Source organism: Mesorhizobium sp. B264B1B (assembly GCF_020165765.1).
Classification (GTDB): Bacteria; Pseudomonadota; Alphaproteobacteria; order Rhizobiales; family Rhizobiaceae; genus Mesorhizobium.
In genome coordinates, this window is record NZ_JAIUIS010000011.1 from 173,015 (window position 1) to 229,773 (window position 56,759).

54 protein-coding genes and 6 pseudogenes (2 of these 60 running past the window's edge) are annotated in these 56,759 nt (G+C 59.5%); 34 read left to right on the forward strand and 26 right to left on the reverse strand.

The genetic code is table 11. The annotated features are described in order from the left end of the window. The 4 genes from LB547_RS22330 to LB547_RS22345 form a co-directional block, all read left to right on the forward strand. Positions 1-120: the final stretch of an alanine racemase gene (locus LB547_RS22330; RefSeq protein WP_140499523.1), read on the forward strand. Its footprint begins 1,059 nt before the window's first position; the window shows 120 of its 1,179 coding nt (coding positions 1,060-1,179); its start codon lies off the left edge, out of view; it ends in the stop codon at positions 118-120. 57 nt (positions 121-177) lie between these two features. Continuing rightward, entirely contained in the window at positions 178-369 is a 192-nt protein-coding gene (locus LB547_RS22335) for a hypothetical protein (protein WP_224646634.1), read from the forward strand. Then, positions 366-1,820, forward strand: coding sequence for an aldehyde dehydrogenase family protein (locus LB547_RS22340; protein ID WP_140523349.1), 1,455 nt, complete (start codon positions 366-368; stop codon positions 1,818-1,820). The genes LB547_RS22335 and LB547_RS22340 overlap by 4 nt, the downstream gene beginning before the upstream one ends. Before the next feature lie 143 nt (positions 1,821-1,963). Next, entirely contained in the window at positions 1,964-2,209 is a 246-nt protein-coding gene (locus LB547_RS22345) for a DUF982 domain-containing protein (protein WP_140499519.1), read from the forward strand. A 252-nt stretch (positions 2,210-2,461) separates the two neighbouring features. Here the strand turns inward: LB547_RS22345 and LB547_RS22355 are convergent, their stop codons facing one another. Then, positions 2,462-2,782 (reverse strand): hypothetical protein, encoded by a 321-nt coding sequence (locus LB547_RS22355; protein WP_140499517.1) that lies wholly within the window; start codon positions 2,780-2,782, stop codon positions 2,462-2,464. Between the two features lie 15 nt (positions 2,783-2,797). Beyond that, on the reverse strand, positions 2,798-3,007 hold the full coding sequence (locus LB547_RS22360) for a hypothetical protein (RefSeq protein ID WP_140523352.1): 210 nt from the start codon (positions 3,005-3,007) through the stop codon (positions 2,798-2,800). A 924-nt stretch (positions 3,008-3,931) separates the two neighbouring features. Here LB547_RS22360 and LB547_RS22365 point away from each other — a divergent pair. The 4 genes from LB547_RS22365 to LB547_RS22380 all read left to right on the forward strand — a co-directional run bounded on the left by LB547_RS22365 (position 3,932) and on the right by LB547_RS22380 (position 7,255). Next, entirely contained in the window at positions 3,932-4,174 is a 243-nt protein-coding gene (locus LB547_RS22365) for a hypothetical protein (protein WP_411908964.1), read from the forward strand. Positions 4,175-4,877: 703 nt separating this feature from the next. Next, positions 4,878-5,411, forward strand: a complete 534-nt coding sequence (locus tag LB547_RS22370) for a sigma-70 family RNA polymerase sigma factor (RefSeq protein WP_140499513.1) — start codon at positions 4,878-4,880, stop codon at positions 5,409-5,411. A 130-nt stretch (positions 5,412-5,541) separates the two neighbouring features. Beyond that, positions 5,542-6,183 carry a hypothetical protein gene (locus LB547_RS22375; protein WP_224656192.1) on the forward strand — a complete coding sequence of 214 codons (642 nt, stop codon included), beginning with the start codon at positions 5,542-5,544 and terminating at the stop codon, positions 6,181-6,183. Positions 6,184-7,033: 850 nt separating this feature from the next. Then, entirely contained in the window at positions 7,034-7,255 is a 222-nt protein-coding gene (locus tag LB547_RS22380; protein WP_140499509.1) for a hypothetical protein, read from the forward strand. A gap of 465 nt (positions 7,256-7,720) precedes the next feature. On the opposite strand, the gene LB547_RS22385 is transcribed toward LB547_RS22380, so the two are convergent. The 6 genes from LB547_RS22385 to LB547_RS22410 all read right to left on the reverse strand — a co-directional run bounded on the left by LB547_RS22385 (position 7,721) and on the right by LB547_RS22410 (position 13,708). After that, positions 7,721-8,146, reverse strand: a complete 426-nt coding sequence (locus tag LB547_RS22385; protein WP_140523354.1) for a hypothetical protein — start codon at positions 8,144-8,146, stop codon at positions 7,721-7,723. A gap of 809 nt (positions 8,147-8,955) precedes the next feature. Further along, the gene (locus LB547_RS22390; RefSeq protein WP_140523358.1) at positions 8,956-9,672 is read right to left on the reverse strand and encodes an ABC transporter ATP-binding protein; all 717 of its coding nucleotides are present in this window, start codon (positions 9,670-9,672) and stop codon (positions 8,956-8,958) included. Then, positions 9,669-10,409, reverse strand: coding sequence for an ABC transporter ATP-binding protein (locus LB547_RS22395; protein ID WP_224656199.1), 741 nt, complete (start codon positions 10,407-10,409; stop codon positions 9,669-9,671). Before LB547_RS22395 ends, LB547_RS22390 begins: the two co-directional genes overlap by 4 nt. A gap of 2 nt (positions 10,410-10,411) precedes the next feature. Then, positions 10,412-11,398, reverse strand: coding sequence for a branched-chain amino acid ABC transporter permease (locus tag LB547_RS22400; protein WP_140523360.1), 987 nt, complete (start codon positions 11,396-11,398; stop codon positions 10,412-10,414). Between the two features lie 8 nt (positions 11,399-11,406). Then, positions 11,407-12,279, reverse strand: coding sequence for a branched-chain amino acid ABC transporter permease (locus LB547_RS22405; protein ID WP_140499499.1), 873 nt, complete (start codon positions 12,277-12,279; stop codon positions 11,407-11,409). 160 nt (positions 12,280-12,439) lie between these two features. Beyond that, complete coding sequence (locus tag LB547_RS22410; protein WP_210239474.1) at positions 12,440-13,708, reverse strand: ABC transporter substrate-binding protein; 1,269 nt, start codon at positions 13,706-13,708, stop codon at positions 12,440-12,442. Positions 13,709-14,383: 675 nt separating this feature from the next. On the opposite strand from LB547_RS22410, the gene LB547_RS22415 reads away from it, so the two are divergent. The 4 genes from LB547_RS22415 (at position 14,384) to LB547_RS22430 (ending at position 18,485) form a co-directional block, all read left to right on the forward strand. Next, entirely contained in the window at positions 14,384-15,193 is an 810-nt protein-coding gene (locus tag LB547_RS22415; protein ID WP_140523363.1) for an SDR family oxidoreductase, read from the forward strand. A gap of 111 nt (positions 15,194-15,304) precedes the next feature. Further along, positions 15,305-16,741, forward strand: coding sequence for a GH39 family glycosyl hydrolase (locus tag LB547_RS22420; protein ID WP_140499496.1), 1,437 nt, complete (start codon positions 15,305-15,307; stop codon positions 16,739-16,741). A gap of 790 nt (positions 16,742-17,531) precedes the next feature. Beyond that, entirely contained in the window at positions 17,532-17,924 is a 393-nt protein-coding gene (locus tag LB547_RS22425) for a hypothetical protein (protein WP_140555438.1), read from the forward strand. Positions 17,925-18,062: 138 nt separating this feature from the next. Next, the gene (locus tag LB547_RS22430; RefSeq protein ID WP_140499492.1) at positions 18,063-18,485 is read left to right on the forward strand and encodes a hypothetical protein; all 423 of its coding nucleotides are present in this window, start codon (positions 18,063-18,065) and stop codon (positions 18,483-18,485) included. Positions 18,486-19,172: 687 nt separating this feature from the next. Here LB547_RS22430 and LB547_RS22435 read toward each other — a convergent pair. Further along, positions 19,173-19,400, reverse strand: a complete 228-nt coding sequence (locus tag LB547_RS22435; protein WP_140499490.1) for a hypothetical protein — start codon at positions 19,398-19,400, stop codon at positions 19,173-19,175. 1,296 nt (positions 19,401-20,696) lie between these two features. On the opposite strand from LB547_RS22435, the gene LB547_RS22440 reads away from it, so the two are divergent. Next, the gene (locus tag LB547_RS22440; protein ID WP_224656190.1) at positions 20,697-21,596 is read left to right on the forward strand and encodes a class I SAM-dependent methyltransferase; all 900 of its coding nucleotides are present in this window, start codon (positions 20,697-20,699) and stop codon (positions 21,594-21,596) included. 542 nt (positions 21,597-22,138) lie between these two features. Then, complete coding sequence (locus tag LB547_RS22445) at positions 22,139-24,760, forward strand: EAL domain-containing protein (RefSeq protein ID WP_224656188.1); 2,622 nt, start codon at positions 22,139-22,141, stop codon at positions 24,758-24,760. Between the two features lie 707 nt (positions 24,761-25,467). On the opposite strand, the gene LB547_RS22450 is transcribed toward LB547_RS22445, so the two are convergent. Then, positions 25,468-25,680, reverse strand: coding sequence for a hypothetical protein (locus LB547_RS22450; protein WP_224646616.1), 213 nt, complete (start codon positions 25,678-25,680; stop codon positions 25,468-25,470). Between the two features lie 145 nt (positions 25,681-25,825). Here LB547_RS22450 and LB547_RS22455 point away from each other — a divergent pair, with 145 nt between their 5' ends. Then, on the forward strand, positions 25,826-25,996 hold the full coding sequence (locus LB547_RS22455; protein ID WP_181165432.1) for a hypothetical protein: 171 nt from the start codon (positions 25,826-25,828) through the stop codon (positions 25,994-25,996). 296 nt (positions 25,997-26,292) lie between these two features. Next, entirely contained in the window at positions 26,293-26,601 is a 309-nt protein-coding gene (locus LB547_RS22460) for a hypothetical protein (protein WP_411908975.1), read from the forward strand. Between the two features lie 242 nt (positions 26,602-26,843). Here the strand turns inward: LB547_RS22460 and LB547_RS22465 are convergent. From LB547_RS22465 to LB547_RS22485, 5 genes and pseudogenes are all read right to left on the reverse strand, one after another. Next, positions 26,844-27,042: pseudogene (locus LB547_RS22465) on the reverse strand (transposase); the annotation flags it as partial. Positions 27,043-27,058: 16 nt separating this feature from the next. Next, positions 27,059-27,415 carry an EF-hand domain-containing protein gene (locus LB547_RS22470; RefSeq protein ID WP_224656186.1) on the reverse strand — a complete coding sequence of 119 codons (357 nt, stop codon included), beginning with the start codon at positions 27,413-27,415 and terminating at the stop codon, positions 27,059-27,061. 1,038 nt (positions 27,416-28,453) lie between these two features. Beyond that, on the reverse strand, positions 28,454-28,951 hold the full coding sequence (locus LB547_RS22475; RefSeq protein WP_224702955.1) for a response regulator: 498 nt from the start codon (positions 28,949-28,951) through the stop codon (positions 28,454-28,456). Further along, a complete protein-coding gene (locus LB547_RS22480; RefSeq protein ID WP_140523372.1) occupies positions 28,926-31,607 on the reverse strand; it encodes a PAS domain S-box protein in 2,682 nt (893 codons plus the stop codon). Before LB547_RS22480 ends, LB547_RS22475 begins: the two co-directional genes overlap by 26 nt. 365 nt (positions 31,608-31,972) lie before the next feature. After that, positions 31,973-32,731: a Crp/Fnr family transcriptional regulator gene (locus LB547_RS22485; RefSeq protein WP_224656184.1), complete on the reverse strand. Its 759-nt coding sequence runs from the start codon at positions 32,729-32,731 to the stop codon at positions 31,973-31,975. Positions 32,732-33,240: 509 nt separating this feature from the next. On the opposite strand from LB547_RS22485, the gene LB547_RS22490 reads away from it, so the two are divergent. The 3 genes from LB547_RS22490 to LB547_RS22500 all read left to right on the forward strand — a co-directional run bounded on the left by LB547_RS22490 (position 33,241) and on the right by LB547_RS22500 (position 34,912). Continuing rightward, complete coding sequence (locus LB547_RS22490) at positions 33,241-33,567, forward strand: low affinity iron permease family protein (RefSeq protein WP_140523496.1); 327 nt, start codon at positions 33,241-33,243, stop codon at positions 33,565-33,567. Between the two features lie 93 nt (positions 33,568-33,660). Then, positions 33,661-34,488 (forward strand): phospholipase D-like domain-containing protein, encoded by an 828-nt coding sequence (locus tag LB547_RS22495; protein WP_224702957.1) that lies wholly within the window; start codon positions 33,661-33,663, stop codon positions 34,486-34,488. After that, positions 34,469-34,912: a phospholipase D-like domain-containing protein gene (locus LB547_RS22500; protein ID WP_246675756.1), complete on the forward strand. Its 444-nt coding sequence runs from the start codon at positions 34,469-34,471 to the stop codon at positions 34,910-34,912. Before LB547_RS22495 ends, LB547_RS22500 begins: the two co-directional genes overlap by 20 nt. Positions 34,913-35,472: 560 nt before the next feature. Here LB547_RS22500 and LB547_RS22505 read toward each other — a convergent pair. The 4 genes from LB547_RS22505 to LB547_RS22520 form a co-directional block, all read right to left on the reverse strand. Further along, positions 35,473-35,982: a ferritin-like domain-containing protein gene (locus tag LB547_RS22505; RefSeq protein WP_140525817.1), complete on the reverse strand. Its 510-nt coding sequence runs from the start codon at positions 35,980-35,982 to the stop codon at positions 35,473-35,475. A 115-nt stretch (positions 35,983-36,097) separates the two neighbouring features. Next, the gene (locus LB547_RS22510) at positions 36,098-36,322 is read right to left on the reverse strand and encodes a DUF4142 domain-containing protein (protein WP_246673114.1); all 225 of its coding nucleotides are present in this window, start codon (positions 36,320-36,322) and stop codon (positions 36,098-36,100) included. A 258-nt stretch (positions 36,323-36,580) separates the two neighbouring features. Beyond that, positions 36,581-37,138: a DUF1003 domain-containing protein gene (locus tag LB547_RS22515; RefSeq protein ID WP_140499474.1), complete on the reverse strand. Its 558-nt coding sequence runs from the start codon at positions 37,136-37,138 to the stop codon at positions 36,581-36,583. Between the two features lie 364 nt (positions 37,139-37,502). Further along, positions 37,503-37,736, reverse strand: a complete 234-nt coding sequence (locus LB547_RS22520; protein WP_140499472.1) for a DUF6894 family protein — start codon at positions 37,734-37,736, stop codon at positions 37,503-37,505. A gap of 307 nt (positions 37,737-38,043) precedes the next feature. On the opposite strand from LB547_RS22520, the gene LB547_RS22525 reads away from it, so the two are divergent. After that, positions 38,044-38,706 (forward strand): Ku protein, encoded by a 663-nt coding sequence (locus LB547_RS22525; protein WP_140525819.1) that lies wholly within the window; start codon positions 38,044-38,046, stop codon positions 38,704-38,706. Here the strand turns inward: LB547_RS22525 and LB547_RS22530 are convergent. Then, a pseudogene (locus LB547_RS22530) lies at positions 38,682-39,766 on the reverse strand (alpha/beta fold hydrolase). The gene LB547_RS22525 and the pseudogene LB547_RS22530 overlap by 25 nt on opposite strands. A 193-nt stretch (positions 39,767-39,959) precedes the next feature. Between LB547_RS22530 and LB547_RS22535 the strand changes: the two are divergent. From LB547_RS22535 to LB547_RS22575, 9 genes and pseudogenes are all read left to right on the forward strand, one after another. Next, on the forward strand, positions 39,960-40,772 hold the full coding sequence (locus LB547_RS22535) for a hypothetical protein (protein WP_181167750.1): 813 nt from the start codon (positions 39,960-39,962) through the stop codon (positions 40,770-40,772). 41 nt (positions 40,773-40,813) lie between these two features. After that, on the forward strand, positions 40,814-41,209 hold the full coding sequence (locus LB547_RS22540; protein WP_140525824.1) for a phage holin family protein: 396 nt from the start codon (positions 40,814-40,816) through the stop codon (positions 41,207-41,209). Next, entirely contained in the window at positions 41,206-42,123 is a 918-nt protein-coding gene (locus LB547_RS22545) for a hypothetical protein (protein ID WP_140525825.1), read from the forward strand. Before LB547_RS22540 ends, LB547_RS22545 begins: the two co-directional genes overlap by 4 nt. Positions 42,124-42,176: 53 nt before the next feature. Next, positions 42,177-42,521: a SemiSWEET family sugar transporter gene (locus tag LB547_RS22550; protein ID WP_224656178.1), complete on the forward strand. Its 345-nt coding sequence runs from the start codon at positions 42,177-42,179 to the stop codon at positions 42,519-42,521. Positions 42,522-42,604: 83 nt separating this feature from the next. Further along, entirely contained in the window at positions 42,605-43,522 is a 918-nt protein-coding gene (locus LB547_RS22555; protein ID WP_140525826.1) for an NAD(P)/FAD-dependent oxidoreductase, read from the forward strand. Positions 43,523-43,833: 311 nt separating this feature from the next. Next, a pseudogene (locus LB547_RS22560) lies at positions 43,834-44,355 on the forward strand (ferritin-like domain-containing protein). Positions 44,356-44,437: 82 nt separating this feature from the next. Then, positions 44,438-44,734: a hypothetical protein gene (locus LB547_RS22565; RefSeq protein WP_140525827.1), complete on the forward strand. Its 297-nt coding sequence runs from the start codon at positions 44,438-44,440 to the stop codon at positions 44,732-44,734. Further along, a pseudogene (locus tag LB547_RS22570) lies at positions 44,731-46,015 on the forward strand (SDR family oxidoreductase). Before LB547_RS22565 ends, LB547_RS22570 begins: the two are co-directional and overlap by 4 nt. Next, positions 46,015-46,494, forward strand: coding sequence for a DUF2269 family protein (locus tag LB547_RS22575; RefSeq protein WP_140764440.1), 480 nt, complete (start codon positions 46,015-46,017; stop codon positions 46,492-46,494). The pseudogene LB547_RS22570 and the gene LB547_RS22575 overlap by 1 nt, the downstream one beginning before the upstream one ends. A gap of 169 nt (positions 46,495-46,663) precedes the next feature. On the opposite strand, the gene LB547_RS22580 is transcribed toward LB547_RS22575, so the two are convergent. After that, entirely contained in the window at positions 46,664-47,545 is an 882-nt protein-coding gene (locus LB547_RS22580; protein ID WP_140525828.1) for a manganese catalase family protein, read from the reverse strand. Between the two features lie 227 nt (positions 47,546-47,772). Beyond that, positions 47,773-48,618, reverse strand: a complete 846-nt coding sequence (locus tag LB547_RS22585) for an SIR2 family NAD-dependent protein deacylase (protein WP_140525835.1) — start codon at positions 48,616-48,618, stop codon at positions 47,773-47,775. A gap of 372 nt (positions 48,619-48,990) precedes the next feature. Here LB547_RS22585 and LB547_RS22590 point away from each other — a divergent pair, with 372 nt between their 5' ends. Beyond that, complete coding sequence (locus tag LB547_RS22590; protein ID WP_224656177.1) at positions 48,991-50,166, forward strand: beta-glucosidase; 1,176 nt, start codon at positions 48,991-48,993, stop codon at positions 50,164-50,166. Between the two features lie 73 nt (positions 50,167-50,239). Here the strand turns inward: LB547_RS22590 and glf are convergent, their stop codons facing one another. Continuing rightward, entirely contained in the window at positions 50,240-51,382 is a 1,143-nt protein-coding gene (gene glf, locus LB547_RS22595) for a UDP-galactopyranose mutase (RefSeq protein WP_140501399.1), read from the reverse strand. A gap of 2 nt (positions 51,383-51,384) precedes the next feature. Next, positions 51,385-52,557 (reverse strand): glycosyltransferase, encoded by a 1,173-nt coding sequence (locus LB547_RS22600; RefSeq protein ID WP_140525829.1) that lies wholly within the window; start codon positions 52,555-52,557, stop codon positions 51,385-51,387. A 387-nt stretch (positions 52,558-52,944) separates the two neighbouring features. On the opposite strand from LB547_RS22600, the gene LB547_RS22605 reads away from it, so the two are divergent. Further along, positions 52,945-53,868 carry a hypothetical protein gene (locus tag LB547_RS22605; RefSeq protein ID WP_140501395.1) on the forward strand — a complete coding sequence of 308 codons (924 nt, stop codon included), beginning with the start codon at positions 52,945-52,947 and terminating at the stop codon, positions 53,866-53,868. A 242-nt stretch (positions 53,869-54,110) separates the two neighbouring features. Here LB547_RS22605 and nadE read toward each other — a convergent pair whose 3' ends face one another. After that, on the reverse strand, positions 54,111-54,950 hold the full coding sequence (gene nadE / locus LB547_RS22610) for an ammonia-dependent NAD(+) synthetase (protein WP_140525830.1): 840 nt from the start codon (positions 54,948-54,950) through the stop codon (positions 54,111-54,113). A 156-nt stretch (positions 54,951-55,106) separates the two neighbouring features. Here nadE and LB547_RS22615 point away from each other — a divergent pair. The 3 genes and pseudogenes from LB547_RS22615 to LB547_RS22625 all read left to right on the forward strand — a co-directional run. Beyond that, positions 55,107-55,618: pseudogene (locus LB547_RS22615) on the forward strand (DUF2243 domain-containing protein). A 364-nt stretch (positions 55,619-55,982) separates the two neighbouring features. After that, positions 55,983-56,165 carry a hypothetical protein gene (locus tag LB547_RS22620; RefSeq protein WP_140525831.1) on the forward strand — a complete coding sequence of 61 codons (183 nt, stop codon included), beginning with the start codon at positions 55,983-55,985 and terminating at the stop codon, positions 56,163-56,165. Between the two features lie 94 nt (positions 56,166-56,259). Next, positions 56,260-56,565 (forward strand): annotated as a pseudogene (locus tag LB547_RS22625) (hypothetical protein); the annotation flags it as partial. 81 nt (positions 56,566-56,646) lie between these two features. Here LB547_RS22625 and LB547_RS22630 read toward each other — a convergent pair. Continuing rightward, on the reverse strand, positions 56,647-56,759 hold the end of the coding sequence (locus tag LB547_RS22630) for an RES family NAD+ phosphorylase (protein WP_140525832.1). The gene runs 385 nt beyond the window's last position; only the last 113 of its 498 coding nucleotides appear in the window; its start codon lies beyond the right edge, outside the window; it ends in the stop codon at positions 56,647-56,649.

A 56,759-nucleotide genomic window follows, 5' to 3' on the forward strand; every position in this document is an offset into this window, starting at 1 on the left:
CGGGTCCGGATCCTGCCCAACCATGCGTGCGCGATGGCTGCCCAGCATGACTTCTACAGCGTCGTCAACGGGGACAGCCCCAAGATTGAAACGCGTTGGGAGCGGATGCGCGGCTGGTAGACGCGCGAACACACGCCTCGGACGAGCCCACTCTAATCAGCACTGGCGGTCAAGAAAATGAAATTTGCCTCTTACTGGTTGGATAAGTCGACGCTGATAGGCAGCACCATGACTGATGTCATGGATGGGCGCCCCGACCTGAACCTCTGGAAGGATTTCGAATGGCCAGCGATACCCGGCTATTTCGGGCGCCCCTGGTTCCTGCCGGTTCTGGGTGCCTATTCCCGTATTAAGGATCTTGTCGCGTGATCCCGCCCCTCGAACATCTGTCGCGCAACGGCCACCTGGACAAGTTCTTCATCGACGGTCGATGGGCCGAGCCACGCGGCACCGCCAAGGGCTTGGTGGTGAACCCCTCCACCGAAGAGGTTGTGGCTCGGTTTCCGCTCGGAAACAGCTTGGACGTGGATGCGGCCGTTGCAACGGCCCGCCGGGCATTCGCCGCCTGGAGCCGGACCACGCCGGAATATCGTGCCGGTCTGCTCGACCGCCTGCAGGCGCTGGTCGAGGCGCGCAGTGAACTGCTTGCGCAATGCCTCACCCTCGAAATGGGCGCGGCGATTGGATATGCGCGCACCGCCCAGGTGCCGCTGGCGATCGCGCATATCAAGGTCGCTCGCGATGTGGTGACAGCCTTTCCCTTCGTCAAGCAGCGGGGCCAAACCGCCGTCACCCACGAACCGATCGGTGTCTGCGCCTTGATCACGCCATGGAATTGGCCCCTTTACCAGATCACCGCCAAGGTTTCGCCCGCGCTCGCGGCAGGCTGCACGGTCGTGTTGAAGCCGAGCGAGCTTTCTCCCCTGGACGCTCTGCTGTTCGCCGAGGCGATCGAGGAAGCCGGCTTCCCTGCCGGCGTTTTCAACCTCGTGCAGGGTGATGGTCCGGGCGTAGGTGCTTGTCTCGCCTCCCATCCCGATGTCGACATGATCTCCATTACCGGGTCCACCCGCGCGGGCATTGCGGTGGCCCAGGCGGCAGCGCCGACGGTCAAGCGTGTCGCGCAGGAGCTCGGCGGCAAGTCGCCCAACGTGATCCTGCCGGACGCCGATCTCGACCGCGCCGTTTCCCTGGGCATAGCCGCCGCCTTCCGCAATCTCGGCCAGTCATGCAGCGCTCCGACACGCATGATCGTGCCACGTCCGCTGCTCACCGAGATTGAGGCAATCGCCAAGAGGGTCGCGGCCCAGATCGTCATTGGCGATCCTCTTTGCGAAGCCACCACTCACGGTGCGATCGCCAATCGTGCCCAATTCGACCGCATCCAAACCATGATCGGCGTCGGCATATCGGAAGGCGCCAAGGTCGTCATCGGCGGACCTGGTCGTGCACACGATCTGAACGTCGGCCTCTATGTGAAGCCGACGATCTTTTCGGCCGTGCGCACTAACATGCGCATTGCACAGGAAGAGGTTTTCGGTCCAGTTCTCTGCATCATCCCCTACGACACAGTTGATGAGGCCGTCAGCATTGCCAATGACACGGTCTATGGTCTGGGAGCCCATGTGCAGGGCAATGATATGGACGCCGTCAGAGACGTCGCATCGCGCATTCGCTCCGGTCAGGTGCATCTCAACTACCCGGCCTGGGATCCGCACGCGCCGTTTGGCGGTTTCAAGCAGTCCGGAAACGGACGCGAATATGGGATCGAGGGCATGCTGGAATATCTGGAGGTCAAATCCATCCTCGGCTATTTCTAGGCGATCTTTGCCCGGCGCAGAGGCGCGCCGTCGGAGCCATTCATGCCAAGAGTACAAGAGACCGACGGTGAATTGGTCGAGATCATCATGAACGAAGCCAAGTTTCGCGGCCAGTTCGTCCTGTTCGACCTCAGAGAGCCTTTATGAGCCTCCATTGGTTCAATCCCCCGGTCTCTATCAGGACTGGCAAGCCTGGCATGACGTATAGCTGCAACAACGTCGAGGGTGCAGCTCGGGAGCTCATGGGGTGGAACGATCGCGGCCCCAAATGGGACCTTGCGGTACGCGCCTGCCTGTCCTGTTTGGCTGGCGACATGACACCTGAGGATGTCCGCCAGGCGTTCATTGCCGCTGCTGAGGAGGGAGGCAAGCTGCTTGCCAGCGGTTGAGACTATAGCTTACTCCATGTCTGGCACGTCGCCACCCACAAACAGCGTCGTCGGCTCCCGTATTCGCGCAGTACCGGGTTGGCTTCACGCGACCTCGCAATGACGCCGGCATGGTTCCCCGCCAAGTCCTTGCGGTCCATATCGCCCGATCTCCAGTCGGCTGGTCCGAAGACAGGCCGGAGGTCGCCAGTCTCATCGCGGCCAAAGGCGGTGACGACGATTAGCTTCGGGGCTTTATGTTGCGGCATCAGGTTATCTGAGATGGGGGTCCTCTTTGGGCTGGAGCAAGAGCCGGTGGACGTTGAGCGGTGGAGGGGGCAGAACCTCGGTCATCTCGAATAGAGGCACCGATAGGCCGCCTTGCTCTGGCGCTGTGTGCTTTGACTTAAGGTCCGCTATTTCCTCGTCGCGTCTGGCAATTCGGCTTTCCAGATTGGCGATACGCTCAGTCAGCAAATACCGTCCAACAGCGAAGCCGCCGCCTCCAAACAGCACGGCAAACGTGGCAAAGGCTGCCGGGTTGGCCGCTACCAGCGCAGAGTTACTCTCAATGAAAGCGATAAGGTCATGCATTGAGGGTTGTCTGTCTCACCCCAGCACAGGCGGCGTAGGATCGAAGCTGATCGCCACGAGCCCCGGATGCCTGTGAGCGAGGGCGAGGATCTGTGTCTCAAGCTCGCAGTTGTAAGCCATGAGCGCCTTTACGGTCTCAAGGGGCGTTTCGTAGCGGGCGATGAGCTTCTCCGCCTCCGCGTGTAGTTCGGCTTTGGTTTCGGCGTCTAGGTGCATCGTGCCCATTGCAGTATTTTCCTAACGGGTTGCTCTGCGGGGTGCCGAGCGCGCGTCAAGGCGGTCCTGAAGGTAACCGTTGAGAACGATCATTTCCTTGAGGGCCTTCATCAACGTCGCCCTTGTGTACGGCAACGAACCTGTCGACGGTGGCTTGAAGGGCAGCCTCTTGCCGGCTGTCGAGTGACACAACGCAATCCACCTGAACGCCTCCTAATGTCGTGGACAGTGAACAAAAATGGAACAAAACTGTCAAGAGTGAAATGACTAGACGAGGAATAAATCCCTTTTTTTGGGCTCTGCCTGACAGGGATGGAAGACGGAAGCGCGGGCCGCACGCCGACACCTGAAGCGTGCGCGTCAGTGCCTTCATGGGCATGATCAAGTGAGCAGAGAAACGGTTGAGAGAATCGATGGGATGATCATAGCCCTGGCCGCGGAGGAGTGCTCTTTCTTTGCTTCCTCTTCCCCTTCGGCCATCGAACGACGCGGAACTCTGAGGCCGCCTCGTCCCTTTAAGGCATAGCTCTACCTGCTGAAGGCAACCAGGATGCCGAGCTCTTCCTGCATGGCGCCATGTGGCCCTCGATGCAGGAACTCGCAGTCCATCGAGGGGCCCCGCTGGCTCCCGCCGGCGGGCTCTTCAGTCACCCAGCGAAACGAAGCCGCTTCCGGCAAGTCCGGAGACTAAAGGAGGTTCCGATGAGAGAGCACGGCGGCGGACCCGAAGATGACGAGGGCATGCAGTTGCTTGCTCGGCGGCTGGCTTGAGAGGTCGGCATCCCGGAACGAGAACCGCGCGGTCAAGCTCATTGGTACCGACTGGAGTTCTTTGGGCGCGAAGCAAGTTTCCTGAAAAACCAGCGCTGGCCATTGTGATCTCGGCCAGGATCGCTGCCCTTGAAGGTCTTGCACGGCCGGAGGTCTTGCTGCATGTTTTCGGTGTTGGATTCCCGGGAGAAAATCATGCCAATTCAACAAAAGGCGGCGGAGGCCGGTATTTTCGACGCATCTGAGTTGGCACTGCTTGGGCGGGTTTTCCACAACCTTAAGCTAGGCAACCCATCGCCGGATGAGCGCGAGTTCATTGCCTCCCGAATTATCGCGAATTACATGGCAGGTGTGGTCGACGAGGCGGAGTTGGTTTTGCTCTCGAAGCAGCCGCTTGGCCGTTAGCCAACTCGCGGAACTTACCGCCTGCCCAGTTTTTGCGCTTCGGGGCCTTGTCGGTCTTTTTCTTTGACGCGAACAACGTACTCTTTCCGAAGTTGGAGCGCCGGAAGCTTCGCAGCGATACTCCCAGCTTCCGCAGCCCGTCTCGCCCACGGCAATGGCTTGCGGCTGTGGTATCCGAGTCGGCAGGCAGAATGATAACCATTCGCGCCTGACGCCTCGGGAAGAGCGGTCTTCCCGCTACCAGAAACACGATGACGAGAGCGCATAGCGCCAAGACTGCGGCGAAGGTGTTTGCTGTGAACTCGCCAAGTTGCATGACCATCCTCGTAAGGGACACGCGGTTAGACGAGTACCCGAAGATACCGACGAACAAGGGATCTTATTCCACGGTGCTTCGCAAAGGGCGGCAAAAAGATCGATTGGAATGGAATAATATCGGGCACAGCTCAGTAGATGGCCCAAGAACGAGCGTGAACGGAAATGCGTGGCGCGTAAACCGATCGTCACGATGATACAGGGAGCGGTAGCGAGTGCTGGAGGGTGGCTTGCCTCTCGCAGCTTGCAGGCGGGAGGAGCACGCTCCCATCGGCCCAGCGGTTGCCTGTCCCTGTCCCTGACCGCTGGGCCGATCCTCGGGTTTTCGGCCGGCAGACGATGAGTCCGAGTTGGAAATGGCGCTCGGGCTAACGCAGTATGAGACGGGATGAAAACGACGATCGACGTCATACCGCATCTGGAGGATCTTTGGCGCTACGGCCGGGTGCTCACAGGCAACGATTCCGACGCCGACGATCTGGTGCAGGAGGCCCTCGCCCGTGCGCTGTCGATGGCGGGCGGCTATGACACCTCCAGACCGCTGCTTCCCTGGCTGATACGGATCGTTCGGAACACTTTTTTGACCGGCGCTAGCCAGGCCAATGCCGACCGACGACGCTTGGCGTCCATCGCGGACATGTCCGACACTGCGTGGCCGCCATCGCAAGAACATTGCGCCGAGCTCTCCAAAGTCGGAAGGGCGCTCGCGCGAATGCCGGCCGATCAGGCCGAAATACTCCATCTGGTTGGAGTGCTGGGCTTTACCTACTCCGAAGCGGCCGAACTGCTTGGAGTGCCGCCAGGAACCGTGATGTCCCGGCTTAGCCGAGCTCGCGCTGCCTTGAAGCACAACATGGAAAATTTGGACGATGGAGCTTCCCCTCATTTGAAGGTCGTGGGAGGGCGTTATGTGGCCCGATAATCGTGTTTCGCAAGAGGATATCGGCCGCTTGCTGGATGGCGAGCTGTCGCCGTCGCAGAGATCCGAGCTGGAAGCCAGGCTTGCCCGCGATCCGGAACAGGCGGCAGAGGTTTTTGCCCACGCGCAGCGCATGGAAGCGTTGCGCAAGTCCCAACCCCGGCGGTTGTTTCCGCCCAGCGTGAGCCTGAAGAAAGCCAGGCAGCTGGAGAGGGCGTTTCGCCGCAGGAAGATGTTCACATTGCTCAGACTTCAAGTCGCGGCCGTCGCGCTGGTTGCGATCGGGTGGTCGGCCAACTCGCTGACCGTGCCGCTTCGCCAGGGAGGCAAGACAGCCGATGAGACCTTCATCCTGGCCGCCCGAGATGCCTTGCGGGTGGCACAACTGAATGCAGGTCCGGAGACGGGCACCGAGCCGAAGCAGGACAAGATCGAGCGACTGGTTGGCGCCGTCAACGTCAGCATGCCGACCCTTCCATCGGTATGGGTTGTGAAGGATGTCCAAGTACAGCCTTGGAACGGACAGCAAAGCCTGGTCGTGACGGCCGACACACCAAGCGTCGGTCGGATCACACTTGTCGCGGCTCCGATGAACGGCGAGGACGCCGTTTCGCCGACCACAGCGACCGACGGTCGCGTCCCGACAGTCTATTGGCAATCGGGAGGCACAGCCTACGCCCTGATGGGCTCGGCCGCGCCGGACCGGCTTGAGGTGGAAGCAAAGCAAATCGAAGTGGCAACGCGAAGAAACGTCTCTGCGAAGATCAGGGGCTAAAAGGTTGGCAATGGCAGAGGGAAACATATGCGCTCAGCAATTGGTCTATGGAACTCCGTACCGTTCGTGATCAGTTGGAAAGGTACAGGTTGGACTTGCTTTGATCGGTCGGCGACGGCCAGCGCGCCGATAGCAAAGACAGAGCAATGAACGTCCTGTCATTCGAAAGGCGGTATTTTCCCGCCACGTGCCCTGTCTGCACCGGCACGGCGCTCGAGGCCGACGTCACTCTTCGCAAGATCGAATTCCAATGTGCGTCTTGCGGAGGTTTCGAGATCACTTCCGCCGCGCGCTCTGCAATGAAAGGGCTGTCGCAGGAAAACCGTTCACTGTGGTTGTCGCAAGCTAGGCAACAGGGTTCCACGATTCCGCTGGTTGCTTGCGCAAACGAGACCCTCCTAACCGACCACTTTGATGACACAGGCTGATGTCCAAGGAAGTGCGACCGCGCGGGCACTTCCTGACGGCCCGGCACCAGGCTGGGGTGGTGTCGGGCCGTTTGCATCTTGGCGCAATGAGTTCCATCCCAGGGTCCTATTCTTGATATCGTGACGATCACCATGCGCAGATTGGAAGAGTACGAGGAAATTGGTCTCATAGGGTATCCCGGTGACGGAGAGTACATCGCCGTTCTGCGAGACAGCGAGCGCCAGAACTGGCTGCTCGGCGGTGAACGGTGTGGGCTGAACGGGACCCTCCTGGCGCATCAAGCAGCGGCTCTGCCCAGGTACTACCCGCACGGATCTCGCCTCGTTCTGGTGACGATAAGAGACAATTGGATTGTTGCGCTCCGGGACTACGGCGGCGCGGAAAACAGCCAAAACGCCAACGGATGATCGCGAGAAGGGCCTTGACTGCTGGGAAGAAGGATACGGCCAGGCGGCACACCGATCTTCAGGCCGCGGCCATGCTACGTGCTTCGACGATAGCCTTTGATGTGCGCACTGAAACGGCAATTTCGGAAGTCGCCGCCGAGATGAGCCTCGATCGGTTGGAGGTCATTCGCCTTGCGCTTCGAGAATGGCTGGCGATGCGCAAAAGCCTGCGCTTTCCCTCGGACATCCCGGAGTAGTTCATCATCCCTGGCTGAGGCAAGCCATGCCGCACAGGCACGTCAAGGCCGGCACAGTCTGGACTTCTACGAGCCGATCAACGTCCTCAAGCCCGTGGCCTCGATCTGGATTGTCGATGGACCTGAAATCAGGTTCGGCGTGGGCTGGCTGAAATTCCCCTTCACGCATAACGATCCTTCGGCCGCGCTGTGGCGAGCTGGTCCTGCATTCGTCTGTGAGATCTTGCGTCTGTGAGATCTTGCCCAAACTGCGATCGGGGATCGGAATGCTGGGATCAATTCGGTTCCTGGTTGCGCCGAACTGGTTTCACCGTTGGTGCCTGCCTGATTGGAAAGCTGCTGTCTCCCCAGATATGCTGGTGGCCACCGGCACCGGCCCTTGAAGCCACGCTTCATACATGGTCGCGCCTCCATTGCGACGGTCGCGCGACATAGCGCTGCCTGGCGAAAGTCCAAGATCGGCAATCAGCTCTTGGTGTTGTCCTGAGCTACGCTGTTCGCCGGGATTGTGTCCATCGCTGCCAATTTGTCCGCACATAGATCTGCGGCGCCTGGCACATCCTTCTTCATGCCGGCCAGTTTGACCCACCCGCCATCGCTGATGAAGCTGTCTCTCTGGTAGGAAGACGTATCCTTCAGCTTGGCCAGGTTGTCGCTCGCGTTGGACGCAGTGATGAATTTTTCCACACAAAGATTGGCCGCCAGTTCAGCCTTGGCCTTGATAGCGGATGTATTCGCCATTTCCGATGCCGTCCCTGCCGTCGTCCAGCCACCGGCGGTGAAGCCGACGATCATCGTCAATACAGCAGCACCCACTAGCGACCAAAACCAAAGTGTCTTGGAAGGTTGGTATTCGTCGAAGCGTTGCGACAGTGTTCGATCGGTTGTCATAGTTTCCTCCTTTTGAGATACGCTCTTCGTTTCGGGGTGATTTCCGCAGCCGTGGGCCGACAGTGGCCGGAATTCGAGCGATCATCGGCAGGACAATGCTCCCCGGCAAGATCGATCCAGTTCAGGAAACAGGGCAGGGGGATGCAGGGTCCGATTGGCAGCACTTTCGGGCGCGAGCACGTGGGCGCCGATCCTCTATCGTCCTCACCCATCTCCCGCACTCTGGCGCCTGAGACGACGTGCTTGAGCATCCGGAAATTTCCCAAAACGGCAAGAGCGGACAAACTTCACCTCGATGCTGCATATACCGAGCCTGCCGCCAAACTATTCCAAGCTAGTCTCGATTATGTGAAGTCGCGGTAGGCTCCGTCGCCAATAGCCGGAGCTGACGACATGGCGCAAACGGCGCCCTCATAGGATTGAGGCCCCGCAAACAGCCCGGTCAACTACGTCGGCAATCAACGGGAGGTGAATGGCTGCTCAGCAACTCCTTGCCTGGAAGCTGACGATCGGATTGCAGTCCCACCGCAGTCGTCCAGTGGCAGATCAGTTGGATATCCGGCAACGTCCATAACCATCATCTTTTTTTGCTGGTCTGCGGGCATCTGATCGATCAGTTCGGCGCGCTACGGCTCCTGCTTCTCCATCTCATTCGATTGGCCGCTTCTTCAGCGGGTGTGGCGCGGATTGAGCAACCGGTTCCGCGAGGGGTAACAGAAAGGGCCAAAGGCTCTAATCGCCACTGGATCACAGTGCAGTGGCAGGTCAGGAAATAGCAATCCCCGACCGCAAGAGCAGAACTGCAAATCTCACGCTCCGCCCATATAGATGTCCATGATCTGCCGGTCGTCGTGCACGTCCTGAGGCCTTCCCTCGAAGCGCCTTTCGCCGGCCGCCAAGATGTAAAGTTTGTCTGCAATGGGCATGGCCTCGCGGATGTTCTGCTCCACCATCACGATGCCGATGCCACGCGAGGTGAGGGTGGTAACGCGTTCGAGCGTCTCAATGACCATGGCCGGCGATAATCCAGCGGAAGGTTCGTCGAGTAGAATGAAGCGAGGTTGCGAGACCAGCGCTCGCGCCAGCGCAAGCATTGCCTGCTCGCCGCCTGAAAGCGAACCGGCCGCGGTGCGCCGCCGCCGCGCCAAAGAGGGATATTGCTCGATCAGCGCCTCGATGCGCTGCTCGACTAACCGGCGGTCCGCGATGGCGTAGCCACCCATACGCAAATTTTCCATCACCGTCAGGCGTGGGAACACGCCGCCGCCCTGGGGCATCAGCACGAGCCCTTCGCGCACTATCTCATGAACGGCAAGGTTGGAGAGCGTTGTATCGCCCAGGCTCGCCCTGCCGCTCCACACCGGCAGCGCGCCGGCAATGGCCTTGAGCAAGGTCGACTTGCCACACCCGTTCGGTCCGAAGATGCAGGTGATCTTGCCAGCCTCCGCATTAAGCGAGACACCGTGGACGATCTCCTGCTTGCCATAGCCGGTGACGATGTTTTCTGCCGTGAGCGTGGCGCTCATTGCGGCCGCCCCAGATAGGTCTGCATGACTTCCGAGTCGCGAACAATGTCGTCGAACGAGCCGCTAGCCACGACACGGCCTGCGTCCATCACGATGATGCGGTCGCACACATTGCGCACAATCTCCATGTCGTGCTCGATGATCAGGAAGGTGACGCCGCGCTTGCGCAGCCGCGCGATGGCCTCGACGATAATGTTCCGGATATTTGGATGCACGCCCGCCGTCACCTCGTCGAGCAGAATGAGCGAGGCCTGGCGCATGATGACGCGCCCGAACTCCAGCAGTTTCTGCTGGCCGCCCGAAACGTCGGAGGCGCGATTGTCGGCGACATGGTCCAGCTTCAGCAGCGCCAGTGTTTCGGCCGCCCGTTCACGCGCGCCCTGCCAATGGCCCTCGGCCGCTGCTGCCAGTAGGTTTTCTATGACGGTCATATTGTCGAACATGGCCGGAATCTGGAAGGTGCGGGCAAGCCCCAGCCGCGCGATAACGTGAGTCTTTCGGCCGCCGATCTCGTGACCGTCGAAGCGGATCTGGCCGCGATCAGGGGTGACCGCGCCCGATACCAGGCTGAACAGTGTCGACTTGCCCGACCCATTAGGCCCGATCAGGCCGGCGATCTCGTGCCGAGCGACGTCCAGGGAGACACCGTTGACGGCTTTGATGCCGCCGAAATGGCGGTAAAGTTCGCGCACGACGAGGATAGGGTCGCCGCCGCCAGCCGTTCGGTCGTCGGCCACGCTCAATTGGGCTCTCCCTGGTCACCGCCGACAAGCTTGTCGACCGCCTTTTCCAGCACGGCGCCGGAGTTGCCGGCGCGCTTCGAAAACAGGCCGGCGATGCCGTTCGGCATGAACAGCACCACCAGCACGATGGCCGCGCCCAATATGGCGATATAGAAGGCGGTGTCGCCCCAATACATCCAGATCAGCCGGTTGACGACGAACAGCCCCACGCCGCCCAGTGCCGGCCCCCACAGGCTGCCCAGCCCGCCCAGCAGCACCATGACCACCATCTGGTCGGTGATGTCGCCGCCGAAGACGCTCTTCGGATTGATAAAGGTGACCCAGTAGGCGAAGATCGCGCCGAACACGGAGGCGGTGACGGCGCTGAGCACAAAGGTCTGCAGCTTGACCAGCGAAGTGTTGATGCCCATTGCCTCGGCCGCCAGTTCGTGGTCGCGCAGCGCCTTGACCTTCAGCCCAAAACGTGAGCGCTCGAACAGCGCCCAGGTGATTAGGTAGGTCAGCGCCGCTGCGGCGAACATGGCGAAGTAGAAGAAGCGCTCATCGAGAAACGGCGGCAGTCCAATTCCGCCGATGCCGCCGGTGAAGTCCATCACCGAGGCGAACTGGATAAGCACCTCGGCGAAGGCCCAGGTGGCTATGGCGAAATAAGCGCCACGCAGGCGCAGCGTCGGCGCTCCGATTATGATGGCAAACAGCGCTGTCACAACCATACCGGCGGGGACGGTGGCGAAGAAGGGCCAGGCGAGCTTGTCGCCCATCAGCAGCGCGGTGACGTAGGCGCCGAGCCCGAAAAAGGCCGAATGGCCGAAATTGATGTAGCCGGCATAGCCGCCAAGTATGTTCCAAGAGCAGGCCAGCCCCGCCCACATCAGTGCGCCGGTGGCGATACGCAGCCAATAGTTGTTGACCAGCATCGGCAGCAGCGCCAACACGCCGATCACCGCGATCAGCAGGAGGACGCCGGCCCAGCGTGGGTTCATGTCCGGTCTCACAAGCCGTGCCGCAGGATCCCGCGCGGGGATACGAGCAGGACGAGGAACAGCGTGGCGAATATCGCCAACAGTGAATAGCTCGACCCGACATAGGTCGCAACGAAGGCTTCGATGACGCCGAGCAGCAGCGCGGCGACAAGGGCACCGCCGACGGAGCCTAAGCCGGCAAGCACAGCCACGAAGAATGCGAACAGCGTATAGCGCAGGCCGACCTCCGGATTGACTGAAAAAATTGCACCCATCAACACACCGGCCATGGCAGTGATGCCTGCATAGAGTCCGTAAACATTGGCGCTTAGGCGGCGGATGTCGACGCCCATCAGCGCCGCGTTCTGCCGGTTTTCGGCCGTCGCTCGGATCGCCAATCCATAGCGGGTGCGGTAGAGGAATATGAACAGTCCGCTGGCGATGGCGACCGCGAACACCGCCGCCGCCACGCGGATCAGCGGCACCGTCAACGGGCCGACGGCGAGGCTCTCGCCGCTCAAGGCCGTCGGAACGCTGTGGGTATTGAAGCCCCACGCGGTCAGCATGCCGCCGCGCAGCAGCGTGAACAATCCGAAGGTCAGCGCCAGCGCCATCAATTCCGGCCGCGCCGTGCGGCTGTTGCGGACATTGTAGAGGATCGGCCCGATCAGATAGCCGATGGCGCCGAACAGCACGAAGGCGACCGGGATCGCAAGGAATCCGTCGACGCCCAGTCCAGCGGCCATGTAGTAGCCGAGATAGCCACCCAGTACGACCCAGCCGCCCACGGCGAAATCGATGACGTGCAGCACGCCGAAAGCGAGCTGGAATCCGATCGTAAAGGTGGCGATGACGCCGCCGATCAGAAGGCCGTTCAGCAAGGTCTGTAGGAAAAGATCCAAGGTGCAAACCGTCCCTCAGTAGGCAAGCGAAAGAGCGGGAATGCCATGGCGAGGCGAGCGCGCTCAACGGCATGGTCCGTCATTTTCCGCGCACGCGCAACCGTGGTTCCGCCTGGCAGAGTGATGGCGACGAGGCCGCCCACACCCTGTCCAAAACCGCCTATTTCCAGGCCGGCAGCGGGTAGGTGAGGTCTGCTGCCGCGGCTTCCTTCGGCCCCACCGCCACGGTCTTGCCACCCTGAATCTGGATCAGCACCGGCACCGGCTGGACGTTGTCGTGGTAGTGGTTGCCTTCCTTCTCGAACTTGATCGGCCCATAGAAGGTCTGGATGTCGGTGGCGGCTATCGCGTCCTTCAGAGCCACCCTGTCTTCGGGCGTGAGCGCCGGCTTCTTGCCAAGCCGCTTGACGGCATCGCCGAAAACGAGTCCGCTGGCCGCGCAGGCCGCTTCGGTATAGTCGGGCTCGTGTCCAGACTTCTTTTGCGCCATCTCGGCAAACTGCCTTGCGGTGCCGAAGACGTCGTCCTTGTACGGCACCGATGGCAGCCACACGGAGACGCCGCAGGTGCCGTCGGCGTCAGCGGCAAGCGCCTGGGCAAAGGCCGGGTCGGTGACGCCATAGTGCATTATCAGCGCCTTGGGCCGGAAGTTGAGCGACTTCGAGGTCTTGACGACGTTGATCAGCGGCTCCTCATGGCCGCCGACGGCGACGATGTCGGGGTTGAGCGCTGCGATCTTGGAGATGACCGGGGTCAGGTCGCCCGAGGCCGGTACCAATTCGTAGGCGACGAGTTCCAGTCCGGCTTCCTTGGCCCCGTCGCGAAAACCTTCGCCGGTTTCCTTCGAGAAGGGCTCGTTGACACCAATCACTGCAATCGTCTTGGCCGCTGGGTTGGACAGTTTCGCCAGTACGGCCAGCGACTTGCCTGCGGTGGTGTCGACGGCCGGGATGATGCCGAAGTTGAATTCCGGCTTGGCCTTCCAGACGTTTGGCGATTCCGCGGAGCCGGAAATCATTGGCACCTGGTACTTCTGGCAGATCGGCTGCACGGCGATGGTCGAGCCGCTGGTGTAGGGGCCGAACAGCACATCAACCTCGTTCTGCACGATCAGGCGCTCGGCGGCATCGGCTCCCGTCGCCGGGTTGCTCTGGTCGTCACCGTAGAACATGTCGACCTTGAAACGCTGGCCGGCGACCTCGACGCCGCCCTTGGCGTTTATGGCCTCTGCCCAGAGATCGTAACCGCGCTTGGTCAGGTTGCCACCGAGTATGTTCTCGCCCGACAGCGAGGTGATGACACCGGCCTTGAAGGTCGCCACCTGCGCGCGTGCCGTTCGCACGAACGGTATCCCCAACGTGCCGGCCGCCAAGGCGACGGCGCTGCCGCCGAGGAACCGGCGGCGAGAAACTTTGCTTTTGATGGACATCATTCAACTCCCTTTGTCCGACTGTCAGATTGGAAACCGATGATGTTCTTGTTCATACCACAAGACGCGGTTGTGCGGCCAGGAAGATTGCCTCACGAGGCGGCTTTGGGTCCGAGCGGTCTTCGCTGGATCGAAAAGACGGAGAGCTTTGCGGGAGCTACAGGAGGGTTGAGGATGAGAAGGACGGTTCACACCGAGCAAACGGGGTGGCGCCCAGGCTGAAGGAACGGGCTGGCACGACAGGCCGAGGTTCTCGTAGAGCGTGACGCTCCCGGCGCTGCTGGAAACGGCGGTCGCCGAATGGTCGATGCCAAGACAAGTTTCGCCGTCTGATCGATCGCCCGCTTGAACTTCAGCACCTTGTCCGGCGCGCTGAAAGACAGAAACAACACGCCCAACAGGCAGCGCACAGGGAACGTGGCGAGGATAGCGGGCGTCGGATGCTTTCTTCGGGCTCCGGCTGAAGTGCGCGCTCGGCGCGCTCCCGACTCAGTCTTACATTGGAGCGTTGGATTGGTTCGCAAGCCGCGATCACATTCATGTTCCTGCGCGTTACCGCATTGTAATGGCGCCAGCCGGACCTTTTGGTCCGCGGTTGCGTTTCATGGGAGCCGGCTGACCTGGCAGTGGCGATAATTTTAGTTCCAGGCGAGCTTCTTTTCGAATGAGTTCTCCATGTCCGATCACAAGCCTCTGGCGCGGCAGAAAGCCATCGTAACGGGGGCTAATTCAGGCATCGGCGAGAGCGTTGCCGTTGCGCTTGGCCGGGCGGGCGCCGACGTGGTGGTGAACTATGTCGAAAACGAGAACGCCGCGAACGCCGTCGTGGACCAGATCCATCGGGCCGGCAGCAAGGCGATCGCCCACATGGCCGATGTCTCGATGGAAGACCAGGTTCGAGACATGTTCGAGCGCACGATGCGCGAGTTCGGCACCATCGACATCCTTGTCGCCAATGCCGGCCTGCAACGCGACTCGGCGTTTGCTGACATGCCTTTGGCGACCTGGACTAACGTTCTCGGCGTCAATCTGACCGGCCAGTTCCTTTGCGCCCAGGCTGCGACACGCGAGTTCCTGCGGCGCGGCGTGGTGCCGTCCGTCTCGTGCGCGGCCGGCAAGATCATCTGCATGAGTTCGGTGCACCAGGAAATCCCGTGGGCAGGCCATGCGAACTACGCCACCTCCAAGGGCGGCATCAAGCTGCTCATGGAAAGCATGGCGCAGGAGCTGGCCCCCAGACGCATCCGCGTCAACGCCATCGCGCCCGGTGCGATACGCACGCCCATCAATACCTCCGCCTGGGATACGCCCGAAGCGCTCAAGGGCCTGCTGACGCTGATTCCGTATGGGCGGATCGGCCTGCCGGAAGACATCGCGCGGGCAGCCGTCTGGCTGGCGTCCGACGATTCCGACTACGTTGTCGGTACCACGCTTTTCGTCGATGGCGGCATGACGCTCTTTCCTGGCTTTTCGACCAACGGCTGATCGGAATGGACGGCGGTCGGCGATGCGAGCTTCTTCCCTCGATCGCGGTGGTCAATCCCACACTGACAATCATCGCCAACGCGCGTCGTGTGGCGGATAGGAGCGGCTTACATGACGGCGACATTTTCATGTGACCTGAACGGACTGGCGACGGAACTGCCGCATTTCTGGGAACACACGATCGGCAGTGGGCACGCCACGCTCGGCCTGCGCGCAGACTGGCAGGCGCAACTGAAGCGGACGCATGATGAGCTCGGCATGCGCTATGTCCGCTTCCACGGCATATTGTGCGACGAGATGGGCACGCTGATCGGCGAGGGCAACACATTGTTCTATTCGTTCTTCAACGCCGATCTCATCTTCGATTATCTGCGCTCGATCGGTATGAGGCCGTTCGTCGAATTGAGCTTCATGCCCGTCGCCCTGGCGTCCGGCGACAAGACCGCCTTTCACTACCGCGCCAATGTCACGCCGCCGAAGGACTACGCGCAATGGGCGGTGCTAATCCGCAAACTGGTGAGCCACTGGGTGGGCCGCTACGGCCTGGACGAGGTGCGCCAATGGTTCTTCGAGGTCTGGAACGAGCCGAACCTGACCGCCTTCGGCAGCGGCAAGCAAAGCGACTATTTCGAGCTTTATCGCTATACCGCCGAAGCCATCAAAGGCGTCGATAAGCTGTTGCGGGTCGGCGGTCCGGCGACGGCCGATAACGCGTGGATCGAGGATTTCCTGAATTTCTGCCGGACCGGCGACCTGCCCGCCGATTTCGTCAGCACGCACCATTACCCGACGGACGATTTCGGCCAACCAGGCGACGACACCGAAGCGCAGCTCGCCGCCAGCAAACGCAGCGCCCTGCGCGACGAGGCGCGAGGCGCGCGCAAGCAAGCGGGCGACGTGCCCCTCTATTATACCGAATGGTGCACCTCCTCGAACCCGCGCGATCCCTTGCATGACGACCCTTATGCCGCCGCGTTCATCGTCAAGACCGTTCTGGAAGCGAACGGACTGGTTGAGGGATACAGCTACTGGACCTTCTCCGATATTTTCGAGGAGAATTATTTTCCCTCGCTGCCCTTCCAGGGCGGGTTCGGACTGTTGAACATCCACGGCATCGCCAAGCCGGCCTATCGTGCCTTTCAATTGCTGCATGGCGCTGGCACCGAGATGCTGCCGGTCGAGGGCGCTCACGAGACGGTCGACGCCTGGTTCGTCCGCGGCGACGGCGCGTCTACGCTGATACTGACGAATTTCGCCCTGCCGCGCCATCCGATCAAGACCGAGGAGGTGTTGTTCACGCTGAAAGCCGCGTCGACTGCGACCACGGCTTGCGTGCAACGCATCGACGCCGAGCACGCCAACGCCAAGCGCCGCTGGGAAGAAATGGGCAAACCCGAATATCTCGACGCGCCGACCGTGGATAGACTCAAACATCTTTCGGAGCTTCGCAGCGAGCCGGTCGCGAGCAAGAGCGAGGCCGGTAGCTTGGTCCTCAAAATTGCGCTGCCGCCGCTATCGGTCGCCGCCATTCGTCTGGCGAACACGTAAAGCCGAGGCCCGCTTTCGGAGACGTACGCTAGGCCGGCCGCTTCACGACGCTGACCACTTCTCTGGCTTGCATGAATTCAGGACGGCGTCTCGCGCACGCTGACCGTCCTCGGTATGGTTTGGCTTGCCATTCAAATCCATTGCCAGGTTGGCGTGGCAGCAAATATGCACGCCCCGTTCGGGTTCGGGCTGAACGGGGATTTTCGTAACGTGATAGCCTTGTCGTCGGAAACTTGTGGGGATTGGCGCCTTTAGGTCGCCAGAATCGCGATAGCTGTGGCATCGCTCGTGACCGCCTGGGGTCGACATCTGGCGCGCCTTGCCAGGTGGTTTGAATCGGACCGCCCAAACCCGACCAAAGTCTGATTCCGAAGCGCAAAGGTCTGAAGCGTGAAACAACGCAGGCGAGGTCACATTAGTAAGGCGACCGCCGATCACCAGTCCCTTCATCGCCGGTCGATTGAGTACCCGCTTCATGTGGCGGGTACTAATATGGTGGCTTGGCCGGCAGCCTGGTACATGATTTGTGTTCGCAGCGGTTTTGGTGAGTGTTCCTTGTTTTCGGCAAGCCGTTGTAGCCCAAACGACAGGCTCGATGGTGATCATGCTGCCCGTCCATACAATCGGCCCCGCTCTGAATGGCTGACTGCCAAGCGACATGGCTGACGAAGAACGGCTGGTCCTTAAGATCCTACAGGCCGGCACCCAAGAATTCCGCCGGCGTCGGCATTGAAGTGACCCATCAAATGTGCCTAGATTGGACAAACATCGCTGGGGAGGAATGGCGATGATGGCCACGCAAACAGATACCACTCGAATGCTGGTCGAGGCTGCGCGGTTGAGTGTTCGGCGTACCGGACTGGAGATTGACGAACTTCACCGGAGCCTGAGCTTTTCCCGGAAGGCCGTCGAAGCCTCGCGCCAACTCTTGAAGCGCCTTCATGAGCAGCAGAAAGATCGCCAGCCGGGATCGTGCTCCGAATTTATCGGGCAGGCGGCAAAGGCACCGAGCGACATCTCCGCATTTGATTGCGACATTCTGCGCGAAGTGTTCAAAAAACTGGTTTTGGAAACCAAAGTGCCGGAAGACAAATGGCGCGATCTGGCTACAAGCCTGATCGTGGAATTTACCGACCGCAAACAGATCGAACCCGCCTTGATAAACTGGATCATCCGCAAGTAGGCACTGCCGCCGTGGAGGGTTGCCAGCCCCCTCTCTCGTCGCGAAAAGTTGTTCGGCGAATCTCGCTGGCTGAACTTCAGGTCCTGCTTCGTCACTGCGTGCCCCTTAACGCCGGCCTTGCCGATCTCAGGCACCCGCATGAAGGAACTGCTTCTCGACCGCCCTAGTATCGCGCTCGCCTTCTGGTGGAACACGCTTCAGGATGAAGGGCTGTTGCGCGAACGCATTATCGATGAGGGAAGGCGCGACGCCTTTTCGCGCATTGGATTTCTGATATATGAAATTTTCGTGCGCATGCGGGCTTTCGGCGACATTGTTGACGAGAATTTTGAATTCCCGATTACCCAAGTGGATCTGGCGGACGCGACAGGCCTCACACCTGTTCACGCCCGATATACCGAGACCTGCGCCCGCAAGGACAAAGACAGGGATAACCGAGAGGCCATCGTCAAAGCTCCCCACAAGACGAACAATTGGGATCATGGTGCGGTCTATGTGACGGCGACGCAATCGGCGTTGAGTCGGAGCAAGGCGTGGAATAGGCAACGCCAGGGCAAATGAACGCGTCGGCCAAGACATGAAGCAGAGATCGACGATCTGCGGCGCAAGGGGCTCGTCATTGGCATAGCAGCCTAGCGGTTATGCTTTCATCCGCTAGGAAAGCGCGCGGAGCGCAGCGGCATTCTTGACTTCCGGCGAACGTCGGCAAGTTCGTCAAGCAACCGCTATATGATCCCTGCCGAAGCATGGAACGATTTCGAGCTGGCGATGTTGGACCCTCGCACTGTTCCCATTCAGTGCTGTGTTCCCGCTGATTGCCCGCCGCCGAAAGGTGGCGGGCTTTTTTAGCATCGTGGAACATACCTCCACCTTCGCAGTTTATAGCGTTCCGATTGCTGCGTGTGGGGAAATCATGAAGCGAGACTTTGCAGACCTGTGCGCTTGGGCGAGCGCACGGGGCGTTACAATCTACCAGCGTTCAAAGACAGTATGGATCGCGGCTGGCGGCTATCGAGGTCGCGATTTGGAAGTTAAGGGGCGGTCGCCAGCTATTGCCCTCGCACTATGGATTGAGGCTACCCGGTACCGAGGCTCGATGTATGGCTGTTCTTAGCAAACAATTTGCTCGCACCCGTGCCGAGCCAAGGTGGCCGGCGCCCTTGTTGCGGGGGCGGGTGGGATAAGCCTGCCAGCCGCGCGGTGCAGCCTGGACCCTACAGCATGCCCACTACACGGGCAGGAGGGCACCTACCCCACCATCCGAAGCGGCATGTCATGACGGGAAATGATGCGTTCGAGTTCGCCTTCGTCCTCGATGCCGGCCTGAAACAGCGCCATCAGCTCACATGCTGCGTCGTTGGCCATGGCGGAATCCAAACTGCACCGTCTCTCTGAACAATACTGGATAAGAACCCGCTGCAGCAGTTCGAGATCGGTTGGATAAATGGCGATGTCTGCTGGATGATGCATGCGCATGCTGTGGTCCTCCGCAAGCCGATGCCTTTGTTCAGCAGCTTAAGGGGAGCCGCTGAGCACCCCCATCGCATCCTGCTCCTGCGCCGTCATTTAACTATGATATGCCCGCCCTGGATCTGCCGCCACCAGCCACGTCGCGGCTCTGTTTCCCGATCTTGTTCGTCGGTGGTCAACTAGTGCTCCCGAGGCATCGATCCCGCGCCGCAGGGAACACTTCCGCCAAGTCGAAGTTCGGCTTCCACAACGGAGAACCAATATGGCGGCCACTCGAAATTCAAACGACAATCGCATGCCAGAAAAGATGCTGCTCGGTACGGTGGAGATATCGCGCAAGCAAGCGGAGGATGAAGTCAGGGCACGACGCAGGTACAAAATGGCGAGGCGGGCTCGGGAATCAAGGCGAGGCCCGGCCATGCCTCGCATGGTTCTTGACGGACGCCACTAGCAGACCGCGGTTGCAGCCGCCTGGATCGACCTCTCTATCTAAGAGATGTGGCACCCTCGGCACCCGCGACCCGGCAGATCGGCACGACCTTTCACTTGGCAATATTCAATTCCCCAACTGCGATGCCGAACCTCCGAGCACCATAGGTTTCAGGGGATGCGCATGCCGCCGTGGGGCGTGCCAGGGTAGAGGTTGGTAGCCGCGGGGACGAACTGGGCTCGCGTTGCGGAACCGGGGTTCGTGTTCCCGAGACGACATGCTGAGTGCAAGTTCCGGGGATGCTGCCGACTTTCTCGGCCCCCCAGAAGGCGAAGACCGCAGCCTTCGCGTGGTTCCTGCTGTCGGATGCTGCTGCAGATGTGACCGGCAGGCAATACGTGGTCGATGGCGAGTTAACGATGCTGTAAACCGCGATCGCCGTTGGAGCTCTGGTAGCGTGGGCTGATCGACGGGCGGCGAGAACCGTGCCTACGCTGCCCGTTCAGATCCGAGCACTTCCGTTGCCGACTTGCCGAAATCGATCATGTGATGCTCGTTGGCATGAGGGGCACTCAGATGGGCTGTTGATGAGGCAAACCGACCCGATCCGATCAGGTCCGCGCGGGTCGTCGCAGACGAGCGGAAACTGTTCCCTCGTTAAGCATGCAGCTGGCGCTCTCTTCCGAGCTTGCAGAACTACTGCCAGGCGAGCGGTCGGCAACTGCCTGCATCATCATCAACTCAGTTCGAGCAACCTACACCTTCCCTCAGACCCCGCCGCTGTCTCCGCGATTATAGGCTTCGCGAACTGGCACATCGTCCGCCGACCTCAGATTGACGCACGGCCCTTTCGCTGCAAAGATATTAAGCATTTGTTTACCAAGCATCAGCAAGCGCTGACGATCGGAGGGGGTGTGGAATCGTTTCTGGGTACGAACCGCCTTAATTGGGATGATCGGGCCGAACTGCATTCGACTGACACAACGGGCAGCTACCAGATCGAAAACGTGCTGGCAGGGGGATCCAATCTCTATGAGCTTGAGACGAGCGAGCTCGGTAATATTGTCGGCAAGGATATCATCCATCTACAATGTCACATTGGGCTCGACACGATCAGCTTGAAAAATCTCGGCGCGCGCAGCGTGACCGGCCTCGACTTTTCACCGACTGCCATCGCCGCTGCGCGGGATTTCGCTTCCAAGGCAGGCACTGATGTGCGCTTCGTGGAAGCGCCGCTATTCGAGGCAGTCGAAGCGCTTGGCCGGACCTTTGACGTCGCTTACGTGACTTGGGGTTCGGTAAACTGGCTCGACGACGTGGGCCGGTGGGCGCGAGTGGTTGCCGATCTCCTGCGACCCGGCGGTCGGCTCTATATGGCTGAGGGCCATCCGTTAATGTTCCAGTGTGATCGCAAGGCCGCGGCACTCGAGTTGAAGCACGACTGGCGAACACCCATAGCTCAGCCGCTCGCCTGGAACGAGGAACTTACCTATACCGGCGACGACCGGCGCTTGAAGCATCCTCGCTACTATGAGTGGATTCATCCCATCAGCGATGTCGTGAACGCCCTGATTTCAGCTGGGCTCACGCTCGATTTTCTGAATGAGCATGACACGGTTTCGTGGCAGCACTTTTCATTTGCGGTGAGGGCCGGCAAGAATATGTACGGCTTGCCAAAGAACTCTCCCAGGATTCCGATGGCCTATTCCATCGGCGCGACGAAGCGGAGCGTCGGTATGATCCCATATCTCGCTGCTCCTAAATCCATGTGACGGTATGATCCCGCTTAAACGACTGTCGCCTGCGATCAGGATTCTTTCCGAGCACAGGGCTCTTGCTACGACGCGCAGTCGAAGGCACCCGCCTGCCGAGCACCGGCTGGTCGGGCTTTCGACGGCGATCTGGTTTGCTAGGCGAACGCCCTCAGCTTGAGCGTAGCCGTTTCTAAATCTTGCGTATAGGCCAGCCGCGCCGTGTAGCGCGGCTTGTAAGGGGTTGGCAGCAGCCCAGGTTCGTGCCGTTTGTAGCCGTTTCGCCTGTCTTCTCTGATTGCGGTCAGGGCAGGTGACGAAGTCGCTTGTCGACGATTCCCATCAATATCAGTGTTGTCATCGGTGTCGTCGGCAGCGTGAAAACGTCGAGGGGACCGGCGTCGACCCGAGATGACATCACCGTCGGAAGTGCAAAGTTTTCAGAAGTGTGAAGTCTAAAATTAAGCAATCAACGCTAGTATTGTAGCACGAGTCCATCCGAACACCGGAACCACACAGGGAGTTCGACCCCATTGCCCCTTTTCGGCGCTAGGTTCGGCGGGATGAAGGATGCCGTTTTTTCTTCGGTGAATATTCCGGCCGCCATGGCGGTCTTGGTTATTGCCATCAGCGCAGCGTATGCGGACCATCAAAACAAAATCGTTTCGGACCAAGCCGCCCGCGCGGATGTCCTGGTCAAGGTAAATCTAATTCGCGCCAAGCTAGAAGGTAACATCAGCGGAAACCTCCAACTTGTGCATGGACTGGTCGCGACGGTCGTGACGGAACCCTATATGGGACAGCAACGCTTTGCTTCTCTCGCGAGAAACCTGTTCAGCGAAAACTCACAATTGAACAACATTGCCGGCGCGCCCGATCTGGTCGTTTCCTTGTTGTATCCGCTGAAGGGCAACGAGAAGGCGATGGGCCTCGACTACCGCAAGGATGATTGGCAACGCAAGGCCGCGCTAAGGGCGCGAGACGAGCGCAAGTTGATTCTTGCCGGCCCCGTCGACCTGAAGCAAGGAGGCCAGGGCTTCATCGGCCGTTTTCCGGTTTTCGTGTCGAGTGCGGGCAACAGTGAAAGATTTTGGGGCATCATATCCGCGGTCGTCGATGTGCAGCGCCTTTACAAGGCGAGCGGCCTGTTTGACGATGATCTCGGGATTGATATCGCGCTCATAGGGAAAGATGCCCTTGGCCCAAGCGGAGTTCAATTTTTTGGCTCTGCAGACATCCGCAAAAGCAATCCGGTGACGGCCGAAGTTCTGCTTCCGTCCGGTTCGTGGCAGATCGCAGCCGTCCCCAAAAACGGCTGGCCTTCGACCCCCAGCAACGCTTGGCTCTTGCGTACCATCATGGCCGCGGCCGGGGCGCTGATCCTGATCCCATTCCTGGTAGCAGGTCGGCTGCTTAGTGAAAGGCAGCGCAATTATACGGAACTGCGTCGATTGTCCCGACGCCTAGAACTTGCTCTGGAGGCGTCAGCCATTGGCGTTTGGGAACATGATCTCGCGACCAATGACCTGTCGTGGGATGATCGCGTGAACGAAATATATGGCAAGCCCAGCGATGGAGGTCCTCGCGGCTATTCGGATTGGGCGGGCGCAATTCACCCCCTGGATCTGGCCCGCGCCAACGCAGATTTCAACAGTGCTGTGGCCAGCGGCGGAACATATTCGTCGGAGTACCGGATTGTCCGTCCAGGTGGTGAAATTCGTTACGTCCGATCCAAGGCCACCATATACCAAGCCCCAAACGAGACGCCCAAGATGATTGGCGCGGAATGGGATGTAACGGCCGACGTCCTGCTCAACAGCGACCTGGTTCGCGCAAAACAGCTGTCGGAGACGAAAAATGCAGAACTCGAGTCTGCCAAGGCGCGCATAGAGCATATCGCACTTCACGACTCTCTGACGGGTTTGCCCAACCGTCGTTACCTCGACCAGGTACTGAAAGACTTCGTAGCAAAAGCTAGGCGAGACTGCGGTCATGTGGGCCTGCTTCACATCGACCTCGATCGGTTCAAGCACATCAATGATACACTTGGCCACGCCGCGGGTGACGCGATGCTGGTTCACGCATCTACCGTGCTGCGATCCAAGGTAGGGGAGGGCGGCTTCGTCGCTCGTATTGGCGGCGACGAATTCGTGGTCCTGTGCACTGTGCAGCATACTAAGCAACTGGGGCTGCTGGCTGACGACATCATCAGCAAGATGAGCGAACCTGTTTACTACCACGGCCACCGCTGCCGCTTTGGTGCTAGCGTGGGGATTGCAGTCGAGAACGACAATGACATCGAAGGCAAGCATCTGCTGGTGAATGCCGACATCGCGCTTTACCAGGCAAAGACGCGTGGGCGCAACCGATATGATTTCTTCACCGAGGTGATGCAAAGCGAGATCGTCGACACGAAGCGGATTGCCGACGAAGTTCTCGGCGGCCTGGAGCGCAATGAGTTCATAGCCTTCTACCAGCCTCAATTTAATGCAAAAACCCTCGAAATCGTCGGCGTCGAGGCGCTTGCGCGATGGAGACACCCAAAGCGGGGAATTTTAGCGCCGGATGCCTTCCTAAGGATTGCCGACGAGTTAAATGTCGTCTCGATGATCGATCGATCCATACTGAATCAATCACTTTCAGATTTTGCAAAGTGGTCCAATGCAAATCTCCATATACCACGGGTATCGGTCAACGTTTCCGCGCGACGTCTTCATGACGAAGAACTCATAAAGAGCTTAAGGAAATTAGATATCAAAAAGGGAACGGTTTCGTTCGAGCTTGTTGAGTCTATTTTCCTGGATGGCAGCGATGATTTGATTGCATGGAACGTCAATCAAATAAAGGAACTCGGCATCGATATAGAGATAGATGATTTCGGCACGGGCTATGCCTCTATAGTCAGCCTGCTCAAGCTACAGCCCCGCCGGTTGAAAATAGATCGGCAGCTGATCATTCCAATCGTCAAATCTCCGCAACGAAGGCAGGTTGTGTCGTCGATCATTGAGATCGGCAAGTCCCTGGGTATCGAGATTATAGCAGAAGGTGTCGAGACGATGCAGCACGCACGGATGCTTGGAGATTTGGGCTGCGACATACTGCAAGGCTATGCCTTCGGCCATGCGTTGGATTCCGAGGGACTACAACTCTTTGTTCGGTCTCGGCGCCTGCGCGCAGTCAGCTAAGTGTCAGACGCGGCCCGGGTTAAATCGGCGGGCGATATCCAACAATGCTGCGCCATAGCTTTAACCCTATCGACCAGTTTGCCGGCAATTGGGATCACCGGATCCAGCGCGGGTGGCGGTTTTCCTCAGTGGACCCACGACAGGCTGAACAGGGCCGGGCTGTGGCAATGCGGGCGTCCCCCGCGTCTATAAAAGAGCTTCTGGCATCTCCAGACGGGGACGCTGGGCCCTTTTCAATGCCTTTCCCGATATCCGCCAGCAAATTGCCGAAAACCCGGAACTCTAGCCGCATCCGAGTGTGCGGGTTCGCGCCACCCCGCTTGCGCCGTGATGTAATCGGCGTCGACCAGATTGCAGGGCTCCTCAGTTTGCGTAGGCGGCAGCCTTTCGCCTCTTTTGCAACGAGCAGGTTCTGGCGGTCATTGCTTCTGATCCGACAATAATCCGCGTAGTTCGATAGTTAATCCGCGGGCATCGATGGCACGCCGTCCATGTTCTGGCGTCAGGTCGGGTGATGCGCGGCGATAGAGCTTCGTGTTGGCCGCGCTACTTCTCATCGGGGGATGCCTTCGCTGCCAGCGAGCGCGGCTCCTTCGGCCATTCCCAATCAGTTCCAGGAGTATGTCCTTGCCGTTCTCCAAACGGATTCCAGACGGCCAGGACGCGCGGTCAAACGGCCTCCTACCTCGCCCTTTATTCACGCCGCTTCATTGAGCTTTGGGCTTAATCAGGTCGCGAAAAACATCAAACCAGAAAAGAAAATCGGCCGTCCGCCCAGCGAAATGTGCTTCCATGGCGCAGTAGACCACTGCCGTTGCCGCGTCTGGGCCATAGAGTTCCCGGGCCGCACTTGCAGCAGCAACTAGGTCGGCGGTATCCGAAAGCATTAGGTCGCGAGTTGCGTCGATCCTTGAAGTCATTTGGTAGTTCTGTGGCGGTGATGCGTCTCGTCAAGAAGGGCGGCCCAAATTCGTCAATACAATCCGCCCGCTTGCTCCGGCCGGCGGTTTTTTTTGCCTGGCGAAACCAAACCAGCGCTGCCACGTTCGGCCGTAGGAGGTTTCGATGGAAGATGACGGCAGCGAACGCGAAGACGAGGGCATGCGGCTTCTTGCTCGGCGGCTGGCTAAAGAAGTCGGCATCTCGGAACGCCAGGCGCGTGACCTGATCAAGCTCATCGGCCCCGATTGGAATTCATTGCTGCGGGAGGCGAGGTTTTTGAGAGACCGCAACTAGGGACGTCAGGTGTTCAAGCAATACGCGGTTCGCGGCCAGAAATCGCCGGTATGCCGACGCGAGCAAATCGCCAGGCGTGCTGTTCTCACTGACCCGGCCTTAGCACCTCCTGCAGGTCGGAGCCGAAGGCTGAAAAAGGCGGTTCTTTCGCTGGAGTGAAAAATTGAATGTGTGGCAGCCATGGCAAGTTATTTTCCGCGAAACGGGATTAGCGGAACCTAAGATCTCCCCGCAGCTTGTTGCGGAATGGACGATCGAACCAAGCCTGAAAAGGTGGTGCCTCCGCCGCCGCCCGGATGGCAGAACGGCAGGGGCATTTTGATAGCGGTCTCAGCGGTTGTGGTTGGGGCTTGCGCGCTGTTCATCTGGTGGTTGTTTTCTCGATGAGCACGCGTGGAACCAACTTCCTTCACAAATGGATATCAAGCAACGTCCCGGAAACAGTCGGGGCGGATGTCACCTCGGTTGCCCAACTCACCCAGAAGCTTTTTTCGGATGCGAAAGCGGCTGGCATCAGCAGCACAGAAATCGAGGAAGATACCGTCAGTTTGTACAACGCAATCCTCGACGCAATAGTACCCCATGAGGCCGGCATGGCGGATTGAGGGGAACGTCCGAATCTCTCCGCCTCATCGCCTGATCAGCCGTCCTTGCCGCTCGCGGTTCAAGCACCTGTGACCGGGCTTCTCATGCCAAAAGAGAGCTGCCGCAGGCCGCGCATGGCCACCTCCCGCCGCAGGTCAGGTGAACAAATGGTCCTCTTCGCGGCCATGTTCCCGGGACTTGGCGGGCCGAGACCGGACAGCTTTGGCGCCCGCGCAATTTTTCTGCCTCAAGCGTGTCGCGATTAATCGGCCTCATATCCGGCCGCTTTGAAGAAGTTTCTGCATTCGGCTGGCTCGAACAGGTGGCAGATATCGCCGAGAGCCTCGCAAAGCGTGTCGAAGGTTCTGGCCGCCTTCTTTCGCAGGTGCGCCTTGAGTTTTGAGTAGGCCATCTCGATCGGGTTGAGGTCGGGCGAGTATGGCGGCCAGGAACAGGAGCCAGGCGCCCCTTTGGGCGCTACTGCATGTCTCCACCTCCACGACCCTGTGAGAAGGATTGAATCTCCTCGAGGTCAATCCTGCCATCGCCGTTCTCGTCGACGGCGTCAAATATCCGCCCGATCACATCCTGGATCTCGCTGTGCGAAAGGGCTCCATCGCCGTCGGCGTCCATTATCGCAAACATTATTTGCATACGGGCAAAGTACATCATGCGGGGCCCCATGCGATCAGCCTTTCGAGATATCCTGCCCGCCTCGCGAGGCCCTTGTGCGATGTCCCGGTGCCAACCTTTGCGGTGCGGAGGTCCTCCTTCGGGACCGCCATCTCCCTGCAGCTTTTCCTGCAACATCTCGTCTATCATCTGGCGCATCATTTCACGCGTCTGGTCGTCGATATGTCCGGTGGGGCCGGGGGGCGGCGTGGATCCAGACTGCTGCGTTGGCAGCTTAAGGTCCGGTGTCCCGCTCGTCTGGGCCATCGCCGGCAAGCTCAACAAAACCAAAGCAGCGGCAAACTGCCGCCGGCCCGCATTGCGCTTTCATCGGCTTCTCCTTCCTTGGATGGTTGTGCCAAACTTCGGCGTTCACGGCCAAACTTGCTCCTCAAACTTTGGTTCCGATTCGCACGCTCGGCTAGCAGCCGAGCCGGATGCGTCGGTCCTTTCCGACTGACGGTCCGCGACGTTCAGGTCGGGCAGCGGGAGCACCTTCGCTTGCGTCTGGAAAGCGGTCGTCGATGGCATCCGTTCAAGAAGAGCGGCTCCGTGCCGAACGGCCCCGAGCTCTAACTGCCGACCGAAAAAGCGCCGGTCAGGAAGAGGGCGAGCAGTCCTGGAGCAGACATCGCCGAGAGACGGGCAGGACATCGAACGCGCATAGCCGGTGTGCAGCCTCTCCAGCGATCTATGGTAGTCGCGCCACCACGGGCCGATATTGACGGTCGGGAGATTGGCTAACCCACTCTGCGACGTCCATCGTAAGGTGTCCTTCCATGCGGGCGTGTTTGCGTGCACGATGTCGAGACAGCGTTTGGCGGCTTCGCCGAAGAAGCTCACATCGGAAATCCCTGCGACATACTCCGAGTAGCCAATCGCGCTGCCGTGGTGTGCCGATGCCCTTCGGCAGTTCCATGGCCACGGCCCGAAGCCGGACTTCGGTCGAAGTGACGGAGAGATTTGTCGGCACTATGGTATCTAACCAAACCCGGTATGATTGCAGGCCCATGCTATTGGCCTGATACCAGGCCTCCTGGGTTGTCAGGCCAGGCAAAATGGATCCGGTGGTCTGTATGCGTACAGTCGCAATCGATCAGCCGGCCAGCTTGGAGCGTACCAATTCGCGATAGCAACGAAGATTACGTCCGTTAATTTCAAAGCCAGGGCTTCGCCAGCACTGGCTGCCGGCTGTGACGCTCAGCCTTTGTTGTCGAGCTCCTGCAAACCGTTTTGGATGGCTTCGATGAGCATCGCCGTAGAGTAGGGTTTCTGAACCCAGCCGAGTGGTCTTGCCGCTTCGGCTCGAAGCTTTACGTCGCGGTCAGCGTGCGCGGTTGCGAAGATGCACCGTATGCCGAAGTCCCGGTAGAGTTCCAACGCTGCGTCAATTCCGTCCCGCTTGCCAAGCAAGCGGATATCCATCAGGGCAATCGCAGGCTGAGCCGAGCGCGCAATTATGATCGCCTCCTCGGCTGTGCTGGCTATCCCAGCCAACACAAAACCGGCATCGCTAAGACTAGCCTCGACATCGAGGGCTATGAGGTAGTCGTCTTCGACGATCATGATGCATGGTTTGCCGGAAATTCTCGCTTCTGCTCCAATCCCATCATCTCTGGAGAAAACCAACTGAGGTCTGAATGGCTGGTTCGACTCCCCCGTTCGGCCTGTCTCAAACATTGCCGTTTTTAAGGTCAAAGCCGTTCTCCCCGGGAGCCTGAGAAAAAATCACGATGCAACGAGACGGATCTCGCTCAACTTCGAAAATCCCACCAATCTGTCGCGCCAACCCCTCAACCAACCGCAAACCTGACGAGGAAGGACGCACCGCCCTCAGATCGAAACCTGAACCTTCATCCTCTACCGTCAACACCTGCTTTTGACCGTGCTGCTTGATCCCAACCCGAATGATGCTTGCCTTGCCCGCAGATCCATGTTTGACGGCATTGACCAAAAGCTCATTGAGTATGAGCGCAAGCGGCATCGCGATATCGTTGGGCAACTGGATGGGATCGGCGTCGCAAATGAGTTGGACGTTCGCTGGAAACACCTGCTTTGTCGTTTCGCAAATGGCCCCGAGAAAAAGTGGCGCGCTGAAATTGGATGCGTCTGGGGTGTCGTAGAGAACACGTTGAGCCGCAGCCATGGTTGCCACTCGCTTGCTCGCCTCGTCGAGCGTCTTGCGAGCCTCCGAATTTTGACTGGTCCTGGCCGCTACCGAAAGCAAGGACTTCAACATCATCATGTTGTTCTTAACGCGATGGTTGAGTTCGTTAAGCAGGATCCGCTGTTGTGTCTCAGCTTGCTTGCGCTCGCTGACGTCGACCAGCATGTTGATGCCGCCGACAATTGCTCCAGCTGCATCCCGCATCGGCGTCGGATAGGGAATGAATGGAATCCGCGTGCCGTCCGGCCGCTCGGCAATCGCCTCAACTCCCCGGACCGGCCGCCCTTCACGAAGGGAAACAGCCATTGGACACTGGTCGTGAGGAAGTGGCGTTCCATCTGGCCAATAGAGCTTCCAGGTGACGCACCATTCATCACTGCCGATCACCGGCGTGCGGCCGGCGAGTTCGACCGCTGCCTCATTGAAATAGGTGATCTTGCCTTGCTCATCGGTCGTGTAGATTGCAGCAGGGATGGCCGCGAGAAGATCCTGAAGGTGACGTTCACTGTCGCGCACCTTTGCTTCCGCAATTTTCTGCGCAGTTATATCCCGGGCAATTTTGGAGGCGCCAACGATACGGCCCGCTGCGTCTCGGACAGGCGATATAGTCAGAGAAATGTCCACTAGCGACCCATCCTTGTGGCGCCGGACTGTTTCGAAATGATCGACAATTTCGCCCTTGCGTATTCGACCCAGGATGAGCGGCTCCTCTTGCAGCCGATCCGGAGGGATGATGATCGTGATCGGCTTGCCGAGCACTTCCGAGGCCGAATAGCCGAACAGGCGCTCAGCCCCGCGATTCCATGTCAAAATGATCCCATTCAAATCCTTGCTGACGATCGCGTCATGGGAAGACTCCACGATTGCTGCCAGCCTTTGAGCAGCAATTTCGCCCTTTATGCGTTCGATACCGAAACCGAGCTGACGAGCGATGGTCCGACCCGTTTCAATCTGCTGTTCCGAGTGCTCTTGAGGCTGGTCGAAGTAGGCCATGAATTTGCCCAGAAGCCGTCCACCTTGTGTGATCGGAATGAAGTAGACCGCACCAATGCCCTCAGTCTGGATCGCTTGTTTCAATTCTTCCGGCAAATCCGCTTGGTGTGCATCGTCAACACAGATCGGCTGCGGATCTTGGCTCTCCGCTGACCAAGGCGAGTGTCCTTCCACCGCTACGCGGTAAGTGTCGGACAGGCCACGCCAAGCCACAAACTTCATGCGCCCGTTTTTATCCAACAGCAATATCGAAGCACGCTGGCATTGGAGCGCACGTTGGATTGCATCGAGCGCCGGCGCATACACATCCTCTTGCGTGCGCGCATGCTGCAGCATTTCGGTGAATCGATGTATCGCACCCTGTTCCTCGGCACGTTTGGCAAGCGCCGCCTCAACCCGCTTGCGCTCGCTGATATCGTGCTGGACACGTACAGCGTATCGAAATGACCCGTCGCAGTCATGAACGCTCGACGAATTCACAACAGCCCAAAAAACTGATCCATTCTTGCGAACAAATCGCTTTTCAAGTGTGTAGCTGTCGATCTCGCCAGCCACTTGCCGTCGATACTGCTCGCGATCTGCTTCAGCATCGGCGGGAAAGGTGCGGTCAAAAATCGATCGTCCAATCAGCTCATCCTGCGTGTAGCCCAAAAGGTCACACAGATGGGAATTTACCCGCAGCAGTTGGCCTTCGGCGTTTGCTTCCACAATACCAGCGGCAGCGTTCTCATAGGTGATGGCAAGGCGCCGCTCCTGTTCGCGGATAAGCTCCTGCGCCTTGACCGTTTCAGTCACATCGATGGTGATGCAGCGGGTATTGAGGAAGCGGTCACCCAATGCGCGAACGTTGGAGGTTATCTCCACCCAGCGGGTCGAGCCATCTTTGGCACGCAGCCGGGCGCGGTGGTTTTTAAGTTCCTCCCGCCGGGACAGGCGGTCCAATATGTCTCCAATAGCAACCTGATCTGCGTGGAAATCGCGAATGTTGCGGCCTACATATTCGTCGGCCGTGAATCCCAACATTTGCAATTCCGCGCGATTGGCACGCAGGATGGTGCCATCTTTCCCGACGAAGTGAAGTGCGATGGCGGCATTCTCGAAGAAATCCTCAAACTCATTGGTGAGTATCGGATCGGGAACCTCCGAGAGAGAGGCTACCTCGTCGACTTGAGCAGGAAGAATCCCTTGCTTCATTTGGCACCCCGTCCCCACAAGCCCCTTCGAACGCTTGTGGGGATGAAAAGTTCCAAACTGACCGCTTTAATCGGCGCCAGACGCATCAGATCCCTTAGCCCAAGATGCATGAACACCGCGGATCGCGTGCTTGAGGGCCGCCCGGATAGGTTCAATTGCAGCAGAGGAGCCTGAAGAAAATCGCCTGCCGTGCGGCCGAAGCACTATCCGTTAGCACGATTGTGCACGGGCCGAGGTGGTTGAGGAGTGCGTCGGCAATTTGCCCGTTGGGGTCCTCCACCTGCCTCTCAAGCCGAGCGTGCCGTGCGCCATTGCTTGGGCCATCATTGCTGCTGGGAGGTGACGAAGCACGCGAGTAAAAGTCTCTATCGCGGCTCTTTGCGAAGGTTGAGATAAGTCGCGTCGAACTCGGCGGCTCGCACCAAGCGATCCCAGTTCGTGATGGTCACGACCTTACGCTGCCAGGTGATAAGGCCAGCACGGCGCAATGCCATAAGCGTCCGATTGAGATGGACAATCGACAGCCCCACCGTATCCGCCAGCATGCTTTGCGTGACAGGAAATTCGAATGACCATTCCCGGGTCAAGCCGACGACCTCCATACGCAGGAACATCTCGCAAATGATGTGCGCCAGGTGGGCCTCTGCGGACCGGCGCCCGAGGCACGCGATCCAAACCCTCTGAATGGCGGCATCCACCGCCAATACCGTTGTCAGCACGCGGAACAGATGCTGGTGGGTCTCAGTGATCCGATGCAGCGTATCATGCCCGATGAACGCCATGCGAGTTGGCGCCAAAGCAACGACGTTGTGGTCCATAACGTGCAACAGGAATGCATGCAGATCAACGAAGTCGCCTGGAATGTGGAGGGCCGTTATCTGACGCCTGCCGTCGGCGAAGGTGACATTTCTTCCCGTGATCCCCGAGACGATAACGCAGCTCTCCTTGGGTTCGGAGTGCTCCACGACGATTTCGTCGTCGACTTCGTAGTCACGCACGCGCCAGGGGCCGTCCTTAAGTACTGCCCGGTCTTGGGCCGTGAGATCGTCCCGTCGTTCCAGCACCTTGAACAACACGGAGAGATCGAAACCTGATCTGTTCGGCAGTATCGTCTCACCTGGCAAGGGGTTACCTCCTTAATATCGAGCGGGCTCAAAAGCTCAGGTCAGGTTGTATCGCGTGCCATACCTCGCCCCATCACTTGGAAGTAGTCACGTTCCGAGAATCGCCGAGTGTCGGACCATTAGGATGGTACGACTGTCCGCGGGTCGAAGGCGGCAAGCTAGCGATCCATTTCTTCGCGCGGACATCAGAGTGGTGTCACCGCGCGCTCGCCCGCGTGCTGCACACCACCACGCCAGCGAAGACGAGCTACATCTCCCCTCATGATCTCCACCTAAAGAACGTAAAGCTGCACGACGCCGAAGGTTCCGCCACACATGAAGAAGGCTTCATATCTGCCGTGGAACGACACCTTCACGCCAGCGCATCCGACCATCGTCGCCAAGTTCCGGCTTCGTCCAAAACTGTGGCCGCCCAAGATGTCGGATCAGCTTGCGGCAAAACCCTTCAAGCACGTTCGCGAGCTTGGCCCAAGAATGGGAACCCGCGTTGCAGTCGAAAGTTCTTGATGATGGCAAATCACCCGATCACGAGCGTGCTCACCTCAATTGGCACGTTGACCTCTCGGCCGGCAGCATTCCTGGTGCTGCTGGCTTACACGGCCCTTTGGCTATTTCTCGACAGGGCGAGTTTGAACTGGCACGGCGCGGCGACCCTGTTCACCTGGGCCATGACACTGTTCATTCAACGCGCAGAACATCGCGACACGCAGGCGATCCATGCCAAGCTGGATGAGATGTTGCGAACGAATAGCTCGGCATCGAACATCACCAGAATCGATGATGAGGAACCAGAGGAAATCGAAAAGCATCGCACTCGTAAACAGCAGGGCGATTGAGATGTGCCATGCGGACTCGCGGCGCTACGGGCGGGTGCGGACCCAGTGAGGTTTGGCGTAAACCGGGGAAGGCTGCTTAACAGCCTCAAATACGTGGCCGTTGCCGTCATCGCCAGCCTGATCACGTTGCTCAGCATAAACTTGGCACCAGAGCCACGCATTTTGCGAGCGCTTGTCCCGCACCGTTTCGACGCGTCGGATCCCGATTTTGCAAGGAGCATGAGCAGTTATTCGCAAGGACAGCTGTTCGATTCAAACGCGGTACAAACCCTTGTCAACGGAGATGAGATCTTTCCTTCAATGCTGCAGGCAATCCATGCGGCTCGGTCTACAATTGATTTCGAGACCTATATCTATTGGTCGGGGGCCGTCGGTTATGAGTTCGCGACCGCGTTGGCAACCAAAGCCCGGGAGGGTGTCGAGGTCCGTGTGCTCGTTGACTGGGTCGGCAGCCTGCCGTTCGATGAAGACCTGATCGAGATCATGACAAGCGCCGGCGTGCGGTTCCAGCGCTATAGACCTATTCATTGGTATACGTTGGATCGTGTAAACAACCGGACCCATCGCAAGCTGCTCATCGTTGACGGGCTGGTCGCGTTCACCGGCGGCGTCGGTATTGCCGACAACTGGCTCGGAAACGCCCGCAATCCAGATGAGTGGCGCGACACGCACTATCAAGTCAAAGGACCCGCAGTGTCTGCCTTCCAGGCGGCATTCGCGGAAAACTGGTTGGAGACGGCCGGCGAGACATTGCAAGGTGAGAAGTTCTACCCACCCTCCGAACCTGCGGGGTCGCTTAGCGCTCAGCTGATCCTGTCATCGCAGCCAAATGGCTCGGAGAACATGGAACTGATGATCCCTGGCGGCGATCGCTGCCGCCAGGGATCATCTTCGCATCGGAATGGCCTATTTCGTGCCTGACGATATTGCCCTGCAGCAGATCTTGGACGCCAGGAAACGAGGGGTAGCAGTCGACGTGATCGTGCCCAACTGGCTCACAGACGTGCCCCTGGTCCGAAAGGGCTCGCGGTACTTCTGGGGCGACTTGCTCAAAGCTGGGGTCCGGATCTTCGAGTTCCAGCCAACGATGTATCATCCCAAACTCCTGATCGTCGACGACGTCTGGACGAGCTTTGGCTCTGCCAACCTGGACGAGCGCTCTTTGCGGCTGAACGACGAAGCCACGCTGAATGTCTACGGCCGGGATTTTGCCAAAACGCAGATCGACCTGTTCAGCCAGGATCTTGCGCGATCAAGGCAGATCAGTTTGGGCGAATGGGAAGCGCGCCCCCTGACCGAAAAAGTATCGGACTGGCTGGCCAGCAGACTACACTCGCAACTCTAGAGCCTCTTGGTGGGCGAGTCCCCGCAAACGGCATCTGCGCCCGTCAAATGGCTAATATGGTGCGCCACGCGCAAGAATGGGAGCAACCCCGCAATAACACCGAGCGGATTGCTCAACACGCGCCCTGCAACTTCATCGGTCGATGCATCCCCACCTCGTCGGTCACGCGGCCCCTTTGCGATCATGACAGTGAGACCCGAAAGTGCTCTCAACGATGGTGTATTAAGGTCCGCGCATGGGCGGCTGGAAGCCTGAGCGATCAGAGGCACCGGCATGTCTTAATGAGGACGAATACGCCCACTTGCGTAAGGCAGCGCCAAAAGCCCCAAGGCGATCCAGAAGCCGGGCTCAGCCATTGCGGCGAGATCTGACAGAAGTCGCTTCATGTTGCCCCACCCGTGCCCTGACGAATCCGCGGCCGATCATAAACTCGAGACAAGAGTCCGCTCTTGTGGGAGGAGAAGCGGGCTCTTAGCTGCGACCTAAGACCCAGCGGCCGGCGCAAGAGCCGCCCGCGGACCCGATCGTCAGAAAAAAAGTCCGCCCGCGCCATTTGGGCGTCACCGTTTCGCGGCATCGCTGTCGGCCGCGGCGCGAGACAGGAACATCTGCGTCGTCTCGGCGAGGTGGCTCTTGAGCCAATCCGCCATCGCTTCCTCTTCGCGCAGATTCTGCTCACAGACACGCGCCACCTCGGCCTCCCCTTCGGCGTGGGCCGCGGCGATGAGCATCATGTAGGAGGCAATCTCCATATGCTCGAAAGTATAGCTGGCGAGCGACCCCTTCATCACCTCGTCGCCGGCGAACACGCCGCTGATCGACTGGGCCATGGCGGTGAGCTTGCCACCTGCGTCTTTCATCGCGGAAGATCCCTCTCCGATCCGGTCAAGGCAGGTTCTCAGCCGTGAGGCCTGCTGTCGCGTCTCGTCGAGATGCTGACGGATGCGGTCGCCGAGCTCCGGATAGCTCTCGAGGCGTGACAGTTGCCCGGAGAGCATCGTCTCCGCCTGCTCCTCCATAGCGTGAGCGTCCCTCAGCCATTGTATCAACCAATCGCGCGATTGTGTCATGAAGGTCTCCCTTGGGTTGCCTGCCCAAACCGCGAGTGGAGAGGATGGTTCCGCCCGGGCTATGGCAGGCTCGGCCAGAGGCTGTCGACGCGCGGATTGACCGCCGACGCGACGGTCACTTCTTGCTCTGGCCCGAGGCATCGGCCAATGCCGGGTTCACCAGCTTGCTGCGGACGTCCCGCGCCATTCGCAGGTGCTCCAGTACGGCCGGCAGGATATCGGAGGCGAAATGCTGGACATCCGGATCCCGGCCGGAGCCGATCTCCCATTCAAGGAGTTGCACAGTCTTCTGATGGTCGACGATCTGGCCGCTGATGTAAGCCAGATCGAATTCGACCAATGCCAGCTTCTGCCGGCAATGGCAGCGGCGAAGGGAGGCCGCTGATAAAGGTGCAGTGTGGGATACCGAATGGATCCGACGAGACACATGTCGTGCCAGGTATAGCGGCTGCGACGCAGGGAGCCATGTCGGAGGGGGCAAGTGTGCGAAGGGATCGTCTTTGTCTGCGGCTACTTTGTACCCGCCAGCCCTGCTGACAGCAAACGAGCGTTCATCGACACGGTTTCGCCTATCGGTGAGATACTGGCGACACCTCCTCTACTCCTCTGCCTCCATAATCTTGTCGAGAACAGCTTCAGGTGCCACGTCGCGCTTCAGTTCCTTCAATTCATCGTCCGCTTCCGTGGCAACATTCATGCGCTTGGCAATCTCCTCGACCATCTTGATGAGCTTGGTCGTCTCGTGTTCGTTGAGCAGGCTGACCTGAAGATCGAGGTCTGCTCTCGCATCGTCCTCAGCGGCCATCCGGTTCTGGTTGATGAGCACGAAGGTGGACAAAAAGATCGCCTCCACGGATGCAATCATCGCCAGGATAACCAAGGATGGGTCCCAAGGCTGAACAAAGCCGACGGGCTTGATATTGAGGACGATCCAGCCCCCAAAGAAAACAAGATGGATATAGACGAACATCATGCTGCCTGCGAACTGGCTAATTGCTCCCGCGGCGCGTTGCTCCGCAGTGGCAGCGTTCGCATCGCGCTTCCGTCGTTGAACGATTGCTTCGATGTTGCGGGCCAAGGCAGGAGCGAGGCCGTCCGCGGGTGGTGTGGTTGGGGTGGCGGATCCCATGTCATTGCCTGAGGTGTTTGGGCGCATAGCTCTCTCCGTGTCTCCACCTGACCCACTTAACTGGTCGGTTGGCGTTTCGATCCATGCAGCCTCAGGAGCGCTGACGGACCTTCATCACGAATGGCTCACCCAATGAGACATACCTATCAGAGGTGTTCGGTAAGCGAGACGGTCAACGCCGCAAATGGGCCTGGCGACTTGCCGGTCGAAGGCCGCGATAGGATACGCGGATGAGGAGTCGCTAGCGAAACGGGAGGTTCTGATGGTAGTGGAGGCTGATGCAGTTGTGCAATCCGAAACGACATGGAGCGCTTCAGGACACTCTCCGACCAGACAAGGATCGCCTGCCGAGAGCGTCGCCAGATCGATGGATTTCAGCCCGGGGAGCGCTTTAAAGCGGGCGAAGTTCGAACCGTATAACTGCCTCTGCTATTGGTCGCTCCTCGTCGCGTATGATGAAAGCGAGTTCGCACTCATTGCCGTCATGGGGGAGTGTCTCTCTCGCTATTTCGGTCAAAGCCTTTACAGCTTCATCTGTAGCGGTCTCCGTATCGGGAAGTTCGCTCCCCTCGTTGTCTTCAGTAACGTTTCCATTTTCAGTAAGATCAAAAAAGAAGCGTGCCATGTTCGTGTATCCGTTCGGGGCCTTTCTGTCCGAACCTTGGCGATTTCAGAAGGTTCCAAGCTGGATTTTGTTGTGAGGCAGGATTTTTTTATCGCGTACGATCGCAATCGAGTTTCTGGTCCAAATCGTGCGTTGGCCTGACGTTCAGTCCGCGGTGGCATGAGCGCCTCATTTCCTTGGAGCATGTGTCGTTGGATCAGGCCCACTCAACCCAGGCACAGTCGCCGGCGGCAATCCAAGTCAGGCGGGCGGAACATAACGATCTGGCTGACGTTTGTGCCGAGGATCGGCCCGACAGGAGGACTGCATGGCAGCCCCACGAGCAGTTTGGAAAGGGATTTTAAAAGTCGGGTCCGTGTCGTGCGGAGTGAAGCTTGTGGGTGCAACCAGCGAGGCATCGAAAATCCACTTCAAGATTTTGAATCGGAAAGATGGATTGCCTGTCAAGGCTGCCTATGTTGACGAAGAGACGGGCGATGTCGTCGATAGCGAAAACCAAGTCAAAGGCTACGAGGCAGACGCGGGCGATTTCATCAAGGTCGAACCGGACGAGATCAAAAAGCTAAAGATGACGTCTGAGCACACGCTTGAGGTCGACGAGTTTGTCGCCATCAAGGATATCGACACGCGCTACCTGGAAAAGCCTTATTACCTGATCCCTGCCGACGGTGCTTCCACCGAGGCCTTCTCCGTGCTGCGCGAAGCGATGGCCAAGGGTGTGGCGGCGCGGTCCTGCGTGGTGCTGTACCAACGCGGGCGCGAAGTCGTGATACAGCCCTATGGCAAGGGAATGCTGCTTACCGAGTTGCGGACCCATGACGAGATGATCTCGGAAGAGACTATATTCAAAGACCCGAAAAGCTTTCTTCGAATTATGACAAAACGACTCTGTGCCTGGATCAGAAAAGATCGATTGGCCGCCCGGGCTCGGGGCTACCGCCCGAGTCATTCGCGCGGTGCAGGAGCATAGTAAGCAGCTTCTTCAGGTGAGAGCGATCCGGCTGCCGCGATGCTGTCCACCATCTCGAGCACAAGGTGCGGCGCAGCATGATGAACCATGTGACCGGCACCCGCGACGATGCGCATCATCGAGCCCGGTAGGACCGCGTGCAAATGTTGGGAATGATAGTTGGTGTCGAGCAGGCTGTCCGCGTCCCCGGCCATGATACCTATCGGCGCGTTTGTCCTCCCTGCGGTCTTGGGAGCCAACGCGGCAACGGGGATCAGCAGACCAGATTCCGCGGCAGTCGTTCGCAAGTGCGACGGTGCGCTGACCAGATCTCGCAAAGCATTTGAAAACTCTGGCGGGACAGGTTGCGGCCCAAACAGGCGGCGCATCAAAACGGGCCAGATCAGCCTGACGACAGGCGGCAGGATGGTGTGGCAAATGATGGTTCCCACGATTGGCAGTGCCGGCAGGGCGGCAAGCATGGCATCGAACCTTGCGGAGGGGAAATGATAGCCGGAGAGGAGAACCGCGCCACCAATCTCGTCCGGATACCGGGCCGCCCACTGGAGGGCGATCGATGCCCCCCAAGAACGATGGGATTGTCTGCCCCGATCCTCTGCGTGGCGCTCTGGAGCAGATCTGCCTGGGCCGCGGCGGTCCATAGGCGACCGCGCGGCCGAGTACTTCCGCCAAACCCGGGGCGGTCGAATACAATAACGCGATAACGCTTGGCTGCTTTGTCGACTAGACCGCTGGTTTGGAAGTCCTCAGCGGCGGAACCGTTCCCATGCAGGAGAACCAGGTCCCTGCCGCTTCCAGCCTCGACATATCGAAGGCGGACACCGTCGACCTCTATGGTCCTTCCTTTCGCGCGGACGGAAAGCGCTTGCTTGGTCGCTGCTCGATTGTTCAACGCTAGCAAGGCCACCGCCGCAACCAGGCCGCCGACCCAGACGCGTGATGATCGTTTCAGTGAGAATTGAAACCGGAAAGACAAGCTGCCGTGCTCCTTGCGTAGGTTGCGGCGACTGGCGAATCGCCGCTGGGACGTCGCACCCAAAAGGCTCACCGTTTTCGCCATCCGAACTGAGACGCCACAAGGTTGTTCCGGCGCCTGATCGCCTGACCTTCGAACGAGGCTACGGGCTTAGCTCGGCCTAGGGCTCCTCGAGATTGAGCCCGCGGAAGGTCGAATGACAGCCGGGGGAGGCGTTAGTCTTGCCAGCCGTTTCCACAGACTGGATAGCCAAAAGAGCACCGGTGACGAGTAACCCTTGGGCTCCAAACATGGCGACGTGCTCGCGTTCAACTCGCACGATCAACCCACGCAGGGGGTCTTTAAATCTAAGGGAGCTAAAAAAGTTTTGGCTGATGGAACATCGCGCGGTTCAGCGTGTTTGCTTTCGACGAAAATGGAGAAATCAGGCCGTGAACAGCGTCATTTATCTCATAGGTCTCGTTGTCGTCGTGCTGGCAATTCTCTCCTTCCTCGGTTTTCACTAGGAGCCATTATGCAACGCGAAGGCGATCCAGGACGTCCAGCATCCGATTTCGATACGGCAAAGAGCGAGCTCTCCGACCGGCTCCAGGAAGAAACCCAAAATGCCACCCGGTTGATTCACGACGCCAGTGACGAAGTCGTCAGCAAAGCTGGCGAGTACGCGTCGGAAGCGCAGGAGGCTTTGTCAGGGAAGGCGCAGGAAACGCAGCGCGACATGAGCGCGAGCTTAGCCGCTTTTGGGGGCGCGTTGCGGGCAGCAAGTGAGCATCTGGCCAACAGCGATCAAGCCACCGTTTCGAAGTTCGTGCTTACTGCCGCTGGCGGGCTGGAGCGCCTCTCGTCCTCTTTGCGGGACAAACCAGTCGAACAAGTCTTAGGCGAGGTCAGGTCCTTCGGGCGCGAAAACTCTGGAGTGCTTATCGCCGGGTCGGTTTTCGCCGGTTTGGCTCTGGGACGCTTCATCAAAAGCTCGCAACCCGCTGATTCGAGCGAAGCGGACGGTCGGCTGAAAAGCAGTGGCGCCCCAAAGACTGTAACGCGCCCGAAGACCACAGGCAGCTCTCCACGGGACGACCTCACGTCATAACGAATGCAGCCACTTTCTTGGCCGAGCACGGAGCATGACCGATGAACAACGATCAGGACGGCCGCAGTCTCGCGAGCCTTGTGAGCGACCTTACACAGCAAGTGACGACCCTGCTACAGACCGAAACAAGGCTTCTGCGGGCCGAAATATCCGAAAACGTCAGCAAAGCCGGGCACGGCGTGGTCGAAGTCGTAGGCGGTGCCGTGTGCTTGCTGGCATCGCTGGTGGTACTGCTCCAAGCGCTCGTGATCGCTTTGGCTAAGGCGGGTCTGGGGGCCGGGTGGGCCTCGCTGCTCGTCGGTGTCGTCGTGGCGATCCTGGGGGTGATTCTCCTTCGCACGGGAATGGCCGGCATTGCGCCTTCCGGATTGGCTCCTGACCGCACACAAGAACAACTCAACAGCGATGCGCGTGTGATCAAAGGACAAATGAGATGAGCGAGAAATCGGCAGCCGAACTCGAACGCGAAGCCGAGATTGCCCGCGCAGCGGTCGTCGATACCGCCGAATCCATCCGCAGCAAAATGACACCCGGTCAGTTGATCGACGAATTCACCGGGTTGTTTTCTGGCGGCGCAGGGACCGCCGCCCTCAGCAGATTCCAGACCCAAGTCAGCGACAACCCTTTGGCCCTGATGCTGGTTGGGACCGGCCTGGCTTGGCTGATGCTTGGCAGCGGTGCTTCGGCGGGTGGCTCTCCTGCAACCCAGGCTGTCAACAATCAGGCCGACACGGATGGGGGGACGTTCGGGGTCAGCGATGTGACGGGGGCTGCGGAAGGGCCGAGTTCCGGACAAGAGATCCCCAATGGTGGACCATCGGCGGTCGCAGAGATGCTCTCGGATGCCGGCGCGACCGCTGGCTCGATTGCGAGCAATGCAAGCGAAGCGGCCGCAACTGCGGCTGGCGAGACCAAGGATAAGGTTGTAAACACCGTGGGGCAGCTTGGCTCCAGTGCGAGTGATATGGCTGTGCAGGCGAGTCGAACCGCGCAGGAACTATTTGAGCGCGAACCACTGGCACTTGCCGTCCTCGGCCTGGCGGCGGGTACGGCTATAGGCGTGCTTCTGCCTCGCACAACCATGGAAGACGAGCAACTCGGCGGCTACCGCGACAAACTACTTGGCAGCGCCAACAGTGCTTTAGAGGACGGCGTGGAGCAAGCGAAAGAGATCGCTGCCGAAGCTTACGAGACAGTCAAGAGCGAGGCGGACCGGCAGGGCTCGAGCGGCACCGCCGACACGTTAGCCGGTAAGGTCGGTGAGGTCGTCAAGGCCACCGCAAAAACTACCGAAAAGGCGGTTCGAGATCGACTTCCCGAATCGGATCAGTCCTCCACGGCCAAGCCCTAAGCCATCTGCAGGGTGCCAGGGCAGCGGTCAAATTGAACTTAGAGACACCCGTCGTGAACAAAACCGCGCGCCGACGGTTTGATTGCATGGAAACTGAGACACTGGTCGGCTATCTCGCGGCACTATGTTCGATGGTGAGCTTTACGCCGCAAGCCTGGAAGATCATAAAGACGCGAGACACGGGCAGTATCTCCGCGCCTATGTATGCGATTACGGCAGCAGGGTTCGCCCTCTGGCTCATCTTCGGGTCCATGAAAGGCGAGTGGCCGATCATCATCACAAACGCCGCCTGTCTCGTTCTCTCGGCATTCATTCTTCTGATGACGCTCCTTCCTCGCGCGAAGAAGGACGCGGTCGCGGACGTGCTGGATCCCGCTGCCTCAAGGACTGAGCGATGATCTTCGTTTGGTTGCGTTCTGAGGTTTACGAGGCGCTCAGCGGTGGCAGCCAGGAATGACGCGCTCATGTCGGGAGTTCTCTTGTGGTTTCAGACGATGAAATCCGTCCTGGCGAATCATACGACTGCCTGGTCATCGGCGGCGGACCGGCCGGCCTGACCGCCGCGACCTACCTGGGGCGTTTTCGGCGCCGGATCGTCCTTGTGGATGCCGGCCAAAGCCGCGCAAAGTGGATACCGGTAACCCACAACTGTCCCGGGTTTCCTGACGGTATTGCCGGTGTTGAGCTGCTTGATCGTCTGCGGCAGCAGGCACTGCTGAGCGGAGTCGATCTCGTGGACGATACGATCCACGACATTAAGCGGGGTGGGACCGATTTCATCGCCACGGCATCGGTTCCCATTCGGGCTCGCGCGGTGCTCATGGCCACCGGTATTGTCGATACGCTTCCAGACACGCCCGACGCCGCCGATATGATCAAGGCCGGCACGTTGCGGCTGTGTCCGATCTGTGACGCCTACGAGGTCATCGACGGACGGGTTGCGGTGATGGGCCCGGCAGATCACGCAATGAAGATGGCGTTGTTTATGCGAAGCTACACAAGTGACGTCACCATGTTGGTCGAGACGACAACTCGATTCGACCCCGCCGCCGACGCCTTGCTCAAAAAGGCTGGAATCAAGGTGCACGCGTGCCTCCCGGGCTCGATCCGCTCTGCCGGCCATCAGGCGACCATCAGGCTCGTTGCCGGAAACACGCTGTCTTTCGATACCATCTATCCCGCATTGGGCTGCACGATGCGATCGAAGCTGGCCACCAACCTCGGCGCGGAATGTGACGAAATCGGCAATCTTGTCGTGGATTCGCGCCAGCGAACCGCAATTGCGGGCCTCTACGCCGCAGGCGATGTGGTTGACGAAATCAACCAGGTCGCGGTCGCCTTCGGACACGCGGCGATCGCCGCAACCGATATGCACAGCTATCTTGCGCAAAACGAGTGAACAGGTCCGCCCTCGTTCAGTCGTTCAGTCGTTCAGTCGTTCAGTCGTACAGGATGGCGCGTGGCGCAGCCCTCGCGGGGATATTCGTCGCTTCCCCGGCATCCTGGTGCCCCCCATTGGCGCCGTAAGAGCCTCAATGCGGCATTGGCGAGACAACACCTATTGTGTGCGCATTCAGGCACTGCCGTCGATGCCGCTTATTCGCAACCGACGGGGTGCCGGCGTCTGCTGGGGAAAAACGGCGGAACAAACAAGGAGCCGCCTCGTTTGAACGGGGTGCCGCCCGGCGCGCTTTCAAGCAGGAGATGAGGATGGCAACCAAGAAAGCTTCGCAGACAAAGGGACTTGAGGATCTCTTCCACGACGGCTTGAAGGATATCTACTACGCCGAGCGCAAAATCCTTCCGCCTTGAAGAAGATGGCGAAGGGAGCTGAATCCGAAAAGGTGATTGCTGCCTTTGAGAAGCATCGAGGTGAGACGGAAGGCCAGATCGAGCGCCTGCAGCAGGTGTTCGAGATCTTCGGCAAGCGGGCACAGGGAAAGACCTGCCCGGCAATCGACGGCATCATAGAAGAAGGGCAGGAGATCCTGGAGGACTTTCAACAGGCTCCAGCCCTGGATGCCGGGCTCGTGGCCGCCGCGCAAGCCGTCGAGCATTATGAGATCGATCGCCCGATATGGAACGCTGATCACCTGGGCCGGTTTGCTTGGGCTGAAAAAGGCCGTTCCGCTGCTTGAACAGTCGCTCAAGGAGGAGAAGGCGACCGATGAAGCACTGACGCAACTCGGGGAGGCCGGTGTGAACGAGAGAGCGATGCAAAAGGCGGCCTAGATATCCGCACTGGATCACGCCGAGGAGGTCCGTCATGGATGTCCGGCAACCCATGCCGCTTGACCAAGCATCGGTCGCGCCTATGTCCGCGGAACCGGCGTCGAGCAAAAGACAGCTCCTGTTCGAACGTCGCACCAAAGCTGTTGAGATCGATGAGATCGACCCAGGCGACGGCCGGGTGATCAACCATGATGGCGAGCAACTCGCTATCAGCGAGGCGGCAGACGGTTCGAGTGCCGGCTGCATCGACGGTTGGAACCCGGTCGACCGGATATGGTACTGGTCCTGCCACAGATGGGGATTCGACGAACAAGGCGTGCTGCCGGCAAACAGGCCGCCGGCGGCTCGAGCGACGCCGCAGGCCGGGCTCACGGGATGAAGATCCTCGTCACCGGCGCTACAGGTTTGATAGGCGCCTCACTATGCGCGCGCCTGGAGGCGGAGGGACACGAAGTACGGCGCGTGCTCCGCCGCTCCCGACCTGCCGGCTCTTCGAAAAGTTCGGACGTCATTTTGGACATGACGGAGGCGGTCCGACCGGAGGACTGGAGTTCGCCTCTTTCAGGCGTCGATGCCGTCGTCAACTGCGCCGGCGTTCTGCAGGACAACGCGCGGGAAAAGGTTCAGGAGGTCCATGCCATCGCCGCTTCCGCTCTCTTCAGGACCTGCGAACGGGCCGGCATCAAGACGGTCATCCATTTCTCGGCGATCGGTGTCGACCGCGATCAGCTGTCCGCCTTCTCCGCCAGCAAGCTGGCCGGCGACAAGGTATTGATGGCGCTCGATGTCGGCTGGGTGATCCTGCGTCCCTCGGTGGCGCGGCGCGGCGTCTTTGGCGCAAGCGCATTGTTGCGTGGGCTAGCCGCGCTGCCATTGTTGCCGGCCATGCCCAATACCGGTCGCCTGCAAGTCGTTCAGCTCGATGACATTGTCTCCACCGTTCTTTTCTTCCTCCTGCCCACGAGTCCTTCTCGCTTGACGCTGGAGCTTGCGGGGCCGGAGGCGCTCACCATGACAGAGCTCGTCAGTCGTTACCGCCAGTGGTTTGGATGGAAGAAGGCAGCCATATTCACCTTGCCCGGCTGGGTGGCGAGAGGCCTCTATCGTCTGGGCGATCTGGCTGGATGGCTCGGCTGGCGACCGCCGATCCGCAGCAATGCGCAAAAAAGAAATCACGCGAGGCGCTGTCGGTGATCCGCAGCCCTGGATTGTGACGACAGGCATTCACCCGGCAAGCCTCGCATCAGCACTTGCGGCCGATCCGGCAACGGTCCAGGAGCGATGGTTTGCCGGGCTCTATCTCATCAAGCCCGCGATCTTCGTTGTGCTGCCATTCTTCTGGATCATGACCGGCATCATCTCGCTCACGACAGGCTGGCGTAATGGCGTCGAACTGCTGATCGGCACTGCGGTGGCGCCCCACGCCGAGGCCGCGGTCGTGGCCGGTGCAATCGCCGACGCGGCTGTCGGCGCTCTGATCGCGTTCCGGCCGACAAGCCGCCCGGGTCTTTGGGGTGCGATCGCGATCTCGCTGTCCTACGCCATCGCCGGCACCATCCTGCGCCCGGATCTCTGGAACGAGCCACTCGGCCCGCTGATGAAAATCCTGCCGATCCTCGCCTTGCACTTCGTTGCGCTGGCGATCTTGGACGAGCGCTGATGCTTTATTTCGTGGTCAAATATCTGCACGTCATCGGCGCAGCCGTGCTGCTTGGGACAGGGGCGGGGATTGCCTTCTTCATGCTTCTCGCTCACCGGACCGGCAATGCCGCAACAATCGCGGCAGTTGCCCACATCGTGGTTGTCGATGATTTCCTCTTTACCGCGACTGCCGTCGTCGCGCAGCCGATCACCGGCGTGGCCCTCGCCTGGCAGGCTGGCTATTCATTGAGGGAAGGATGGATCGTGCTGTCGATTGTGCTCTATGTCGTGACCGGCCTGTTCTGGCTGCCGGTCGTTTGGATGCAGATGGAGATGCGCAATCTGGCGACGCGCGCCGCCACATCTGGCGACCCGCCGCCGGAGCGGTACAACAAGCTGTTTCGGTTGTGGTTTGTCTTCGGTTTTCCTGCCTTCGCCGCCGTGCTCGCCATCTTCTGGCTCATGATCACGCGTCCCCTCATCGTTTTGTTCGATTGACGGTGACAAGAGCTTCGCTGGCCACTGATGGGCAGCAGGTCCTTTGGCCAGGTGGTGAGTTCGGGAACCAACACGGCTTCTCACCCTGAACAGAAGGCGCGACGCCATAGGTGCTTTCCGACGATTGGAGGGAGAAAGCGTTGCCATCAGCCTAAGCTGGAGAATGACACTAGCCGCGAGCGCCGTTACCGTCTGACCCCCTGGCGCGACTGGAGCCCCGGGTAGAACCGATCTGTTCGCTCTGTGCTCCGCTGTCCACGCGGGGGGAGCCAAGCATGGGTTCCTCACCCATCGGCTCGCCCGCGACCGTCGTGAACTCTCCGTTGCCGTCAATGGATTTGCCGCTCGACCAACGGCCCTCGGGCGGCGGCACGCCGTCGACGAAACAGTTGACGAAAGCATAGCTGACGTCGCGAAGTTCCTGTTCCTGGGGGAAGGAATTGGGAACCGGCAGTGAAGCCGCGAGCCCGCCCATGTCCTCGATGGCTGCTAACCATTGCTGCTGGTGCATCGTGTCGCGGGCGATCAGGAACGACAGCATCTCCTTCATGCCGGGATCGTCGGTCATATTGTAGAGGCGTGTGGCAAGCACTCTGCCACTGCTTTCCGCCGTGACATTGGCGATCATGTCGGCGGCGAGATTGCCGCTGGCGTAGACGTGTGAAGCATTGAAGGGCACGCCGTTTGAATTTTCCGGCAATGCCGCGAGTCCGGTGGAAAGGATGTGGCGGAAGTTCATGCCGTTCAACACGGAGCCGCCGATCGTATCGGCTGAAATGTCTTCTTGCAAAGACAGCGGCGCCCCTTCCAGATTCAACGCCACGGCCGTCGCGAGCATCTCGATGTGGGCGAGTTCCTCAGTGGCGGTGTTCAGCAGCAGGTCCCGATACTTGCTTGGGCCGCGCGCGCCCCAGGCCTGGAAGAAGTACTGCAGCGCAACTCGTATCTCGCCTTCGACGCCACCGATCGCCTGCTGCAAAGCACGAGCAAAGATCGGGCTGGGCGTTTCCACGCGCACAGGGAATTGCAATTTCTTGTCGGTGTAAAACATCTCATATTATCTCCGTTGATCTCGCCCAACCGACCGCAGAACCAGATGTTCCTTCTGTTCGACAGTATTTATCCTGACCATGTCGAGTTGGACGCGCGTGCGCGAAACGTGTGCAATCCGCTTCGGCAGGGCGCGGTTGTTTGGCGCAAGACCAAGATGAAGCGACCCGCGGGGTGATCGCCTTCACCCCGCCCTCAAGGCGGCCCTGGTGCCCGGTTCGTCCCCCCTCATGGACCCCTCATGGCGTCAAGCAGCTTGGAAAGAAACGCTGCTAACGCTTGTTCAGGCTGAGCCGCCTCTTCGCTCAACATTTCGATGCCCCATCGACCCAGCACCGCCTCCTGGACGACGCTCGGGCTAGGCATGAATACGAACGATCTGGGGCGGTCGGTCTCATAGCCGGACAGCCTCCAGGTCTGCCACAGGCGGTGCAAAAGCAGGCGAATGTTCATATCCGACATGCTGTAGCCGATGAAAAGGATCGTCCGCCCCAATGCATCCGCGCGGAATTTCACATCCAGCGGTGAATCGAAGGACAGCCGGTCGAAATAGTCGGTCTCGGCCAGAATGAGGGAGGAGTCGTCGTCGAAGTCGCCGTGGTATTTGACGATCTGGGTGACCCCGTTGCTGGCTTTGGCGATGTCTTTTGCGTTTGCCACCTTCACGTAGTCGCGGCTATGGACTTCGAAGGCGACCTCGAGGTTGCGATCGTAGTTGGTCGTGTAGATGATCGGGAAGTCCAGTGCCACGATCAGGCGGTGGATCTCCGAACGTCTCACTTTCTCATGCGAGACACTCCAGTTCCGATCCATCCAGCTTCGCAGCGGTCCGATGGTGCCCCGCTTCAACCGGTAGAACTCCGCCAGGGTCTGGTAGCTGACGTCCGACGGCGCGATGATGCCGTCATCGATGCCCAGGTCCTCGACCAGATGATCGATGAGCTTACGCCAGGAGGGCAGGCCGACACTCATTGACACGCCAGCCCCAACGAACAGGATCGCGCGCCGCTCCCTGACGGAACGCGCGAGTTCCTCGATGGGGAAAGCATGGACAAACCTCCGACCGATAATCATCCCAACTACCGGGACGGTCGCCGGTTCCATTCTCGTGCAGGCGGTGACCCGCCGTGGGGTTTGCGACGCGCCGGGGAACAATCATCCGCATGGGGTTCGTAACGGGCGCAGCCGGAACAAAGCATTGTGCTCGCGGTTTAGCTCCGGCGCCGATCGCCAGCGGAGAAATGCATCAATGACAATCAAGGAGCCGGCACACTCGGGTAGGCTAGCCTGGCCGCACACAGCCAAGCGCGGCATGGACGAGCAGGACAGAAGCCAAGCAGAGGCTCGCGCCAGTCGGCATCCTGAAGCCGATCCTGTCGACGAATCGCGTAGCACCGTGAACTGTAACGAGCTACGGGCAAATCGCCAGACCCGCGAGAGAGCATGATGGCCAGGCCGGCCCCCACCGAACGATCCGGCCCGGTCCAGGATGTGGTAGACGATGGTCAACACCGAGCGGTCGGCCGAACCTTCGAAAGCTTCTTCATGGCCGGCTTTGAATGTTCCTCCCACAGGCGGAGCGACGGTGTCCGGCTCGATCTTGTTCGCGCTACCTCGCACAACATCCATGCCTTGGCGGACTACCGGAGCTGTGCCGAGCTCGGGCTTCGAACGATCCGAGACGGGTTGCGCTGGCACCTGATCGAAACGGCGCCGGGCATCTATGACTGGTCGAGTTGGGCGGCCATGATCGAAGCGGCTCGTGCCGTTGGCGTGCAGGTGATCTGGGATGTTTTTCATTACGGGTCGCCCGATCACATCGATCAGGGATCGCAGGAATTCATCGACGCCTACGCCGCTTTTGCCGCGGAGGCCGTGCGGTTCCATCGCTCCTTCACGGGCACCTCTCCGCTGCTTTGTCCAATCAACGAAATCTCGTTCTTTGCCTGGGCCGTCGAAGTCGGCTACTTCCCGCGTGTCGGCCCAAAGAAGCGCGGATGGTTCAAACGGCATCTCGTTAAGGCAGCGGTCGCGGGCATCCGTGCAATGCGACAGGCCGACCCCGACTGTCGATTCGTCTGGGCTGAGCCGCTGATCCATATCGCGCCTCGCGACGGCAGCCGAGCGGAACGGCAACGCGCGCAGAACGCCCGGCGAGGTCAGTTCGAGGCGTATGAGATGCTGATGGGACAGGTCGAGCCTGAACTGGGCGGCAGCCAAGATCTTGTCGACGTGATTGGCCTGAACTTTTATCCTCACAACCAATGGTATCTAAACGGTCCGACCATTCCCATGGGCCACCATGAATATCAGGCGCTGTCCGAGATGTTGCTCGAGGTCGCTCACAGGTTCCGCAAGCCGATGTTCATTGCTGAAACCGGGTCCGAAGGATCCGCCGGGCCAGCATGGCTGCATTATGTCTGCGATGAGGTCCGCGCCGCGATGAAGCTGGGCGTCCCCATCCAAGGCATTTGCATTTATCCCGTGACAGCCTATCCGGGTTGGGACAATTCCCGCCACGCCGAAGTCGGCTTGTTTTCTACCGTGCACGCGGATGGTTCGCGCAGCATCCGGCAGCCAGTTGCGGACGAGCTGGCGCGCCAGCGCCTTCTGTTCGCGTAAGCCCGGCCATCACGCGTGCAGCATGGGCCTGTCGGGTAGAACGGCATCGCGTTCGGCTTCGTCCGGCAAATGGTTACGGCGCGAGCACAGCAAATGTCGGCGCCTCCAACGAAGCCGAGGCCGGCAGGGTCTTCTGTATCCTCGCGAATGTGGCCAAGGCCTGACCCACCACTTGATCCATGTTGTAATAACGGTAGGTCGCTAGCCGTCCAACGAACCAGACGTTTGGGCAGGCGTCCGCCATTGCCTCGTAGCGTTTGTACAGCTCCTCGTTTTCGGCTCTCGGAACAGGATAATAGGGATCGCCTATATCGGTCGGGTATTCGTAGGTGAGGCTGGTTTTCGGATGCCGTTGGCCTGTCAGATGCTTATACTCCGTGACGCGGGTGTAGTTTTCCGTCTGCGGATAGTTCACCACCGCCACTGGCTGGAATTGTTCGCAATCCACTGTCACATGGTCGAACCGCAAGGAACGGTAAGGCAGACGGCCGAGCCTCCAATCAAAATATTCATCAATCGGCCCAGTATAGATCAGCTGCCGAAAGCCGATCTTGTCGCGTATCTCGCCATAGTCGGTCTGCAGCATCACCTTGATTTCAGGCCTGTCCAGCATCCGCTCGAACATCCGCGTATAGCCGCCGGCGGGCATGTTCTGGAACGTATCGCCAAAATAGCGGTCGTCGCGGGTGGTGCGGGTCGGCACCCGTGCCGTTACGGATTTACTCAGTTGGGACGGATCCACGCCCCATTGTTTGCGAGTATAGCCGCGAAAGAATTTTTCGTAGAGTTCCCTGCCCACGGTGCTGACCACCACGTCTTCGGCGGTTCGGACCTCCTCCACCGTTTCTCGTCGCGAAGCGAAAAATTCTTCCAGTTGTTCGGAGGTGAGATCAAGTCCGTAGAGACGATTGATCGTGTCGAGATTGATCGGGATGGGCAGCAGTTTGCCGTCTACCGAAGAGAGGACGCGATGTTCGTAGGGCCGCCACGCCGTGAACTGCGACAGATAGTCGACGATGGATTGCGCGTTGGTGTGGAAGATGTGGGGACCATAGCGATGGATCAGGAGTCCCGCTTCGTCGTAGCAGTCATAGGCGTTGCCGCCGACATGATTTCTGCGGTCTATGAGCAGGACACTTTCGCGGCGTTGCGATGCAATGCGCTCGGCAAGCACGCTGCCGGCAAAGCCGGCTCCGACGATCAGCCAGTCGAACATCGTCAGGCTCTCCTGCGCAGCGGAACGACAGTTTTCATCGCCTGGACACCGTGGATGTGTGAGGTCATGGCATCCCAAGTGCGTTCCCACGACTTGTCGGCGAGATAGGCATCAACTGCCCTCACCTGCAGGTCTCTGGGGCGGGCAAGCATGCAGCGAAGCTTGGTCGCAATGTCGTCGGCGTCGACGATCTCGACGAGACCAGCCGCACCGTAGGTGCGAACGACATCAACGATCGCGGTGGAGATCACGGGCAGTCCGGCCGCAAGAAACTCGGGTGTCTTGGTTGGGCTGATGTATCGCGTTGCCTCGTTGAGCGCGAACGGCATCCAACCGACTGCCCAATGACGAAGATAGCTCGGCAGGTCGGCATAGTTCTTGGGCCCGAGCCAATGCAAATTGTCTGCCCGTGGCAGGGTCGCCGGATCGATCTTGACCACCGGCCCAAGCATGACGAACTGGATGTCGGGCATCGCGGCAGCCGTCTGGCCAACAAGGGCGATGTCGAGCCGTTCGTCGATCACGCCGAAATAGCCAACCCTTGGATGGGGAATGGCTGCCTGGTCGGATGGTTCCTCGCCCCCCTCTCTCGCCATGTTGAAATGAGCAGCGTCGATGCTGCTTGGAAACGCAAAGATCGAACGATGCTGACTGCGCTTTGCCTCATAGAGGCTTTGCCCGCCCGTGAAGACCAGATCGGCACGGCGGAACAGCGCTCTTTCCAGCTGTGCCAGTTCCGCGGGCGCGTCGCGGAAGGCGGACAACTCATCCATGCAATCGTAGACACACACATTGCAGCGCAGATGACTGCTGAAGCGCAGCGCCATTGGCGTGTAATACCACGCAATCAGCCGGTCATGAGGAACGGGTGCGACGAGTTCATTGACGAAGCTTCGCTGGATGGCGTCCACCTTTGTCGCGGATGTTCCAAGCGGGACGACCGGCGTGACAACCCTGATTGCCGGAGCTACGTCGTTCACGCGCATGAAGGGACCGCGGACATCTTCGAAGGCTGGTTCTTCGAAGTAAATTACCTGTTGCTGCCGGGCGGCGAGGGTCAGGAGGTGCTGTGGCCTTTGAAATACAAAATTCCATCGGAGATGTGAAAAGCAGATAACTACTGCATTGTACGCAATAGACGTGATTTTTTTTGTTTTTGCCGGCGCGATTTCCATATATTTTCCCTTTTAATACGAGTCAAGTCTCGAAGAATTAACCTAGGTTAATTTTCGACACTCCTGCCTGATGCTTTCAGTTCCATCTAACTTTCGATTTAGTAAGTTGTTCCCGCGGTATTAATTGATTTGCGTGGCCGATCATCGGCCTCAACGATCAGAGGTAGGGCCGCTCGACTGCTTCGCGGGCGGTCCGAATGCGGCACGAGATCCGCTGGAATTGGGACCACGGCGCCCTAACGTGGCGCTTTGTCACTCCTCGAGCTGTTGAAGGCCTGTGGGAAAATCGACACGTGTTAGCCGACGCTGCTAGAATAAGAGCGCCTCGAATCAGTTTGTTTGGACCTGGGTGTCGGAAGCTGAGAGAGGCTGTCGAGGTTTATGGACATGCAGATCAATTTTGAAACGCACGTCTTTCCGTTGTTTCACCCGCAGCAGGTGGACGACCTGAAAGATCCTTGTCCCGTATTCGACGGAACGCTCTGGCACATGTTCGGATCGAGCGGCACCGTCACGAGCGAGGAATGGAAGATACTGCACGCCACAGCGCCGGATCCGCGTGGCCCCTGGACCGAGCATGAACCGATCGCCTTGCCGATCACCGGCTCGGGTGTGGCGGCGCCCGGTGTCATCCACGAAGGCGGGGTTTTCCACATGTTCATCCAGACCGAATTCATGAAGTCGGGTGGGCGGTGCGAGCATGCGGTGTCTAATGATGGTTTCCACTGGGTTGTTTTGACGTCGGCGATATTATCCCTGCCGGACACCGATGAAGATGGCATCTACGATCCCCATCCGGCGGTCATCGGCGGCAAGCGCTACATCGTCTACTCGGGAATGCCGAAATTCAGCAGGGTCCCGCAACCCGACGTCTATCTCGCACGCAGCCAGTCCGACTCCTGGTTCGGACCATGGAAGCGCGCTGGCAAGATCCTGGACCACCTGGACGTTCCGCATCACAACGCACGCGAGCATCCCGACTATGAATGGGGCATCGAAGGCGCTCAACTGGTCGAGTTGCCGGATGGACGCGTGCTGCTCAATGCAACCTGCTTCCTGCCCGAGGGGCCGCGCGGCAGCCGCCAGCGTGTATTCTTCGCAATTGCCGATCGCGTCGAAGGACCTTACGTGTCCGTCGGCCCAGTGCTGGATCCGGGCGAGCCGGGAGAGAACGGGCACTCGACTGTGATGATAGAGGGCCGGCAACTGACGCTGTTCTATCAGAGCCGGCGCGAGGCAACGAATCACAGGTGGCGCTATGGGCTGGCCACGTGCGACCTGGATCAGCAGATTTTTTCAAACGTCGCTTAACCCAGCGCGCCCGGAAAGGCGCCATCACCGCGACGGACAACCGTCCCTACGCAGTGCTCGTTTCGATCGAGAGTCGCCCTCGGGGCCGACGGCCGATGCATTGCGCGCGATAGGACGGCTCAACTTATTCGCTGAATCCAAGTGAGCCCGAGGGCGGGATTCGGCACCTGACGCTGTCGGATCGGACGTGGAAGATCTGGCGGCGGTCGCAGCAATAGTGAGCATCCATCCCGAGAGTCCGGCTACTGTCGTGATGGACCGGACGAGGCGACGGGCGCCACTGGAAGCGCGCGCTTGTGTGCGGTGCCGGCGTGCGCTTGAAATATGCGCGTGCGCGCTGCTTCGTCGATCTCCCGACCTTCAAGGAAATCGTCGATTTGATCGTAAGTTACGCCATAGGCATCTTCGTCCGGGCGAAGCGGAATTAGGTTCTCCAGGTCGGCAGTCGGAATCTTGGCAACTAATTGAGGCGGAGCGCCCAGATGCGCCGCCAAGGCGCGAACCCTACGCTTGTTCAACCCGGAAAGAGGAAGGATGTCGGCAGCACCGTCGCCGAACTTGGTGAAGAAACCCATCAGTGCTTCGGCCGCATGATCGGTACCGATGACCAGCCCTCGGGTGGCGCCGGCAAGCGCAAACTGGGCAATCATCCGCTCACGAGCCTTGATGTTGCCAAGCAAAAAGTCCTCTCCGCCGGCATCGCCGAGGTCGGTGCCCGCAAGCTTGATCGAATCCAGCATCGCGTCGGCGGCGGGCTTGATGTCGACCCGGCGCACTTCGTCTGCTTGTATTGTATCCAGTGCCCGCTGCGCGTCGCTCTCGTCGGCCTGTAAGCCGTATGGAAGCCGAACGGCCAGGAATCTGGCCTCATATCCTGCCGTTCGCAGTTCCTCCACGGCCCGTTGCGCAAGAAGAGCGGCAGCAAGCGAATCTACGCCACCGCTTACGCCCAGAACGTAGGTGTTGAGATTCGAGGCACGCAGATAGGTGCCGAGAAAATCGATGCGTCGGCGCGTTTCAAGCGCGACGTCAAAACTGGACGAGACTCCCAATGCTCCTATAATCAGTTGTTGGTCGGTCATGCGAAGTTGCTCCTGACATCATAGCGTTCTGTCCAGTCGCATACCACAAGGTCGGTGGCGGTCACCGTCTCGGTCTGCCAGCTGAAGCGGTTCTCAAAAAGCGATGATGACGCGCCGGTAGCGCAAAAACGGTGATGTACATTGGCGGGCTCGACGTTGGGTCCCCTTAGGAGAAAAAGGAACAGCGACGAAGAGCCTCACAGGTTCCCGACCTCGGCCGGAATCCTGCTCGGGCTCAGGCTGGTTCTTCGAGGGAATCGTTCTGCATCAGTTGCTCCAGTGGCATCATATGGCGACCAGCCGGCTATCCCGCCGCAATCTTGAGAACCTTCGGTTCAACACGTCCCTCGATGGCTGGTTCCACGCCGGCACATACGTGTTCGTCGCATTAGGTCTCATTGTGCTATGGCGTGCGGCGCGCCAACCTCATCTCGGGTGGTCAGGAAAGTTGCTACTTGCAACGATGCTCATGGGCTTTGGCATATTCAACCTGGTCGAGGGAGTGGACGATCACCAGCTTCTCGGCACACGCCATGTCAACGAAACCGTCCCGCGGTCCCAGTGGGTCTATTGGGACCGCGGGTTGTTTGATTTGGGGTGCGCTGATGCTGCTCGGCGGGTGGGCCTTGTCAAACGGCAAGCGGAAATCCTGGCTGTGGCAGCTATGAAGCGTTGGACTCTAGCGCTTATTTCAGGATGCCTTGGAACCGGATTGTAGCAGCGATGTTGTAGGCCTCTCGAGAACGCGGGGAACTGAAGGCGAACGGGCTCGGTATGAACGGCTCTCGGGCGAGCACGTGAAGGAGTGTGAGACGGGGGACAGGGCGGCCGCCATTGAGGAGGTGCAATCCCGCTCTCATGTCCGGCTTTCCTGGTTCAGGTCCTGGCCTTCCACAATCAACCCGCAAGGGGTTCGCTACGCAAGCGTGCGACCTCTGCGGCTGCGCCTTCAAGGTGACCGCGGCCATGCCCTGAACACGTCGGGCGCCTGTCGAGCGGGGATGGACCCCGCCCAAAGACGGGAGCCAAACGATGTCGCACAATTTCACCCTTGCTCAGCACCATGCCTTCAATCTCGCGCAGACCTTGATGGTCCCGGTCACGCTCTTCCAAGTCGATGGCGAGTTCGGCGTCATGGTGTCGAGCGAATATGACGGTGACAAGGGCACGGTGGTCCACGAATACGATCCTTACGAGTACCGCCCGGCTCACTAAGAGGGGATCGTTGCCTGCCACTTGCGCCCGACAGGGCGCAAGTGAGGCTTCGCCGCGTACACGCCCCGGCAATGACGACGAGGTCAACGGCCTCTATAGCACCACGCTGATGCGCACCGGTGCCGATTCCGAAATCGAGCTTGCCATGACGGTCACGCCGCTCGGAGCGATTTCGCGCCTCAAGCACGCGCTCGACGATTTCGAAGGAGAGCGCGAGCGCTATCGCCAGCGCCTCGCCGACGCCCGCCGCCGGCTTGCGTCGTACCAGTCCCGGGATGATAGTGCCGAGTTCGCCTTCGCGGGTGAATTGGCCGACAAGCGGCGGCAGCTTGCTGAGGTGGAGGCGGCACTGGCGACGGATATTGAAGGTGCCGGGGCGACCGACGCAATTGCCGCCTGATCGAATGTGCTGGCCGGTCACGCCTCGCGGCGTGGCCGGCCTTTCTTCTTGTTAACCATAACCGGCTGTCCTCGATCGCCGCTATCGCGACAGGCGGTTTTCATCGTCGATCAGGGTGAGACGGCAGGGCGCCACATCGCTCCATGTCCAGAGGACGAGATTAAGGCCGTCCTCCGTCGCTCCGGGGGCGAAGC

Coding starts and splice junctions, on each gene's coding strand:
- LB547_RS22335 (WP_224646634.1), top strand. CDS start 178: ATGAAATTTGCCTCTTACTGGTTGGATAAGTCGACGCTGATAGGCAGC.
- LB547_RS22345 (WP_140499519.1), top strand. CDS start 1,964: ATGAGCCTCCATTGGTTCAATCCCCCGGTCTCTATCAGGACTGGCAAG.
- LB547_RS22355 (WP_140499517.1), bottom strand. CDS start 2,782: ATGCATGACCTTATCGCTTTCATTGAGAGTAACTCTGCGCTGGTAGCG.
- LB547_RS22360 (WP_140523352.1), bottom strand. CDS start 3,007: ATGGGCACGATGCACCTAGACGCCGAAACCAAAGCCGAACTACACGCG.
- LB547_RS22365 (WP_411908964.1), top strand. CDS start 3,932: ATGTTTTCGGTGTTGGATTCCCGGGAGAAAATCATGCCAATTCAACAA.
- LB547_RS22370 (WP_140499513.1), top strand. CDS start 4,878: ATGAAAACGACGATCGACGTCATACCGCATCTGGAGGATCTTTGGCGC.
- LB547_RS22375 (WP_224656192.1), top strand. CDS start 5,542: ATGGAAGCGTTGCGCAAGTCCCAACCCCGGCGGTTGTTTCCGCCCAGC.
- LB547_RS22385 (WP_140523354.1), bottom strand. CDS start 8,146: ATGACAACCGATCGAACACTGTCGCAACGCTTCGACGAATACCAACCT.
- LB547_RS22390 (WP_140523358.1), bottom strand. CDS start 9,672: ATGAGCGCCACGCTCACGGCAGAAAACATCGTCACCGGCTATGGCAAG.
- LB547_RS22400 (WP_140523360.1), bottom strand. CDS start 11,398: ATGAACCCACGCTGGGCCGGCGTCCTCCTGCTGATCGCGGTGATCGGC.
- LB547_RS22410 (WP_210239474.1), bottom strand. CDS start 13,708: ATGTCCATCAAAAGCAAAGTTTCTCGCCGCCGGTTCCTCGGCGGCAGC.
- LB547_RS22415 (WP_140523363.1), top strand. CDS start 14,384: ATGTCCGATCACAAGCCTCTGGCGCGGCAGAAAGCCATCGTAACGGGG.
- LB547_RS22420 (WP_140499496.1), top strand. CDS start 15,305: ATGACGGCGACATTTTCATGTGACCTGAACGGACTGGCGACGGAACTG.
- LB547_RS22425 (WP_140555438.1), top strand. CDS start 17,532: ATGGCCACGCAAACAGATACCACTCGAATGCTGGTCGAGGCTGCGCGG.
- LB547_RS22430 (WP_140499492.1), top strand. CDS start 18,063: ATGAAGGAACTGCTTCTCGACCGCCCTAGTATCGCGCTCGCCTTCTGG.
- LB547_RS22435 (WP_140499490.1), bottom strand. CDS start 19,400: ATGCGCATGCATCATCCAGCAGACATCGCCATTTATCCAACCGATCTC.
- LB547_RS22445 (WP_224656188.1), top strand. CDS start 22,139: ATGAAGGATGCCGTTTTTTCTTCGGTGAATATTCCGGCCGCCATGGCG.
- LB547_RS22450 (WP_224646616.1), bottom strand. CDS start 25,680: ATGACTTCAAGGATCGACGCAACTCGCGACCTAATGCTTTCGGATACC.
- LB547_RS22455 (WP_181165432.1), top strand. CDS start 25,826: ATGGAAGATGACGGCAGCGAACGCGAAGACGAGGGCATGCGGCTTCTT.
- LB547_RS22460 (WP_411908975.1), top strand. CDS start 26,293: ATGGCAGAACGGCAGGGGCATTTTGATAGCGGTCTCAGCGGTTGTGGT.
- LB547_RS22470 (WP_224656186.1), bottom strand. CDS start 27,415: ATGATGCGCCAGATGATAGACGAGATGTTGCAGGAAAAGCTGCAGGGA.
- LB547_RS22480 (WP_140523372.1), bottom strand. CDS start 31,607: ATGAAGCAAGGGATTCTTCCTGCTCAAGTCGACGAGGTAGCCTCTCTC.
- LB547_RS22490 (WP_140523496.1), top strand. CDS start 33,241: ATGGCAAATCACCCGATCACGAGCGTGCTCACCTCAATTGGCACGTTG.
- LB547_RS22500 (WP_246675756.1), top strand. CDS start 34,469: ATGGCCTATTTCGTGCCTGACGATATTGCCCTGCAGCAGATCTTGGAC.
- LB547_RS22505 (WP_140525817.1), bottom strand. CDS start 35,982: ATGACACAATCGCGCGATTGGTTGATACAATGGCTGAGGGACGCTCAC.
- LB547_RS22515 (WP_140499474.1), bottom strand. CDS start 37,138: ATGCGCCCAAACACCTCAGGCAATGACATGGGATCCGCCACCCCAACC.
- LB547_RS22520 (WP_140499472.1), bottom strand. CDS start 37,736: ATGGCACGCTTCTTTTTTGATCTTACTGAAAATGGAAACGTTACTGAA.
- LB547_RS22525 (WP_140525819.1), top strand. CDS start 38,044: ATGGCAGCCCCACGAGCAGTTTGGAAAGGGATTTTAAAAGTCGGGTCC.
- LB547_RS22540 (WP_140525824.1), top strand. CDS start 40,814: ATGAACAACGATCAGGACGGCCGCAGTCTCGCGAGCCTTGTGAGCGAC.
- LB547_RS22545 (WP_140525825.1), top strand. CDS start 41,206: ATGAGCGAGAAATCGGCAGCCGAACTCGAACGCGAAGCCGAGATTGCC.
- LB547_RS22565 (WP_140525827.1), top strand. CDS start 44,438: ATGTCCGCGGAACCGGCGTCGAGCAAAAGACAGCTCCTGTTCGAACGT.
- LB547_RS22575 (WP_140764440.1), top strand. CDS start 46,015: ATGCTTTATTTCGTGGTCAAATATCTGCACGTCATCGGCGCAGCCGTG.
- LB547_RS22580 (WP_140525828.1), bottom strand. CDS start 47,545: ATGTTTTACACCGACAAGAAATTGCAATTCCCTGTGCGCGTGGAAACG.
- LB547_RS22585 (WP_140525835.1), bottom strand. CDS start 48,618: ATGATTATCGGTCGGAGGTTTGTCCATGCTTTCCCCATCGAGGAACTC.
- LB547_RS22590 (WP_224656177.1), top strand. CDS start 48,991: ATGGCCAGGCCGGCCCCCACCGAACGATCCGGCCCGGTCCAGGATGTG.
- glf (WP_140501399.1), bottom strand. CDS start 51,382: ATGTTCGACTGGCTGATCGTCGGAGCCGGCTTTGCCGGCAGCGTGCTT.
- LB547_RS22600 (WP_140525829.1), bottom strand. CDS start 52,557: ATGGAAATCGCGCCGGCAAAAACAAAAAAAATCACGTCTATTGCGTAC.
- LB547_RS22605 (WP_140501395.1), top strand. CDS start 52,945: ATGCAGATCAATTTTGAAACGCACGTCTTTCCGTTGTTTCACCCGCAG.
- nadE (WP_140525830.1), bottom strand. CDS start 54,950: ATGACCGACCAACAACTGATTATAGGAGCATTGGGAGTCTCGTCCAGT.
- LB547_RS22620 (WP_140525831.1), top strand. CDS start 55,983: ATGTCGCACAATTTCACCCTTGCTCAGCACCATGCCTTCAATCTCGCG.